This is a genomic window from Bacillus sp. JKS001846 (assembly GCF_900176455.1).
Classification (GTDB): domain Bacteria; phylum Bacillota; class Bacilli; order Bacillales; family Bacillaceae_G; genus Bacillus_A; species Bacillus_A cereus.
Window position 1 is genome coordinate 4,864,336 of record NZ_FWYG01000001.1, and the last position, 57,671, is coordinate 4,922,006.

A 57,671-nucleotide genomic window follows, 5' to 3' on the forward strand; every position below is an offset into this window, starting at 1 on the left:
ATCATCTTTATGATCATATAAATACACTTGTTCCGCTGCTGATTCAACTAGAGCGATAAATAACTTCGCTGTTCGCTCTGCGTGAACCGAATCACGAATTTCACCAGCTTCTTTTGCCTCATTTAAAAATTCACTTAGCCACATATAAAGGGGCTCATACACAGCTTCCCATTCTTTTATATGTTCTGTAGATGCAAGACCAGCATACATTAAAGCCTGTATTTCACGATATTCAGCTATAAAGTGAAACACCGCATCTATTACTTGCGTCACTTTACTTGAGAAAGGCGCATCGTTTTGCACTTTTTCTTTCACTGCAAGTATCATCTTTTCAACCATCACTTCTGCTATTGCAGGCATAACAGATAACTTAGAAGGAAAATATAAATAGAAAGTTCCTTGCGCAATGCCAGCTAATTTCACGATATCAGAAATCTTCGTTTTTTCGACGCCCTTTTCCTGAAACACTTCAATAGCTGCATAGACAATTTTCTCTTTTTTATTCATCATCTAAACCCTTTCACACGCATATTGAATGACTGTCACTCATTTTATAAGATAATCGATTGTACTGTCAATGATAGTGAACTCTAAGAGGAAATCATTTTTTTATAATAAAATCTCCTAATAAACAATTAGGAGATAAAAATACAATATATCTTTAAGAAAGTGCCTTTAATCCTGTCACTCCACATACAATAAGAAACACACTAATGATACGCGCTTTACTTTTCGACTCACCAAACAAGAACATGTTTAACAAAACTGCACCTGCTGTTCCGATACCAATCCAAACCGCATACGCGACACTTACTTGTAAAAATAAGAAGGAAGTATACAAAAATGCGAAGGATGTAGCAAACCCACCTATATAAATCGCACCATTGGCTAATGTCTTATCTTTACTATACATTTTAAGTCCTATCACACCGACTATTTCACTAATTGCAGCACAAAATACGAAAAACCAACCCATTTTTAAGCAACTCCTTCCACAGTTTCTTCTTTATTGTCAGCTAACTTTAAACCGATAACGCCGGCTACTACCATAAGAATGAAGAATAGTTTGCCTGCGCTGAAACTTCCACCGAAAAGAAATACATCCATTAAGAAAGTACCTACCGTACCAGCTCCAGCGAAAATAGCATATACAGTTCCTGTTGCAAGATGTTCACACGCTTTAGAAAGGAAGTGAAAATCAACAGCAATAACTCCTAAAATAATAATCCAATGCCACCAAGTATCGGCCGTATTAAAACCAAACACCCAAAAAATTTCAAAGATACATGTTAATATGACATATAACCAAGCTCTATTTTTCATACCTCTCACCCTTCATGACTGACTATCAGTCATTTTTATTTTAAAAAAATATACTCTTTCATCAATACTATATAAAAACAACTATCATCCTCATTTACCATTGTATTTGTTCCATTTCTAAGCTAACTGCACCCTGTCACACGAAAATGACTGAATGTCATTCATATATATTGTACATGAACATTTTAAAAATTGTCAATGCCGAAAGTTTATTTAAAATTTCTTTCATCCTATTTGTATATTTCCTAATAATCTGTCAATAATGCTAGTAACATAATATTTTCTCCACTCCCCCTTGGAGAGATCCCTTGAATGGAGCAGTTAGCTTTTGCTAGCTGCTCTTTTTTATTTATCCATACACTATGATGAAATACTCATAGATAAAATCCATTTTTCATCACATAACAACCATCTATTTATTTTCCAATGAGCCTTTGTATGCACGAATTTTATTCTCAAGCATCTTCTCTGTAACCTCTAAGTTTTCTCTTTGAATCTGAATAGATTTCCTATGATCTTCTAGGAGCTGTAAACGAGCTTCTGTTGTATGCGCCCCTTCTGTATATAATCTAGCGTATTCTCTTATTTTCGCTATTGGCATTTGCGTTTGTTTTAATTTCATTACAAACTGCAACCACTTTATATGTGACTCTTCGTAAAGTCGATTTCCATTTGTATCACGATTTGCAATCAATATATTTTCCTTTTCATAATAACGTAGTGTATGTGTGCTCAATCCTAATAATTTTGCTACCTCACTAATTGTATACATACTAAACTCCCTCCACATGCTTATCCTTATATATTTTATGAACGTATCAAATTTATAAAAAACATTTGACTTAGAGTATACTCTAACAAATACAATCTAACCATAAATAAATTTGAATTTAGGGGGATTTTATATGAAATACACTGTTATTACTGGTGCAAGTTCCGGAATTGGTTATGAAGCAGCTTTAGCATTTGCATCTCGCGGGAAAAATTTAGTACTTGTAGCTCGAAGACAAGAAGAATTAGATGGATTAAAATTGAAAATTAACGAAATGCATCCAGAGTTAGATGTTGTCATTCGACGAACTGATTTATCTGTTACTGAAGATGTTTATAAACTTTATGAAAGCCTACAAGCTTTTCAAATTGAAACGTGGATTAATAACGCAGGTTTTGGTAATTTCGCCTCAATTGCCGAACAAAATTTAAATAAAATCGAGACGATGTTGCATGTCAATATAGAAGCACTAACAATACTCTCTTCTCTTTTCGTTCGAGATTATTCAATGGTTGACGGAACACAGCTTATTAACGTTTCATCGGGCGGCGGATACACGATTGTCGCTGATGCTGTTACGTATTGCGCTACAAAATTTTATGTAAGTGCCTTTACAGAAGGGCTGTCTCACGAACTGAAAGAACAAGGCGCAAAACTGCAAGCAAAGGTTTTAGCACCTGGGGCAACTGAAACAGAATTTGCAAAACGTTCATTTGGTATTGATGAGTTCGAATACGATAATGTTGTACCGAAATTCCACACTGCAAAACAAATGGCACAATTTATGCTCGACCTTTATGATAATGATAAAGTTGTAGGAATTGTCGACGGTTTAACGTATAACTATGAACTTAAAGATCCACTTTATAATTTTGCCGTAAGACAAACGAATTCAAATTCTTAATAACCTGTCCATTTCTTATGGAAATATATGTTCCCACTATATATGTAAATAATAGCGGGAACTTTTTCTCTATAAATTTTTTCATCCAACATACCGCACCATCGCCACTTCATCACAATAATCCATCTTTGGGCAATGTCTACAATCAATCCATACTTTCTCTGGCAACGCTTCTTTATTTACAAAATCAAATCCACACTTTTGAAAAAATACTGTTTCATATGTTAAGGAAATTACTCTTCTTACATTTATTTTCGTAGCTTCCTCCATTACATGATTTACGAGCATACGCCCTATTCCTTTCCCTGCATATGTATGCGAAACTACTAACGATCGTATTTCTGCAAGATCTTCCCCTAATACATGCAATCCAGCAACTCCAACAATTCTCTCGTCTTCTTTCATAACATATAAACATTGCAAATATTGATAAAGAGACAAAAGAGAACGTGGTAAAACAACTCCCTCTTTTGCATAAACCTCAATAAGACTATAAATTTCTTTCACATCACTCGTCACCGCATTACAGATTTTCATATTACATCCCCTTGCCCTCGATATTAATATTTATAACTTAAAATGAATTTTAATTCATAATTTTATATAATAATACATCTCTCTTTTCTCCTCGTCAATCAATTTATACAAACAAAAAACCAAGCAATCTAATCGATGCTCGGTTCCTCATTTCGTATCGGCAATACCGTCGAATATTTAATTTCACGAAGTGCTAAACTTGTCTGTATCCTTGTAATACCAAGCTTATTCAGTTTTCTAATAAACTGCTCTAGTTCTTTACGATCACGATTTGCAACCTTTAATAAATAATCGTACTCTCCTGTTAAACAGTGACATTCTAACACTTCCGGCATCGATTCTAATTCTTTCTCCAACACTTCCAACTTGTCAAATTGATGAATATTCGTACTCATAAAAATAAAGCATAATAAATCAAACCCAAGCTTTTCTTGATTTAAAATCGCAACTTGCTTATCGATGAAACCTTCCCCATCTAACCTTTTTATTCTTGCATGCATCGCAGCCGGTGATAATTTAACGCGACGTGCCAGCTCTGCATTACTTACTTGTGAATCCTTCTGCAATATATCTAAAATTTGTACATCCAAATCATCCAACACTTTAATAACAGACGACTCCATTACAATTCCTCCTTTTTTCTTACCGATGATTATTCGAAAAAACAACTTATAATTTATATAAAACTGAATATTTTTCTGTAAATATCATTTTAAACTAAATATTTTATCGAGTTTTCACCATTATACAAAAGAATATATTACACAATAAAGAAAAATGCTAAAATTATTTACAATAAGTATTGATTACAAAAAAGGGGATTTTATCATGCCTTATTTTTACGTCTTTTTACTATTACTAACGAGCTTATTATGGGGAGGAAATTTCGTCGTTGGAAAATCACTCGTCGATCATGCATCACCGATGACACTGACAAGTTTAAGGTGGCTGATTGCGATTGTTTGTTTATTACCAATGGTATGGTTTAAAGAAAAGAAAATCCTTCCACCACGTACCGCGATACTTCCGTTAATATTCATGGGAATTTCAGGAGTCGCTCTTTTTAACATCTTTCAATTTTTAGCATTAGAAAAAACATCCGCTACGAATGTAGGGCTTATTTCTACATTGAATGCAATTTCAATCGCATTATTTTCAGTATTATTTCTAAAAGAAAAAGTAAATACACTTCAAATCCTATCCATGATTCTTTCATTCTTCGGGGTCATCCTCGTCCTATTAAAAGGTGATTTCTCGCTTTTATTTTCACTACATTTTAATAGCGGTGATTTATGGATGATTGCAGCGGTTTGTATTTGGGGAATCTATTCTGTTTGTAGTAAATGGGCAACAAAAACAACTACACCACTTATGGCAACGTTGTACTCTGGTATTTTCGGCGTTATTTTATTACTACCGTTTAACATAGGTAGCTTCACTGTTTCAAATATAAATACTTCTTTCATCACATCACTTTTATATACTGGGCTTATTTCGACAGTTCTTTGTATGGTATTTTGGAATATTGGCGTACAAAAATTAGGCGCAACTACATCAGGTATTTTTCTAAACTTCAATCCAATTTTCACAGCCATTTTAGCATTCATATTTCTCGGAGAAGAATTAACGTGGATACAAATTTTAGGGACAATTATCGTTGTAACAGGATGTTATTTATTTTCTCATTTCAAAACTGTTGCCGTTCAGCCAACTAGACCTTTAATACGAAAACATTCTTAATGAAAAAACATCGTCATCTAGGTTGGCGATGTTTTTATTTACTCTTCATTTCTCTTATATACTGCTTTTCCTCTTCTGGCGATAAACGTTCCGTCGCCTTGCCAGTATCTCCACCTTGAAGGCTCCATAAAAAGTTATGCTCCTCAACAGTTTGAGAAAAATCTCCTTTTTCCCACCTATTTATAATAGAAAATAACTTCATTTTATATTGAAAACCTGTACTATTTTCAATATCTCTTTTTACATTAGAAATTTCCTTTTTTGTCATCTCTACAAATCCCCATTTTTCAGAGGATTTTACCTTTTGGTGCACCATTTTATGCATAGTAGAAATAATTTCACCTTCACTAATTTGCGGAGCTTCTTCTGCAGCTTTTTTCTCTTTTTCGTTTGTCGCTCGCTCGGTTTGAATATTTTTATTTTCTTTTTCTACATATGCAAGCAATTTCATTCCGCCAACTATAGACGAGAAAATTACTATAATTGTAATGCATATACCTACGATCCATTTAAAAAGCATTAGCTCTTCATTGCTTCCCTAACAATATGACTATCTACATATTGCTTAAACTTCACGATTTTTCCGTTCTCCAGTTGCCATACATGAACAAATTCTGCTTCAAATGATTTTCCTGTTTCTTTATAAACTCCAGAATACATACCTTCAGCAATAATTACATCTTTTCCGCTTACTTCATGATATATATTTACACTTGCTTTATAATCATCCCATTCTGATCCTAAATGGCTAAATACATTTTCCATTATAGCTTCTACGCCTTTATATGTTCCGCCGTACGGAAAACCTTCTGCCTCTGTCCATTCCACTTTTTCAGAGAGGGCTTCTGCTAAATGCTTTGCATTCGAAGAAGCTGATCCTTCATACGTGCTTTTAATAATTTCTAAATTTGATTTAGGCATATTTCTTCCTCCCGTTTATTTATTTTTACACAAGACGTAACCGACATAGTTACATCTTGTGTAAAAAAATATTTAAATTGTTTTACTCTTAATCTATTCATTGTAATCATTATAGTTACAATATTTCTTCAAGTCAACATTTATAAATAAAATTTACTTCGTTTTCATTACTTTCTCTTTTAAGAAACGATCTACATATCCTTCTGCTTTTACTACGAATAAATACGCACCCATTGATAATAATGCAAGATCTAATTCATATCCTGGATTCTTTCCATCTCCTAATAAACCTGCTGCTCCATTTACCTTTACGATAGCTCCAGCTAAAATAAGAGCGAATAACAATCCTACATATCGTACACCTAAACCGATAATTAATAATATACCACCAACTAATTCTACAGTTGCTACGCCATATGCAAGGCCACCTGGTAAACCGATGCTTGTAAACCATCCTGCTACATTATCGATACCTGATTGAAACTTTGCTAAACCATGTGCAAAGAACGTAACTCCTAACACGATACGAATAATTAAATTCCCAATATATTGATTCATTTTGAACTCTCCTTTTTGTTTTGTTATGGTGAACTTTTATTTACAAGTCAAAACAATACGGTATTTTATTTCATTCGTCAAATACTTTTTTAAATAAAACAAAAAACATTATCCGTTTTACGGATAATGTTTTCTTACAAAATAGCGCTAATTCAAGCTTTTATTCTATCGCATAGAAAAAGTTGAAACATTTTTCCAGCGCCAATATAAGGCAGCAAAGAAACGTCCTCTTCCACAACCATTCCAACAACATTCACTTTCTCATCTACAGGTAAATCATATGTGGCAACTTGCATCTCCCCTGCATATCTACCGTACAATTCATTATCAATTGTAATGCTCCCTTTCTTTCTTACAATTGTATGCATCGGCTTTATCACCACTCTATTTCCTTCCCTTGATTCTACAGATCGAATAACATCACGAGACGGATCTAGTCTATTTGTATGCACTTGCTCTACCACTTTTAATACTTCTTTATCAGTTATAAATGATTTGTAACGCAATGGAATAATCCCTCTACTTGCACTAGCTACTTCTTGCATACTTTCTAAACTTGCGCTTATATCTCCAATCAATACTTTATCAACACCACAATCTTGTACAAGTTCTAAGTACGCTTCAAGCGGGCGCATATTGCGATGTTTTTCTAACGTTGGTAACCCTTCATATAACGGCCCTCGTTTTTCACCATCTCCTGGAATAAATGCCATTGTCTTTATTCCGCACTTCTGTAAATATTGATTTTGTTTTTGTAAGAAAGACTTTGCTAGTCCTGTCTCTGGGCGCGGGTAAAAATTATGCCATGCTTCTACATTCTCTACTCTTATATGTTCTGCAAGTAATTCTTTCCAAAATGATTTTGTAATCGTACTCGCATTTAAAGCTACTTTCATCTTATGAGATACGCTTGCAATTTCTTTTGGCGCAATGCCGTAATCCATTCTTAAACCGGTAATGCCCCAGTTCAATAACTCTTCCACATTTTCATATGTTAGCCCTAAATGGTGTAACGATTTTGGAGAAACATCAACCATTAGCTCCATTTCATGTGCAAGAGCTTGTTTCCCTAATATTTGAATTAACTCTTTATACGTATTTGGATCATCTTCTGGAATGTGCAGTGATGTAAAAATAGATGTAAACCCATGTTCCTTCGCTACTTTTAGCCACTCTTCTTGTTTCTCTACTCGTTCTTTTGAAAGATAAATGGAAACTCCGATCATATAAATCTCCCTCTCTATTAATAGAAAAAGAGAAAGGAATCCCTTTCTCTATATGTTTTCTGCCATTTCTTCTTTAAATCCGAAGAAGTACGTAAAGATAAATCCGAAAGCATATGCAATTACTAAACCTAAGAAATATAGTAAATATTTATTGTCAGCAATTAACGGAATTAAAGATAGCCCTGATACGCCAATTCCAAGAGAAGCTGTTTGCATAACTGCTTGGAATGCACCACCGACAGCCGCTCCTAAACAAGCAGTAATAAACGGTTTCCCAAGTGGTAATGTAACCCCGTATAATAGCGGCTCACCAATTCCTAAAAAGCCAACTGGCAATCCACCTTTAATTACATTTCGAAGTCGTTTGTTTTTTGTTTTCACATAAATCGCAATTGCTGCGCCCACTTGGCCAGCACCAGCCATTGCTAGTACTGGTAATAAAGGTGTTACGTGTGTTTGATTAATAAATTCCATATGAATTGGTGTTAAACCGTGATGCAATCCGACCATAACGAGAGGTAAAAATGTTCCCGCAAGTACTGCGCCAGCAAATGCTCCGCCAATATTTAAAATAGCATTAATTCCGCTCGTAATACCATCTGATAAGAAACCTGCTAATGGCTGAATGGCTAACATTGTTACAATACTTACAACTAATACAGTAATGAGTGGTGTCACGATAATATCAACTGCATTCGGCACCGCTTTTCGAACTTGTCTTTCCACTACAACCATAAGCCATGCTGCAAAAATAACTGCGAATAATCCGCCCCGTCCGGGCACTAATGCTTCACCAAACAATTTTACGTTTGCCATCGCCGGGTTGAAAATTAAAATGCCAGCAATTGCCCCAAGAACCGGTGTCCCGCCGAACTCTTTCGCTGTATTCCAACCAACTAAAATTCCTAAGAATGTAAAGATACCGCCGCCAATGAGTAGTAACATTTGTAACCACGTTGCATTTGGATCAGCACCAGCGTTTTTCGCAAAGTTAGCAACCCCGTTTATAATTCCTGACGCAACAAGTCCTGGAATTAACGGAATGAAAATACTTCCTATTTTTCGTAAAAAGTTTTTCACCGGTGTATTATTTTTCTTCTTAATCTCTGATTTCATCTCTTGCCCAATATCTTCAAGGTGATGATCTGCTATCTCACCAATTCGTAGTCCTGTTAAGCCTTCCATTTCAGCTGCTACTTTATTTACTGTTCCTGGACCAACGACAACTTGAAGCGTCTCATCTTCTATAACACCCATAACGCCTTCAACTTTTTTTAAAAGGTCCATATTTACTTTACTTTCATCATGAAGCGTTAATCGTAGTCTCGTCATACAATGAGCAATACTACGAATATTTTTTATTCCTCCAAGTTGCTCCGAAATTTCCTTGGCCATTCTCTCTTCTTTCTTCATAATAGAATCCCCCTCCCTATTATTTTATAGTGCTTTCTTCACAAACCCTTTTGCGCATTTTAGTTTCTCCAGTGCTTCCCCATATTCGCACTGCAACAACACCATAACAATGGCAGCTTTTACGTTACGTTCTGCCTTTTCATAATACTCTGCCGCTACTTCATAACTAGCGCCTGTTGCTTCCACAATAATTCGTTTTGATCGTTCTACTAACTTTTCATTTGTGGATTGAACATCTACCATTAAGTTTTTATATACTTTTCCTACACCAATCATCGAAGCTGTTGAAATCATATTCAACACTAATTTTTGTGCTGTACCAGCTTTTAAACGCGTTGATCCTGTTAATATTTCTGCACCTGTCTCTACTTCCACATTTAACTTTGCATATTTACTTATTTCAGCATTTTTATTACAAGAAATACTCGCTGTACTCGCTCCTACGCTCTGTGCGTATTTCAAGCCGCCAATTACGTAAGGAGTTCTGCCACTTGCAGCAATTCCAATCACTGTATCTTTCTCATTTAATCCAATACTTTTTAAATCTTCTTCTGCTAACTCTTCGCGATCTTCGGCACCTTCCACCGCTTTAGTAAACGCTTTCAATCCACCTGCTATAAATCCTTGCACCATTTTATCATCCGTGCCAAATGTCGGCGGACATTCCACTGCATCTAGAATACCTAAACGACCACTCGTACCAGCACCAATGTAAATTAAACGTCCCTCTTCCTCAAAAGATTTAATAACAGTCTGTACAACCTTTTCAATTTGTTCTATCTCTTTTTCAACTGCTAACGCAACAGTTCGATCTTCTTCATTCATACTTTGCAACACTTCTTTTATGCTCATCTCATCCAAATTCATTGTTTTCTCATTACGATGTTCTGTCGATAAATTTTCTAACATATTGCCACCCTCTTTGAAATTATATTTCACACTTTTATTATAACTTTAAGAAACTAAAAATCAATTACTCTTTCTTATTTTATGAAATAAAATTTCACGACATGACATATTTTTGTCAAAGATCATAAAGTGAAACTTTAATCAGTGTGGGTTTTGTTCATCCCCACTGATTATTAGCCCGCACCAATCGGGCATTTACGGGCAGTTGATCCCCACCTAACTTTCTTTGCTTCCGCTGAATTTTGAAGTGAGGGTCTTACTGCCCGGCAAATAGGGGGATAAAAAAAGATGAGTCTCCTCATCTTTTCTTCTACTTTAACTTCCGTAACCGCAACGCTTCTTCTCGTGTCTCCATAAATTGATTCAATACTTTATTACCAATTCGATTGAAAGTAATCACATATAAAGCATCGATCATATTCAATTGCGTCATTCTCGAAGCAATACTCGCAATACGATGATCTTGTTCTACATCTGGCATACAAAGGCGAATATCCGCTTCTTTATATAACGGTGATGATTGATCTAGTTTCGTAATTCCAATAACAGTTGCACCTTGTCTCTTTGCATACTGCGCCATTTCAAGCACATCTTTCGTTCGACCAGATGTTGAAATCGCAACAAATATATCGCCTTCTTTTAAATTCGTCACAAGCGGCAACATCATATGAAAATCAGATAGCATCATCGCTGTAAATCCGAGCCTTGTAAATTTATAAGCTCCGTCCATCGCCGGAGTAGCTGATCCGCCTACTCCATAAAAGATAATTTTATCGGCATTTACAATACGATCTGCAGCTTTTTCAAGTTCTTTTTTATCTATCGCCGTCACGCTCGCCTCAATTGCAGCTTTATTCACATAAGTAACTTTATTAAATAAATCATACGGTCCATCTTCTGTATTCATCACTGAAAAATCGTTAATATTATAATCAGCAATAGTTAATTCACGAACGAGTGCTATCTTAAATGCTTTAAAACTTCCGATTCCAATCGATTTACAAAAGCGAACGACACTCGCTTCACTTGCGCCTGCATTCGTTGACACTTCTTTCGTCGTTAAATTCGGTACAATCTCTGCATTCTCCATTATGTACATGGCAACCTTCTTCTCAGCTGGTGAAAATTGATCCATATTACTTTCAATTTTAAATAGTAATGTTGAAGCTTTCACTATTTACCCTCCACTTCTTACGGTTGCGTTCACTTATTTTCTCTTGCTTCAATAAGGTAAAAACCATCATCGCCAGGAGGATGAAACACATTTACAATGCGATTCCCTTTTTGATAAACAGTTCTTTCCCCTTCTGTCCACTTCTTTTCCCAACCGTTCATCCAAATCGCAACATCAGGTAAAAAAGCAGTATATTTCAGCTTCTGACCGTACTCACCATCTGCTTCTTCCGAAAAAATAGAAACCGGAAAATCTTTCACTTTTGATTCTTTCCATGCAGTAAATGGTATACATACTGCAATAAGTACGATTACACCAATAACCTTCTCCTTCGTAATCTTCACACTTCCCTCTCCTTGTCATATCACATACATAGATTTTACCATAATTACAAACCCTTCATGCTATATGATCATTGCTTTTGGGAATAAAAAAAGAGCTTACCTACATCAGATAAGCCCTTCCTCTCTATACAAAATATTTCTTCAAAAGTGGCGGTGTAATAATCGTCGTCAATATAACAACAATAACAATCGCTGTGAAATTTTCTTTCGCTAATAAATTCGCCGTAAGTCCATTTGCAGCGATGATAAGCGCTACTTCACCACGTGATACCATCCCCGCGCCAATACTAATAGAAGATTGGAGATTAAATCCTGTCAGTCTCGCTCCTAAACCTGATCCGATTAACTTTGTGAAAATTGCAATGAGAGTCATAATAATAATGAACCAAAGCTGGCTTCCAATGCCTTGAAATGTAATTTCCATTCCGATACTTACGAAGAATACTGGAACAAATATTGCATAAGCAATCGGTTCAATTTTATGTTCCACCTCATGCTTATACTCTGTTTGAGAAATAGCAATTCCTGCTGCAAATGCTCCAATAATGCCTGCAATTCCCATCACTTCACTGTAATAAGAAAAAGAGAAGCAAATAATAAGAGCCGCGCTAATTAACGCTTCTGTTACACGAAGCGGTACAAGCATTTTCATAATCCAAGGAACGACTTTCCAAGCAATAAAAACAATACTTACAAAGAAAATAATTTTCTTTACAATGACAAGTGTTATATTCACATCTTGTGTTCCTAAAAAACTCATTACAAATGCCAATAAAATAACGACAATGACATCATCAAATACGGCAGCACCTAAAATTGTTGTACTTTCTCTCGTATTCATTTTTCCTAGATCACGTAGCGTCTGGACCGTAATACTAACCGATGTTGCGCAAAGTAATAACCCTAAAAAAATGGCATGGGACTGTATTAATCCAAACAGCAATCCTGTTACATAACCACCGATGAAAGGAAAAATAATTCCACCAGCCGCTACTGCAAATGACGATTTCAAATTCCGATTTAACTCTTCTAAATCCGTTTCAAGTCCCGCCATAAACATAAGCAACAAAACACCAATCTCACTCAGTTCATCAATCAGTTCAGAACTATTAATAATACCGAGTACAGCCGGACCGATAATAATACCGACAATTAACTTACCAAGTACAGAAGGCTGACCAAGTCTTACACTAATGTCACCAGCTAATTTCGTACAAAGTAAAATGACGACAAGTTCAAAATAAAATAACATAGCATCTGCTCCTACTTTAACTTTAATCAGTGGGTCGTTAACCCCCGTCCATTTCTGCAAGTAGTTTCCCCTATTGATCCGCATTTTATTTGTCATATTTTTATTTGACAAAATATTCTGAATTATATTAAGATTAATCCAGCAATTTTAAAAACTATATACCATAACTGCACCTCCACTTCCTTACTTACTCTTTTTTAATGGGCTCATACTATAGTCGCAGTTATGGAAATGAAAAAACGGGGGGAGAGTCCAAAGTGAAGTCATTATTACGAAAAAAAGCGCTTAGTACTGAATCACCAAAGCAGCTAGCTAGAACATTAACTGCACTCGATTTAACGTTTTTAGGAATCGGCGCCGTAATTGGGACAGGGATCTTTGTATTAACAGGTATTGTTGCAGCAAAACATTCTGGTCCTGGTATTATGCTATCATTCCTTATTGCTGCATTTACTTGTGCTTGTGTAGCCTTTTGTTACGCTGAATTTGCTTCTTCTATTCCTGTCTCAGGAAGTGTGTATACTTACGCATACATGACAGTCGGAGAAGTCGTCGCCTTCATCGTCGGATGGTGTTTAATGCTCGAATATTTACTTGCCGTTGCAGCAGTAGCTGTCGGTTGGTCTGGTTATTTGCAATCATTACTACAAGGGTTCAATATACACCTGCCCGCCATAATCGCCTCGGCCCCCGGCGTAGGAAAAGGTGGTCTCATCGATTTACCTGCTGTCTGTATTTTACTTCTTATTACTGGTCTTTTAAGTTTCGGTATACGCGAAAGCGCTCGCATTAATAATATTATGGTTCTTATCAAGCTAGCAGTTATTATCGCTTTTATCGTAGCAGGCGCAAAATATGTAAAACCTGAAAACTGGACACCGTTCATTCCATTCGGATACGACGGTATTATTACTGGCGCTGCCACTGTGTTTTTCGCCTTTTTAGGTTTTGATGCAATCGCAACCGCTGCAGAAGAAACGAAAAAACCGCAGCGTGATTTACCAATTGGTATTATCGGTTCTCTTCTTATTTGTACTGTTTTATATATGATTGTATCTTTCGTTTTAACAGGTATGGTTCCTTATACGCAATTAGACGTTTCTGATCCAGTTGCATTTGCATTGCATTTCGTTGGTGAGGATACAATTGCAGGACTACTCGCTGTTGGAGCGATGACTGGAATGACAACCGTCCTCTTAGTCGTTATGTATGGACAAGTTCGCGTTTCATATGCAATGAGCCGTGATGGTCTACTTCCAAAAGCGTTAGCACGTGTAAATAAAAGAGTAAAAATCCCTTTATTAAATACGTGGATTACTGGCGTTGTTGCTGCTTTATTAGCAGGCCTTTTAGACTTACATTTGCTAGCGAATTTAGTAAACATCGGCACGTTAACAGCCTTTACATTCGTTTGCTGCGCAGTACTTATTTTACGAAAAACACATCCTGACTTAAAACGCGGATTCCGCACACCTTTCGTACCTGTACTACCAGTTGTCGCGATTCTTTGCTGCTTATATTTAATGATTAATTTGTCTAAAACAACATGGATTAGCTTTGCAGTTTGGCTTATAGTCGGCTTATGCTTCTATTTCTTCTACTCTAGAAAGCATAGTCATTTAGCTATTGAAAAAACAAATGATGAACAGAAAAAAGCATAACAAAATAGCTCGCCGATAAAATGGCGAGCTATCTTTCTATACTATCATATTTTTTCGTTAACGATTGTAAAATGAAAAATATGCCGATGCAAGCTGTAAACCATGCCCAATTTCCTATTGGTGTCGAGTATTTGATCATTCCAATACCCACAAGCACTAAGAAAATAATCACCTGATATATGAGCTTCCACTTTTGCATATATTCCCTCCTTTACTTCGTCCCCTTCTTTTTCTTCTTCCAGGCATTCAAACTATCAAAGAAGAAGTTAATAAATAACGTTCCTAATCCTGCTAATAAAAACGTCATTAAGAATAAAACCCAAATACTTTTATCTTTTAATAAATAATATCCTACAAGGAGCACAACCGCGATCCATACATATTCAAGAATTCTTTTTAGCTTTTTCTGTTCCAACTTATTCGCTCCCTCTTTCTATGCTACTTTTAGTATAACAAAAAAGAAGCCTATCATGATAAGCTTCTTTTCTTCTCTCTTATTTGTTCATACTTTTTTCAACAAGTGAAATCGCATACTCTAATGTACGATTCATCGTTTCTACCTGTGCATCTTTTACTTGCACATCTTGTAATACAGCTTCTGCAACTGTAATTTTTTGTTGCAATGATTTCACTGAACCATCTGTTACATTTACAGCTTGCGCTTTCTTCACTACTGCTTTTGCAGATTCAATATTGATTTGTAATTTTTCTTTCGTTGTTTTTGGTTGTTCTTCTGCCACTTTTGATTGTACAAATGTTACATTAGCTGATTTTAATTCGTTATATGTTTGAATAATTTGTTCCCCAGTACTTCCTACATTTTCAAATGCTTGCTTTGCAATGTTATAGCTTTTCTCTAGTTCTTGAAATGCTTCCTTTGAATATTGACCTGGCTTATTACCAAATTCATACGTACCCGCTAACACTTCTTTTACTTTTCCAAGCTCTTCAAATAACGCAGTTACTTGCTCTAACTTCGTACGGTTAAAAAACTCATTGTACGCTGCTAATACTTCTGAAGAACTTAACGCTTTACTATATAATTTCGCAAGCGCGATTTGTCCATTTAACGGAATACCACCATTTCCGTTACTATCAGGATCCGCTCCAAATGCAAATGGTACGTTCGGATGATACACTTTCCCAGTAGCTGGCTGACTATTTACTTTTTTACCATCTACGTAAATTGCCACTTCGCTTCCGTTATACGTTCCTGTTAAATGATACGTTTTGTTCGCTTCTAATTGAACTCCAACACGTTTATAGCTACCTCCAATGTGAGCCCATAATTCAACATATCCACTTCCTGTAGACTCAAATCCAATTCCGCCGCTCTCTGTATTTTGCAAGATGCCTTGTCCGCGAATTTCATTCATTGAAAATACAGTTTCTAACGTAAACGTATTTGCTACTTTTTCTTTTTGTGCTGCTGAAAATGGAAGATATCCAAATGTATTTGCTTTTCCGTTTAACTTCATAACATTCTTCTTCAATGCTTTATCATATTCAATAGTCACATTGCCCTTCACATCACCTTTTGTACCAAATGGTGAATTGTCTTTAAATGTACCATCTGCAAAGTTTACATCAAAAACATCAGCTTTTGGTACTTTCACATTCGGGTCAATATTATCTTTTTTCGTAGTAATTTCCGCAGTTAACGGCTGTGCGGTTTCATTGCCAAATGAATCAATCGCAACTACTTCAAGTGTATATGCTTTCCCGCCATCTAACCCTGCAAGCGTAAACGTAAGATCTTTCGGCACTGGATCACGATAAAACTCTGAGAATGCTAACAATTTATTTTTTATTTCACCCGTTTGCTTATCTCTAGCCTGCACACGGTAAGAGTGAACAAGAAGGTTGTCCAATGCTTGCGGGAATGTTACTGTTGCCGCATTTTCTGTTACATTTGATACAGCAAGCTTTGCATCTTTAGCAAAGTAAGGCTTTTCTTTATCACGATCTTCTACATGTGTAAATGTTTCTTTCTTTGCTGGTAATTTAATTTTCCAAGGCTCGCCTGTCCAAGAATTCGTATGGAAATCACGGCGATTAATCGTCACTTCTTCTTCATCTACTTCTACTAATAAACCTTGGCTTAACGTACTAGCTCCTGGCGGGATATTCCCTTGTACTTTACCACCTTCAACTTCCATATAACTTACTGAAGATGTACCAACTGATGTAAAGTCTTTTTGATGTATCGATCTCGGATCATCTAACGGATAATGTGAATGACCTGAAAACGTAATAACTTGTGGATATTCTTTTAACACTGCATTAATTTTTGCGCTATCTTGTGTTCCCCATTCCTGACTACCGTACACTGTATCTTTAATATGTTGATGTAAAAATACAAAAATCGGTTTTTCTGGATCATCTTTTTGTGCTTTTGCCATTTCTTCTTTTAACCAATTAATTTGCTTGTCCGAATAATAACCATGTGTTGTTCCATTCTCTGGAGACATAACAAGGAAGTGATAACCTTTTACCACTTTATGATAATAAATTGATTCCATACCTGTTTTTTCTAAGAAACGCTTCTGTGCACCCTCTACGGATAAACCGTTCCAATAATCATGGTTACCGAGAGAATTCATTCGCACTGCATCTTTATTTGCATTTTCATTATACACTTGCATGAAACGATCATACTGTTGTACCGATCCTGAATCAGTAAAGTCTCCCACAATTACGAACGCATCTTGCTTCGGTGCTAATGCATTAAACTGTTCAATCGCTCTTTTCCAGCGAAACGTATCATCCGTTCCACTATTTTTAATATGTACATCACTTACAACTGGAAAAACTATCTTCTTCTCACTTGATGCCTTTTCTTGCTTTTTCTCTTCTGCTTTAACTGATGTGCTCCATGGAAATGATACGAATGCTAATACAAAAACCATCAATAATCCAATAAGGCCTTTTACTTTTCGTAAATCAGTTCTGTCCACGTAAATCCTCCTCATATAATGAATTAATTACAATGGTTATTGTATCGAACACATATTAACTTCGTTTAAAGTGAAAATGAAATTTATTTAACTTTTGTAAATATACAGTCATTTTTCTGTAACATCCAACATTACTTGTATTATCTTATACAAGTACCTTGTGTCTAACAGACTCTTATTCATTATTATGATTTGGAAGCCTATTAAACAAACTTTCCTGAAATTTTTCGCCCCTTTATTAACACAACTATCGTTTTCCAACATTTAATAGTAATAAAAAGAAAGTATGAAGGGAGGAGCTACTAATGGCTTGTAAAAAAAATATCGGCTGTTATGCCCCTTTATCTATCATCTGCCCTCCCTATGATCCACCTAATCCACCAGAACCACCAGGCTGTGAATTAATTACAAATGAATTTGCCGGTAATTTTCTTATAACAAAAGAAATTCCACCACCTTCTGAAAATCCTACATTAATCTTATGGGAAGGAGATGGTGTAGTTAAAATATCTGGTACCATTTCTGTGTATAATAGTACTAGTAGTACTGCAGGAATTACCGTTCAAATTATCGGAAAGGTGACAAATACTTTTACAGTCTATCCTGGCAACACAATGTCATATACAGGTCAATCCTTACAATCTGTGGCTATCATTGATATTCCAAATAACCCAACCCGATATATGGAAGGAAAATATTGTTGTCAATTCTCATTTTGCTTATAAATTTCTTCACCACCTTAACTTACAAACTATATAAAAAAGCATACCACTTGGTATGCTTTTGCTTATGAAATTGGATAACGTACTGTCAGACATAATTGTCCTTGGCTTACTCCCGTTCCTGTTGTTACAATTTGAATTGTAGTAAAGTATCTTACTGTAAATGATCCACTGCTTTGTGGTTGTACAGTAATTGTATTCACCACTGTCGCTCCTACTAAAAAATTCACCGTAATTGGAGCTGTACCTACATCATATTTCACATAACCTGATGCATATAAATCTTGCGTAATATTATTCGTATACACTGTTTCAGTTACCGCACCAGTAGCAGCCCAATCTATACATACCTGATCTTGAACAAGTGTTTTACTGGAACAGCATGATAAGTTAGAATTGTACATCTTAGCCCTCTCCTTTTCTATTATGAAAGTGGATAACGTGTAGTTATACAAAACTCCCCTTGATATGTTCCAGCTGTTGCAGCAGGTAAAGTTACTTCAATTGTTACGAAACGACGGTACGTAAAAGCTATACTTGTTCCTGGGTTTAATGTTTGTGTATCAATTGTAGCGCCTGCTGCATCTAAAACTGTCAGTGTGATCGGAGCCGGTCCGACGTCATATCGAACAAACCCTGTTCCAATCATATTTTGATTAATATTATTGTTGTACAGTACATTCGTAATAGCAGTCGCCACTACAGTTCCTGACCACGGACTACACACTTTATCTTGCACATAATTTTTATCTGGACAACAAGTTAATGCTGACCCTGAGCACTCACAAGACATAGTTGTTTCCCCTCTCTCTTTTATATTCCCTATATGTGTATGTCCCCCAGAGTCTTTTGCCTGTACTATTCATCTATTTTCAAAAAATATTCAAATGACTAGATAGATTCCGTTTTGTTTCTTTTTTTCATATATTTATAGACAAAGATACTAGCAACAATAAGAATAACGCCTCCTAATATCGGTAGCATATATTGTCCAACAACATCCGCTGCTTTTTCCCAATGTGGACCTAATTTCATTCCAAAATAAACATACAAAGTCGTTAACGGGAACATTGCTACAAATGTATAAATACTAAATTTCCATATGTTCATTTTTGCCATACCACATGGAACAGAAATAAGCGTTCGCACTCCAGGTACAAAGCGTCCAACAAATGCTACAACTGGTCCATATTTCTCAAAGAAATCATCTGCTTTTTGAATTTGTTCTTCTTTAATAAAGAAGTATTTTCCGTATTTTATTAATAGCGGACGACCACCGTAATAACCGAGTGCATATAACGTTAAAGGTCCTGTCGTTCCACCAAGTGTCCCTGCTAATACAGCCAACCAAAAATTCATATCTCCCTCGTATACCCAATACCCAACCATAGGCAACACTACTTCTGCCGGAATAAATTCAAACGTTAATGCTAACACAACTCCAAAATAAGAAAACTGCTTTAAAAACTCGATTATATCTAAAATAATTTGCTCCATATTTTTAACTCCTATCCTACGTTTACGTTATGCTTTTCTTGTAATTGAACTGGCGCCATTTTTACAATTCGGTTCAAAATAAATAACACAACTCCAATATCATCTAAAATACCGATAAACGGTAGGAAGTCTGGAATTAAATCGAGCGGCATCGCTACATATCCAACTAAAAAAGCAACAGATAAAATTTTCTTCTTTATTGAAACCTCTTTTGAAGTAAAAAAGTCAAATAGGAATGGAACAAATCGGCGAACATGAAATACAACTCTTAATCTACTAATAAGTTTTTTCATTTTTATATCTCCTCTCTTTGTATACGAAAAGGACCCTACCAAATATGGTAAGGGTCCTCAAAAAGACAGAAAGGGGCCTTTACCATTGCTGGTAAAGGTCTCACTAACAACGAAACGTTGCCAATAAAGCCGAGGGTTTCTCCCTGTAATGACGACTTTATTGTAATAAGTTACTCCCCTTTATACACAATTTTATACACTCACATTAAAATATTTCAGAGGGCTTGTCAATATATTTTATATTCCAATCCCTTCCGTAAAAACAAAAAACGTATAGGAAATTTCTTACTATCTCATAATATACATAACCATTTTTGAACGAAGGGAGATGTTTCATTTGCATACCGTCTGGAAAGGCGCACTTTCACTTGGACTATTAAATATAGGAATTAAACTATACAGTGCCGTAGAAGAAAACGACATAAAATTTTTAAGTCTCCATAAAGAATGCTTAACACCTATTAAATATAAAAAGTTCGCTCCCGATTGTACGGATGAAGAAATTGATGATAACGATATTGTAAAAGCCTATGAATACGCACCTCATAAATATATTATTATGGATGAAAAAGAATTAGCTGAATTACAACAAGCTCATGAACCACGATCCATTCGTATTATATCTTTTGTCCAAAATAACGAAATTGATTCTGTTCTTTATGATCGCTCTTATTTTATAGGACCTACCCCAGGACATGAAAAATCGTATTTATTATTAAAAGAAGCTCTTGAACGTACAAATAAACTTGGGCTTATTCATATTTCTATTAGAAAAAAACAACATTTAGCTATTATCCGTAACTTTGAAGATGGACTAATGTTACAAACCATCCACTACCCTAATGAAATTCGCGCTATAACAAATACACCTAACTTACCAAGTAACGAAAATTATCCTATACAAAAACAAGAACTCACCGCAGCAATTAATTTAATCCACCACCTTACAAATCCTTTTGAACAAGAAATGTATACAGATGAATATAAAGAAGCCCTTACCGAATTAATCGAGAATAAAATTGAACAACAGGAAAAAACTGAAACAATCTCTCCAACTCCGAACATCATTAATATTATGGAGACATTACAGGCAAGCATTGAACAAGCAAAAATAAAAAGAGACAATAAAACAGAAAAAGAGGCCAAATAAAATTGACCTCTTTTTCTTTAAAGCGGATTACATTTCGGCATTTCAAGTCCAGACGATTGAGCTAGTTTTAATAAGTAGTAACATTCCTCTCTTGCCATATGATCTGCCATTCTAGCCGATAATACACTTAATACTTCATTCGATAACTCGAGCTCTTCCACTTCATGTAAAAAATGCGAAAATAATTTCAATTCAAGTGAAACATCTTTCGTAAACTTCTTTAATGCTGGAAAATGATGAAGCTCCGTTCGTAAATACCCTGTCATTTCAACTGCCTTTAAGTAAAATTGTTCAAAATGCTTCGTAAATTCTTCGCTTTTCTCTTTTAATCTTTTTTCAACAAGATCTAATCCACCAGAAATAGAGCCTGCGTGACCAGCCGCATCCGTTAACCAAACGAGATGATAATGTAATTCATGAAAAACAGGCGGAACTTCCCCTTTCTTCAAAAACTCTAAAACTGCTATATACTCTTCCACTTCGTTTACCATATGATTAATAAAAGTTGGCGTAAAATGAATCGTAATTTTCCCTTCCAACTGCTTCTGTATAATATTTAATTTAAACGCCCGAATCTCCTTAGCGGCTTGTTCTGCCTCTTTTGAAAATGCCATCAGATTCACATTCCGAACTTTATTTAACAAATTCGTAAATGTTTCAACAAAGTAAGTAGCTTTTTTTATATCCTCTTTTTCCTTCGGAGCTAATGCATCCAGTAAAAATTGTGCATGATCAGTAAGTACTTTTAACCAAAATTGATGCTCAAACAACGCACTTTCTTCATAATTTCTCTCCACTAAATCCCCTCCGTCTATTCATCCTTCTCTATCACTTGAAGTTTATATCCATCCGGGTCTTGTACCACAATACTCTTCTCACTTTTGTTTTCTGTGTATGCGATTTTATAAAATACTAACCTCTTCTTTACATTCTCTATGTTAGAAATTGAAAACGTTAGAACATCAACTGAGTCCGTAACACTCTTCTCACGCCCGCCCAAACTGCGCTTCATAATAAAACTAATTCTCGTTGAGTCAGCATCATACCAAACCCCTGTTACATCTAATTGAGGTCTTTCTAAACTAGGTTTAATTCCTAAAATCCCTTCGTAAAAATACAAAGTTTCCTTTAAGTTTTTCACTTCCAATACAATGAATTGTTTCACATTCTCCACATTCATTCCCCCCGTACCTATTACTTTTTTATATGTGTCATAAATGCCTATTATGTCTGAATACAATACATAGTAATGAACACTTAAGGAGGTTTATTCGTGAATAAATATATGAGATCATTCGTGCCCTATCATAGTCCTCTCGATCCCTGTCCTCCTATTGGAAAAAAATATTATTCTACTCCTCCTAATTTATTTTTAGGCTTTCAACCGCCAAACTTACCACAATTCACACCAAAAGAAGCACTACAAAAAGGGACTTTATGGCCTGTTTTTTATGACTATTATGAAAATCCTTATAAAAAAGGGCGGTGACTACTGTCGTGAATCAATCGCTACCAGAAGAATACTATAAACTTTTACTGGAGCTTCAAGAACTGGACTTTGTACTAGTTGAACTCACTCTTTATTTAGATACACATCCAGATGACACCGCTGCGATTAATCAATTTAATGACTTTTCCTATAAACGGAGAGTATTAAAACAAAAGATGGAAGAAAAATACGGACCACTCCAACAGTTTGGAAACAGCTATTCTAATGCCCCTTGGGAATGGAGCAAAGGTCCTTGGCCATGGCAAATATAAAGGAGAGAAACTATGTGGATTTATGAAAAGAAATTACAATACCCAGTTAAAGTGGGAACTTGCAATCCCGCACTTGCAAAATTATTAATCGAGCAATACGGTGGTGCAGATGGAGAATTAGCTGCTGCACTACGTTACTTAAATCAACGTTATACAATTCCTGATAAAGTCATTGGCCTACTTACTGATATTGGTACAGAAGAATTTGCTCACCTTGAAATGATTGCTACGATGGTTTATAAGCTGACGAAAGATGCGACCCCTGAACAAATGAAAGCTGCTGGTCTTGACCCTCATTACGCTGATCATGACAGTGCTCTTCATTACCATAACGCTGCTGGTGTTCCATTTACTGCAACCTATATACAGGCTAAAGGTGATCCAATTGCCGATCTATACGAGGATATTGCAGCTGAAGAAAAAGCACGAGCAACATATCAATGGCTCATTAACTTATCCGATGATCCAGATATAAATGATAGTCTACGCTTCTTACGTGAACGTGAAATCGTTCATTCACAACGTTTCCGAGAAGCGGTTGAAATTTTAAAAGAAGAACGCGATAGAAAAATATATTTTTAATACACGTATCCTAGCGATATGTGTTTTTTTACGTTAAAAGTTAAATCCTTCCTATTAAACATATAAATAGTATATTTATTCGATTTAATGCATTATTTTTTAATATTTTCAAAATTCCCTATTGCTTTCTAGTCATCAGACCTTTAAAATAATAACAGTTACTCGACAAATTGTTTGAATTTTCGACAAAAACACTCATTAGGAGGATTTTCTTTATATGCATACAACTTTAAAACCAGCGCAAATACTTTCGATTAGTTTATTACTATTCGCAGTTTTCTTCGGTGCTGGTAATATGATTTTCCCGCCCCTTCTCGGTCTTTCTTCCGGAGAAAATATGTGGGTTTCCATTACAGGTTTTATTATTACAGACGTCGGTTTATCTTTACTTGCTATCGTTGCTGTTGCCCTTGCTGGTGGTAGTTTTAACACTTTAGCGAGCCGTGTTCATCCAAAATTCGCAGCAGTATTCGCTATCATTATTTATCTTTCAATCGGCCCACTATTTGTTATTCCACGAACTGGATCTGTATCTTATGAAATCGGGATTGCACCACTTTTCCCAGATCAATGGTATTCTATGTTAGTGTTTAGTGCGATTTTCTTTACATTCGTTTACTTCTTATCATTAAATCCATCCAAGCTAGTAGATCATATCGGTAAAATATTAACGCCAATTTTACTTGTAATTATTGCAATTATGGCAACAAAAGCGATTCTTTCACCAGGGACGTTTGCAGAACCTATCGGTGACTATAAAGACATCCCGTTTTTCAAAGGATTTCTTGAAGGATTTTTAACGTTAGATGCAATTGGGGCTCTCGTACTATCAACAATTGTTGTAAATGCAATTCGTCAAAATGGTATACAAGAGAAGAAATCTATCGCAAAATATACAATCATTTGCGGAAGTATCGCTGCTCTATTCTTAACAATTGTTTACTTCTTACTCGGTTATATTGGAGCTTCAAACGGAAACTTAGGACAATTCGAAAACGGTGGGCAGCTATTAGCTACTGTTATGTATCAATTTTTTGGGACAAGCGGTAATATTTTATTAAGTATCGCCATTATCTTCGCTTGTTTAACAACGGCAATTGGTGTTGTAAGTGCATTTGCAAATTACTTCACAACAGTGCTAACAAATGTTTCATACAAAAAGCTTGTACTATACGTTTGTATCTTTAGTTTCGTTATTTCAAACTTAGGATTAAGCTTATTAATTAAAATTACTTTACCTGTATTAATTATTTTGTACCCAATTACGATCATTTTAGTTTTCGTATCATTTATCGATAAATATACGAAACGTAAACCTTCTGTCTACATTGGAGCGATGATCGCAGCGTTTATTATTAGCTGTATTCATGCACTTGATAATGTGGAAATGATACCAGATTTTATCGCTAATATCGTACACACCATTCCTTTTTATAACTTAGGAATTGGCTGGATCATTCCCGCAATAATCGGTGGTATAATTGGATACTTTATTCCGCAAACAGAAGCTGCAGGTGAAGTTTCTACAAAATAAAAAAAAGAAGCAAGCATGAAATCCATGCTTGCTTCTTCTTTCTCTTCACATCGTATGTTTAAAAGTAAATAACTCTTCTTTTGACTGCAAAGCAGATTGTTCCTCTTCTACATCTTTCCTCTTTCTCTCCCCTCCTAACCTTACTTTCAACATTGCCTCTTCTATACTTTTCACAATCATATTTCCTGAAAAAATAGTTAGCCCGAAAAATGTAATTGGGACGAGAGGAATCCATGGATGCACTGTTAATGATCTAAAGTATACTCCAATTAAACCTGACCATTCATGCGTATAAGATTCCACCTCTTTTATAGGTCCACCAAACGTAACAGTCCCACCAAAGAACACTTCAAGTAATCCTAAGTGCAGTAAAATAGTAAGACTCTGCGTAAACTGTTGAAGAAATACGAGTATAAAAGTCATATAGAGATGCGGAAAAAGATGTTTTATAACAATACGTCTTCTCGATCCGCCTAATATGCGCGCGGCATCAACAAATTCTTCCGTTCGCAATTTACGAACTTCCTTCGCAACATACAGTGCAATAACTGGCATTACAAGCAGTACAAGTAATACCACTTGAAACGAAGCCCTTTCAAAAAAGGTTGTTGTCTCCTCTCCGCTTCCAAATGCATTTGCAGATTGAAGAAAAAAATACGCAATCATAACTGTTGGAATAACTGTAAAACTATCAAAGAAAGCCTCAATTTTTGAAAATCCTCTTTTTATATACGTTCCGAGTACGACACCGAAAAACACACCTATTACCATTCTAAGTGCCGCAATTAAAATAGATATACCAATCGTCCACTTCGCGCCCTCAATGACTAAATGTAACAGGTCATACCCTTTCCGGTCTGTCCCGAGTAAAAATTGGAATGAAGGTGGAAACGGTGGCACTTGTGGATTTTCATCCGCATCATATTGCAATGTAACTTGTCTAATATGTCCATCATTCCATAACGTATTTCCGATGCTCAAAAGAACTAATAGGAGAAGAAACCCAATGCTTATCCAAAATCTTTTATCACGTTTTATATACGTCCACATATTATAATCTCTCCTTCATCGTAGCCGGAATGAGATAATGAAACAATTTAAATAAAATAAAAATCGGAATATATATAAGAAGCACACTAACGATGAAAACCTCAACTCTAATACCGAAATACGATTTCAAAAACATAAAAATACCACCCGTATTAAAAATCCATTCTATAATATATAAATTAGATAACATAAAAAAGATATTCGTTTTCGCAAAGAATAATGTACTAAGCAACACATTTCGTAAAATATGACGATTTAAAATATGAAAGCGCCCCAGCCCTTTCGCCTTAGCAAATAGTACATAATCTTTTTCTAGTTCATTTTCAAAACGAAGCACGACCATTTTTACAAACATAATCGTAGTCGGGATGCTCAAACACAATATTGGCAACCCCCTAATCGACTCGCCTCCAATTGAAGCAATTTGAAAAGGTAAAAAACCTGTTTGTTTAAAAAACCATACAACTAAAATTTGTGATACTAAAATAAGAAGGATATCTGGAATGGATTCTAGGAAGATAAGAAATGATTTAATTCGATGTTGTATACGCGGTGAACTACTCATAATTACATAAACAATACAAAATGCTACAAATAATGAAATAAAAAAAGCAGCTAAAAAAATAATAATCGTTTCTTTATAATGGACGAACAGCTGCGGAAATAAAAATTTACCTCTCACATATTGCAAATTGGAAATATCCATTAAGTTCACAAACACTTCTTTTAAACTCTGTATGTACTTTGATACATCCAGCTTAAATCCATAAAACAATTTCGGCAGAGCCCCTAAAATAATAATCCCCAAAATCGAAATAAGAAATTGAATCGTCACTTCCATCCCATTCAAAAATACCTTTTTGACCATTTTCACCCTTCTCTCTCTATAATTTACCCCCTAATTTTATTCTTAATTTTCTGAATTGTAAATATTTTAAAGGCAAAAAATCACTAAGCTATGATCCTAGTGATTCTTTATGCGCATGCCTTTCTCTTTTCGCAAACGGCATATATAAAATAAAACACCCAATAAGCGCTGCGAGTTCTAATGAAATAATATAGTAAGGATGCGGTCCTAACATATCGAGTAATGAAGCTGTTTCTGGCTTATGAGCTAAAAACATATAATTACCACCTGTTTTGTAATTCACAAACGAAACAAGCGGAATCAATATGTTTAAAAATATCATCGTACGCTTAATAGATTGCAAGGTCGGTCTATAGCCTTCCACCCAAGTCATAAAGAGTGGTGCCCAAATAAGCAATACATGCGCGATAAAATATTCAATGAAACGAAAATGCGGAAAAGCATATTGCAAATTTGGTGTTAAAATGGCTTGTGATGCACCAATAATTCCCGTAAAAAATACAATCTCATATATACGGTAACTTTTCGTTACAATCATAATCGACGCTAACAACAAACTAATTGTACATAACTCAAACGGTAATGAAGTAGCTAGCTCAAAAATCCCCGCTTTCCACTCCCACATATGAAGCCCAATTTCACTACCTATAAATAAAAATGCAATCGCATATCGAACCGTTATATTCCACTCATTTTGACGTAATAAATCTTGGTATTGATACAGAAAAAATATCCCCACCAACATAATAAATAATATAATGGCATGTTGCCTTGAGTATGGAATAAACGGTTTTAATGGATGCGCACTAAAATAAGCTTCCATCTTCCTTCCTCCTCTCCTTCATACAATATTATTGTAAGAAAGAAACAACGAGTCAATTCATTTGCTTACAATAGGACAACCTCTACCTTACATTTACATATTCATACCTTACAAAACTGTAAGGTTATTGTAAGCTAAAACGATTTGTCAGATTCTTCACCTCTTCTATACTTAATGTAGATACTAAAACGAACGAAAAGGTGATAAATAGATGAAAAAGAAAAATAAGGTGTTAATTACTAGTGTAGTAGCAATCGGAATTGCAGCTGGATCATACTTTGCATTTGCTGGGGGCGGTTCAGAAGTAGCAATGGCATATAGCGGATATAAAGTAACTGAAAAACAAATCCAAAACGCGCAAAAATTTGGTGGCGAAGTTATTCCAAATGGAATTGAAACTATTTCATTCGATCCAACAAAAGGAACATATGAATTAGCTGTAAAAAAAGGCGATGAAGTGAAAAAAGGTCAGCTTCTATTTAAATACAATGACCCGACTGCTAAACAAGGTGTAACAGAAGCAGAAATGCAAAAGAAAATCGCACAAAAAGAAGTAACGTTGTTCCAAAAACAAATTGATGCGGCGAAACAAAAATTACAAAAAGATAAAAATGCAGACCTTCCTGCTGAAGCATTAAAAGCATCAGAAGCTGAAGTTGGGCAATTAGAATCACAACTTGAAATGAAAAAGTTTGAAGTTGAAAAAGCTGATGAAATGATTAAAGCAGCAAAAGAGAAAGTAAACACTCTTTCTGTAACAAGTCCTGCTGATGGCGTAATTGATGATATTGTGAAAACTGCTGACGAAAAAACAGGTATGAGCGGGGTTACTCTTCGTCACGCTGGTCAATTTAAGGTAAAAGGTCAACTTTCTGAATATGAGCTTGCTAGTATGAAAGTTGGGCAAGAAGTAACTGTTTCATCAAAAACTGTCGCTGGTAAGACTTGGACAGGAAAAGTAACAGAAATCGGTTCTACACCATTAAAGAGCATGGATGAAAATAAAACTGTTTCTAACTATCAATTCACTGTCACATTAGATAATAGTGACGAATTACAAAACGGCTTCCACGTTTACGTAACAAGTAAATCTGGCGAAGCAACTGGTACAATTGTTCCGAAAAGCAGTATCGTGAAAAAAGGTGACAAAAATGTTGTCTTCGTTGTAAAAGACGGTAAGGCGAAAGAACAAGCAGTTACTGTTGAATTCGAGACTGATAGCGAAGCAAAAGTTTCTGGAGTGAAAAAAGGAGAGGAAATTATCTCTAAACCTGAAAAAGACTTAAAAGATGGTATGGAGGTTGTCGCCCAGTGATTAACTTAAAAGGCATCACGAAATCCTTCCAAAATGGTGCAGAATCCGTTCAAATATTACACGGAATTGACGTAACACTGAACCAAGGAGAATTCACTTCTATTATGGGACCTTCTGGTTCTGGTAAATCAACATTAATGAACATTATCGGTTGCTTAGATAAACCGACGACAGGTACGTACGAACTAGCCGGTCAAAATATTTCAAACATGACTGAAACAGAACTTGCACACGTACGTAATAAAGAGATCGGATTCGTATTCCAAAACTTCATGTTATTACCGAGACTTACAGCGCTTCAAAATGTAGAACTACCTCTTATTTACGCTGGAGTCGATAAAAAAGAAAGACGCGAGCGCTCATTAGCTGCTTTAACAAAAGTCGGTTTAGCTGATCGCGCTACTCACTTACCGAACGAATTATCAGGTGGACAAAAGCAGCGTGTCGCTGTTGCACGTGCAATCGTAAATAACCCAAAATTCATTTTAGCCGATGAACCGACGGGAGCACTTGATACGAAAACAAGCACACAAATTATGGACCTCTTTTACGAATTAAATAAACAAGGCTCAACAATCATTATGATTACCCATGACCGTGAAATCGGGGAAGCTGCAGCACGTCAAATTGTAATTCGTGACGGAAATATCGTCCAAGATTGGAGAGGTTAATTTTGAATACGAGTGAAAATATACGCATGGCCCTTTCCTCTATCTTTGCTCATAAAATGCGTTCTATTTTAACGATGTTAGGTATTATTATCGGTATTAGTGCCATTATTACTATCATTTCAATGGGTGATGGTACAAACGCAAAGTTTAAAAAAGAATTAGGCCAAGGAAAAGATAACGAAGTAACGATTTACTACAACAATCCTGATTACGGAACAGATAGTGCCAAAATCACACCTGATATGCTAAACCGTCTGCAAACTGTACCAGGCGTTAAAGATGTGTATCCAGACGTAAGTATGAAAGTAAAAGCATCTGCTGGTTCAAAAGATGTAAATCTTGATTTAAAAGGTGGAACAGGCGCCTTTATGACAGATTCGAAAATAAAATTAGTTCACGGTCGTGAATTAAATGACAGTGAATTAAACCAAGCAATCCCTGCTGTTATATTAAATGAAGAAGCTTTCAACAAATTATTTAGTAGTGGTTGGGAATCAAATCAATACACAGATATAAAAGGAAAGCCGTATAAAATAGTTGGTGTATACGAAACGAAAAACGACTTTGGAATGCCTATGCCTGAAGGTTATACATCACTTGAAAATGCGCCTGTCATTTCAGGAGTAAATGAGTATGACTCTGTAAGATTAACAATGACCTCTCCGACAGAACGTAAAAGTGTAGAAAAACAAGCCGTTTCTGTCTTAAACGAAATGAAAGCTCCTAAATTTGAGCACAAATTCGAAGCACAAGACTTAGGTGAATTTACGAAACAACTAGACGAATCAATCGGTATGATGAAAATGGTATTTGGTGGTATTGCTGCTATCTCCTTACTTGTTGGTGGTATCGGTGTAATGAACATCATGCTCGTATCTGTAACAGAACGTACACGTGAGATTGGTATTCGTAAAGCACTTGGTGCAACACGTGGTAAAGTATTAACACAATTCTTAATCGAATCTTGTATTTTAACAGGACTTGGTGGTTTCATCGGATTCATGCTCGGTATTTTCTTCGCTTGGATCGTCTCAATCTTTGCTGGATGGCCACTCGTTGTCTCAAAAGAACTTGGACTTCTTGCAGTAGGTATCTCCATGTTAATCGGTATTATATTCGGTTTACTACCAGCTAACAAAGCTGCCAAACTGGATCCAATTGAATGTTTACGATATGAATAAACAAAAACGTAGGAGTTTACACTCTTACGTTTTTTATTTATCTACTGAATTGAGTTTCTTCTATTATATATGTTTCACGTTACAACTATCATTCTAATACTCTTCATTATTTATAGGTACTAAGGCTATTATCTAATTCTATTATTGCAAAAATACTATGTAACAGACGAAAATCAAGGCGTAATTTTTTCCATACTTCGACTGATTTTGTAACAATTATACCGATATTTTATTAAATTTCACCTCATTTATATATTTTCACGCCTAAAAAGATTATCGTTTTATAACTAATTTTCCATTCAAACAGTAAAATATGCTACTTTCGTAACGCTATAGATATCACCTAGAAATATTACTGTAATATTATTAACGTTACAGTAATTGAAATACTACTCATTTTGTGTTTCATATGCCCTGATACGCCAAAAAACAACAAGGAAGCGCTATCAGGATATTTATGGAATTGTTACAGAATATTAATGCCCCGTTACGAAAGCTTTGTAATTTTATGTTTTTCGCAAATAAGAAAATAATGGTTGCTATAATGAGGTCAACGAAAACAAATGCAATGGAGGCTATTATGAAAAAATTTATGGGTATAGCAACAGCAGCGGTTTTTGGTCTTGGGATTTTCACAACATCTGCTAAAGCAGAAACAATCGTAACGACTGACGTACTAAACGTACGAGAAAACCCAACTACTGAATCAAAAGTTGTAGGAAAATTATTAGATGGATATAAAGTAAATGTTTTACATACAGAAAATGGTTGGTCAAAAGTTCAATTGAATAGCGGTAAAGAAGCTTTCATAAGCGCTGACTATACAAAAGACACTTACTACGTAACAGCAAACGTATTAAACGTACGTGCTGGAGCAAACACAGACTCAGAGATTCTTGGTAAGTTGAAAAAAGATGATGTAATTGAAACAACACACCAAGTACAGAATGATTGGATTCAATTTGAATATAACGGAAAAACAGCTTATGTTCATGTTCCTTACTTAACAGGTAAAGCACCAGTTAAAGTTCAACCAGTAGTTAAAGTTGAAAAAACGACTAATGTTCAAGATACAGCTAAAGTTCGTGAAGCAGTTAAAGCTCAGGAAGTAGCTGAAACTCAAGCAAAAGCTAAAGCTCAAGAAGCAACTAAAGCTCGTGAAGCGGCAGAAGCTCAAGCAGAAGTTAAAGCTCAGGAAGCAGCTAAAGCTCGTGAAGCAGCTAAGGCTCAAGCAGAAGCTAAAGCTCAGGCAGACGCTGAAGCTCAAGCAGAAACTAAAGCTCAAGAAGCGGCTAAAGCTCGTGAAGCAGCTAAAGCTCAGGAAGCAGCTGAAGCTCAAGCAGCGGCTAAAGCTCAAGAAGCAGCTAAGGCTCAAGCAGAAGCTAAAGCTCAGGCAGATGCTGAAGCTCGTGAAGCAGCTAAAGCTCAAGAGGCAGCAGCTGAAGCTCGTAAAGCAGCTAAGGCTCAAGAGGCAGCTGATCGTGAAGCGGCTAATAAAGTTCAAAAACCAGCTACACAACAACCTGTTGCAAAAGAAACTGAGAAAAACACACAATCTTCTTCTCGTGAGTTCCAAGTTGTAGCAACAGCTTACACAGCAGATCCACTTGAAAATGGTTATAAAGCAGGCGACCAAGTAAAATCAGCTTTAGGTCATAACTTAACAGCTAATCCAAACATGAAACTTATTGCAGTTGATCCAAGTGTAATTCCATTAGGTTCAAAAGTATGGGTTGAAGGTTACGGAGTAGCAATCGCTGGTGATACTGGTGGAGCTATTAAAGGTAATAAAATCGACGTTTTAATGCCAGATAAAGGTACATCAAGTAGCTGGGGACGTAAAACAGTTACAGTTAAAGTATTAAACTAGTTAGTAAAAAAGAGTCAGTCTCATCCTTGAGGCTGGCTCTTTTTTTACTCTATTAAACTACTGAAAAATGACATAGTAAATGAAATTATATCAACGATTTTTCGAATATATCTATCGTAACTTATAATATATCAACGATTCGACAAGAGATATCGATTTACCGACAAATTTTGATATTAAAAGTACTTTAATATTAAAAAGGCGATCCAAAATTTGGAACGCCCCCTATCTTCCCTATTCCACACAAGTAAACTGCGTCCAAGCTCCTACATAATCTAGTAAGAATAACTCCTCTTCCGCAATTGTACCGACGATATTTTTCCGTTCATCTATCGGCATTTCTTTCAAGATGATTTGCAGTTCACCTTTATACTTTCCGAATGAGTTATTACCAATTACAACTTGCCCTCTTTCCTGTAGCACACTTTCGCGCACTGGGAAGTCATAGTCTTTGTACTTTTTACGCACTTCTGTAGAACGTACCATATATTCTGTTATGTCGCCGCGTCTTACGTGTAACTCTTGCAGCGTCGCTTTCTTTTCTACTTCAGTCGCTTCGTCTACAAAATGTACCTTTAGCTGTAACATGTAACGATTGAAGTTTCCTAGTTTCTCTAACTCTTCTTCACTCGCATAAGCATTTCCGATAATCACATCATCGATAAGCCCTGTTGCCCATAAGTGCTTCGCTTGTACTTCAATCGGCAAGTTACGATGCTCTTCTAACGTACATAATCCGTCGTTAATATCCCATGGACCGATGTTTGCAGCATGTGATGTAATAAAGGCTGCCGTACGAATACCGTGTTTTTTAAAGCGTTCACTACAGCGAATGAAATAATCATACGGAAGACCAGTGAATTTTTGCGGATAAAAATTATGGCAACCAATTAAAGCTGATTTATTCGCTTGATGCGAAAGAATATTTTCTAAGTACGCAATATCGTTACTTACATTTAACTCAATTTTTAAACCGTACGGATTATTCGTCATTTTCGCTTCAGTTAACCCGTCGAAGCCTACATCTAAACGAATACCGTCTGCGCCTAACTCCGCGAAGAATGATAAATCGCTATAACTAATACCAAGCTGATCAAACACAGCCGGAGCTACATCTAAAATAACTTCCATATTGTTATCTTTTGCGTGATTGATAATCTCTTTAAATTCAGCTACAATTTCTTCTTTCGGACGATTCACAGATAACAAACAAGTAAATATTCTTGAAAAACCGTGTCGTGCCGCTGCGGAAATATAAGCCATATCTTTTTCTTTCGTTGAATGTTCTGGGTAAAGTGAAATTCCTAATTTACGCTCCATGCTTTTGCATCTCCTTCATACGTTGTATTAATGCCATGCTCGTAAATCTATATTTTGCAGATAAACACGTTGCACATAAAATTGTCGGTACAATAATTACGTACGGTGATTGCAATCCTAACATTACATATGCACCCATTGAACAACCGATAAATAAAACTGATACTAGTAGTAACACTAATAAAGATTTACTTTGTACCCATTTCGAATAATGGGCAATACACTGTCCGACCACGAATGTAATTAAGATGATAATTGCTCCGAGCATTCTGTTTTCTCCTCTCCTGCTAATTGTTGTTTCTCATACATTTTGAAGAATGGATAGTAAATAACGAACGAGATAACAAAGTTAACAAGTACAAGTACACCAGCCATAATTGTCCAGTCCGTACTAATCACCGCTGCAATTGGTGCTAACATCGTAAATGGCAGTTTCGCCATCATGAGTGGAATCATACCTGAAACAACTGCGAAATATGATACTGTCGTTGTCACTAACGGTGTAATAACGAACGGAATAATTAAGATTGGGTTCATTACAATTGGTGCACCGAAAATAATTGGTTCGTTAATATTGAATAAACCTGGTACGAATGATAATCTACCTAACTCTTTTAGGAACTTAGATTTAGAGAACATAAACATAATTACTAAAGCTAACGTTGAGCCTGATCCGCCAATCCATACGAACCATTGAATGAATTGCTCTGTAAATAAGTTTGGTAACTGATGTGCATTTCCTGTAGCCGTGAACACTTCCATATTTTCAAGAATTGCTGAATCCCACATCGGACGAATAATTGGTCCTAAAATCGCTGGTCCATGTATACCGAATGACCAGAAAAACACGATTAAGAATACTGTTAATAAACCACCGAATAAATTATTTCCTACTAATACTGATTTTAGTGGTGCGATTAAATATGTAATTGTTGTATTTACATCGAATTTCAAACCGTAGCGAATGCCCCAGAATAAAAGAATAACTGCTAACGTTGGAATTAATGCTGCAAACGAATTTGAAACTGCTGGTGGTACACTATCTGGTAATTTAATCGAGATATTATGCTTAATCATAAAATGATAAATTTCTACTGCAATTAATGCTGTAACAATTGCGCCGAATAAAGACGTTGCACTTAATGTTCCTACTGAAATATATCTCCCTGCATCAATAACACCTGGTACAGCTTTCGTAATTTGAATTGGTTCAACTGATGCTAGTAAAAAGGCGAGTACAGATAATAACCCTGCACTTAACTGATTGAGCTGATAAAAGTTCGCGAGCGAAGCCCCTACACCAAACGCTGCGTATAATGCCATTAGTCCTACTGTAAATCGGAATGGAATATCTAAAATATGGCGAAACGGTGCAATCCATTCCATATATGCATCAATTGGTAAATTTAAAAAGATAACGAAAAATGATCCGACGATCGTTAACGGTAATGTAGAAATAACCCCGTTTCGAATTGCTAATAAATGTCGTTGTCCTGCAATCTTTTGCGTTGTTGGCATAATCTTTTGTTCCATAAAACTCATAAACCCATTCATCAATAGCCCTCCTCTTTCTCTCTACTATAAAAGAATGAAATAAACTTTATAACATTATAATGTTTATATTTAAAAAGATATAATTATGCTAAAACTAATTGTTCTGCTTGCTTAAGCACTTTCAAACCATCACACATACCATAATCTCGTTGGTCTATAATCGCAACTGGTATATTGTATGAATTTGCAAGAAACTCTACAGCTGGAAATAAATATTTCACTTGTGGACCGATTAAAACGACATCTGCTTCCTTTATTTCAAGTTTCACAAGTTCTGAATCAACCGCCTTAATTTTATAATTCTTCCCCTGTTTCTTTGCCTCTTCTTGCATTTTTCTTACGACCATACTCGTTGACATACCTGCTGCACAACATAATAAAATGTACATCTTATACGGTCACTTTCTCTTCTACTCGTTTATGAAGAGCAATAAATTCTTCAGCCAGTTCTTTCACTGTAATTGCATTCATTAAATGATCTTGTGCGTGCACTAACAGTAAACTAATTTCTGCATGATTTCCTCTTGCCTCTTCTTGAATTAAATCCGTTTGAATACGGTGTGCTGCTGAAATTTCCTCACTAGCAAGTTTCATCTTTTCACCGGCATTCCCGAAATCTCCTTGTCTTGCAAAAGCAATTGCTTCAAGCGCCGCGCTTCTCGCATTGCCACCATGTAAAATTAACGCAAATGGAGTTTGCATATCAGCCATTTTAAATTCCCCCAAGCTATATGTTTTCTATATTTTTATCTTATTATGAAAACGCATACAATTAAACATAAAAAACTTCCGTTATGTAACGGAAGTTTTTATATACTTTTTCAAAATGATAATAAAATTTCTTGAAAATCTTCAATTACCTCGGTCTGAGTAAGTTTCTCTATCGTAGTTTGACTAGACATAATATCATATAAAAAATCATAAAGCCTTTGCAAATCTTCATTATTATTGCGCTTTACACTAAATAAAATAATTACTTGTACTTTTTTATCTCCCCAATCAACAGCCTTTTCAAGTGTGCAAAACATCAGAAAAGTTTCCTCACTTAATAACTGCATCGGATGCGGGATTGCAACTGAATTCCCAACCGCTGTCGGAGACGTATTTTCTCTTTCCATAACAGAAGCATAAAAGTTTTCTGGTACATAGCGTTTCTCAGCAGCTTTCTCACATAAAAACTGAATAACATCCTCTTTCGTAGAAGCATTATGATTTAAAAAGATTAAATCTTCCTTAATATAAGGCTGCACACTAGTATTCACATGCGTAAACAACCGCTGACCAATCGATTTAATCTCTTTTTCATCAAATATTGAATTCACTTTTATAACTGGAACAGGCAAGCCACTCGGTATATGAATCGTACTAATAATACAATCTATTTTTTCTTTATAAAGATCTTCTACTTTCAATTGATAATAGCCTGTAATACCTACAATCTCTAATTTATCTCGGAACTGTGATAAAATTTTATATTTTAATAGTTGTGCACTTCCTTGACCAGTCGCACAAACTAATAAGCATCTTTTCTTTTGATTTTGCTCCTGCAAACGGCTCATCGCTCCGCCGAAGTGAATTGCAATATAACCAATTTCACTTTCAGGGATCGATTCACCCGTATATTCACCAATGATATCTCCAACGAGAACCGCAATTTCAAAAGCATACGGATAATTCTTTTTCACTTCTGCCAAAAGAGGATTTCTCGTATTTAGCTTATACTTCAAACGATTTAATAACGTTTTTAAATGAATACCAAATCCAAATAATAATTCTTCATCATAATAAAAAATAAGATTCCGTTCTTCCGCTACTTTAAAAAGAATATGTTGCATAAATGCATATATATCTTTCCCTAATAGCTCTTCTACATTTTCATAGCGATCTCTCGTTGTAACAGCAGTACTTAATAAATGCATCGTCACATATAATACTTCTTCTTCTGGAAATGAAAATTTCAACTCTTTCTCTAAATCTCCTAAAATCTGCTTCGCAATTGTATATTCTTTCTTTAGTATAAGTTCTGATTGCTCCGCATGCATTCCTTTTATATAATGTTGACTTTGACAACGCTTTAATGCGATTGCAATATGAATGACTAAATTATCAATTTCTATATCAGATAAATATATTGTTCCGCCTTCAATATACTTTAATATAATTGAACGAATGAGTGATATATGAGGTAGCGATAAATATGTCTCCGTCTGCTCAAATTGCTCATGAAACGGAGTATGATCATAACGCGGTAAACCATATTGTGATAAACAAGAACGAATATTAAATTCCTCTCCAACAATACGTATACCATAATACGGTCTCTTCTCAATTTGTAATTCATAGCAACCACATATATCTGTAACATCTTTCATAATTAAATTGACCGTTGATTTGCTCACATACATCTCTTCCGCTAATTCTGAAAGCTTCACATATCCCTCTGTCATTAAAACACGCTGCAGAATGTACGCTATTCTTTCTTCATAAGAAGTTGGGATCTTTTCCGTCTGTTTTTGAAATAGACTCACACAAAAGTCTTCAAATTTCTTCTTTTGTATAATTTCTAATTCGTACCCATTCCCTCTTTGCGATTCGATTTTCGCTCCATTTTCTTCCAATATATCATTTAATAATTTTATATCCTTTTGAATCGTCTTCGTTGATACATGTAAACGGCCTGCTAAAAAAGCTCGATTTAACATCGATTTCTCTTCTAAAAATTCCTCTAAAATAGAAATTAATCGCTGATGCACCTTTGTCATAGCTCTTCCTCTCGCTCTTTATATATAAAGGGGGAAAAGCTGCTGAAATCAGTAGTTTTTCCCCTTTATATTCTCTCTATTTCTTTAATGTAAATCCGAATTTATCCCATGCTTGTAAATAGTCTAGTAAGAAAATCTCTTCTTCTACAATTCGACCAACTACATTTGTTTTTCCTGTATTCACCATATCTTTTAATGCAATTTGTAATTCGCCTTTATACTGGCCATATTGTTCATTATCAATTAATAAATCTCCACGCTTAATTTCGCGCGTATTATGAGGTTTAAATTCTTCTTTTTTATATTTCACACGACTTTGTGTAGAACGAATCATATATTCAGATACATCTCCGCGATAAAAATGTGGTTCGTCTAATACGATAATTCTTTCTAGTTCTGTCGTTGTATCATATATTTCTATATCAAATGTTTGTTTCTCTTTATTTAATGCACCTAGTGCTTGTAATTCTTCTTCTGACGCATATGCGTTTGCAATAATAACATCATCAATTAATTCAGTCGCGAATAAATGCTTCGCCTGTGTTGTCATCGGTAATTCACGATGCTGCTCTAATGTACATAACCCTTCTGTTACTGGCCAAGGTCCGTATGTTGCATCAAATGATGAAATAAAAGCTGCCGTTCTCATACCGTAATCTTTAAATTGTTTCGAGCATTTAATGAAATGATCGTATGATAATCCTGAATAACGATGCGGATAAAAATTATGACAACCAATTAAATTTTCACGATTTGGTCTATGACTCATAATGTTATCTACATACTTCGTACCATTGCTCATATTAATCTCAATTTTCAAACCATACGGATTATAAGTCATAATTGATTCTTCTAATCCTGAGAAACCAACATCTAAACGAATACCGTACGCACCTAATTCATGGAAGAATGATAAATCATTATACGAAATACCTAATTGTTCAAAAACAGATGGACTAATATCAACTAATACTTGGAACCCTAATGCATTCGCATGAGAGATCGTTTCTTTAAATTCTTCTATAATTTTCTCTTTTTCTCCATCCACAGATAATAAACATGTGAACACACGTGTAAATCCATATTTACTTGCTAATGTTAAATACTCCTTATCTTTCTCTACTGTTGAATGTTCTGGATAAATAGAAATACCTAATCGTCTCATATGTACACGCCTCTTTCTTCATCATATTGTAAACCTTTTCAAATATATGTAGTGAAAAAGTATATATCCCCTTCTTGTTCACTACTCTTTTGAATCCGCTTTCTTTAAAGAAAAAACAATTTCTATCATTCTTAACACCTACAAGTCTATACATCTATACTTTACATCTTTTTTTCATAGTTGTGTAGCTTTTACACAAATTTGTCAGTTTTTCATCTTAAAAATTGTTATCCGTTTTCAAGACGCCTTCCTTGACTGTTGCATTGACCAATACATATACTCGAAAGAAAAGAGAAAATTTTATATAGGGGATGAATATATGGGAGAAGCAATACTCGTAAAACGAGAACCGTTATGGACGAAAGAGTTTGTTGCTTTAATTTTTGCAAACTTATGTATGTTTTTAGGGTTTCAAATGTTAATTCCAACCTTACCTGTTTATGTGAAAGAAATTGGTGGCACAAGTTCCAATATCGGATTTGTTGTCGGCATGTTTACCGTTGCGGCACTTTTTGTTAGACCGCTAACTGGGAACGCCTTGCAAAAATTCAATAAAAAAATCATTTTAATGATCGGTACTGCTATCTGTTTACTCGCTATGGGCAGTTACCTTTTCGCCTCAACTATCTTTCTCTTGCTTGCTGTTCGTATTTTACACGGAGCTGGTTTCGGTATTACAACGACTACATATGGAACTGTCGTTTCTGATTTAATTCCCTCAGCTCGCCGCGGAGAAGGCATGGGATATTTTGGCCTTTCTGGAACAATTGCAATGGCCCTCGGTCCACTTATCGGACTATGGCTTATGCAAACATATAACTTCACAATTCTTTTTTTATGTGCATTATCGTGCACAATTGTTTCATTAATATTAACGAAACTACTTCAAATCCAAAAATCGAAACAACCTCCACTACAATCATCTAGTACTTTTCTCGATGGATTTATTGAGCGTAAAGCTTTACTTCCTTCATTATTAATATTATGTATTACATTAATGTACGGAGGAATCGGAAGTTTTATCACTCTATTTGCTACAGAAGTCGGCATAGCTGATATTAGTCTCTTCTTTTTATGTAACGCACTAGCAATCGCTGTAACTCGTCCATTCTCTGGAAAGCTATATGATGCGAAAGGCCATACATTCGTCATCATTCCGGGAGTTATTATAACGTTTACAGGCATTATTTTATTGTCGTATACGACGACAATTCCGAGCTTAATTATTGCTGCAGCATGTTACGGAAGTGGTTTTGGAGCGATCCAACCTGCACTACAAGCATGGATGATTGACCGTGTAGCACCGCATCGACGCGGCGTAGCAACGGCTACATTCTTCTCCGCATTTGACCTTGGAATCGGCGCTGGAGCGATTATATTTGGATTTATTGCTCATTTTACAAACTATGCAACTGTATATCGTTACTCCTCTCTATTACTTATTGCTTTTCTCTTCATTTACATTACAAGCATAAGAAAACAAAAGCATGGCGATAAAAACACGGAAAAAGCTGCTGGATAATTCAGTGGCTTTTTTATCGTGTTAAAAGAATTATTTCCCCTCGTTTTGCTGTTATAAAACTACATGCATTTTCCTACATATTTTTTTAACTTTCATCAAAAAATATACGATGAACTCGCAGACGCTTTCCTTAATATTCGACTGAACAATATTATTCTAAAAAGTGTGATTTCTTTACAAAATTAAGATTTATACAAGATGAAAACCAATAGAACACAGCTGTTTCTTTAAGGGATTGTAAACTTTTCTTCTCTTTGTAAATTTAGTGTAAATTTTACTAGCAAACCGTTTACAGTGCCTCAAGGTTCAGTTAATAATTACATCGTACATGAAATTTAAGGAGTGGAATGCGTGGAATATAATGTTCAAGATATGATCTTCCAGTTCATTGGTGGATTAGGTATTTTCTTATTCGGGATTAAATACATGGGCGATGGACTGCAACAAGCAGCTGGAGATCGTCTTCGCGATATTCTAGATCGTTTTACAACAAATCCACTTATGGGTGTACTAGCAGGTATGTTAGTTACTGTATTAATCCAATCCAGTTCAGGAACAACTGCTTTAACAGTCGGACTTGTAAGTGCCGGATTTATGACATTAAGACAAGCAATCGGTGTTATTATGGGTGCAAACATCGGTACGACAGTTACTGCATTTATTATCGGAATTAAAATCGGAGAATATGCTCTCCCAGTTATGGCAATTGGAGCAATCTTACTATTCTTCTTTAAAAATAAAAAAGTACATTCTGTAGGTCAAGTTGTATTCGGTTTTGGTATGTTATTCTTCGGTTTAGAATTAATGAGCGCAGGTATGAAACCTCTTCGTTCTTTAGAATCATTCCAAGAATTAACAGTTAGCATGAGTGATAATCCAATTTTAGGAATTGTTGTTGGTACAGTCTTTACTTTAATTGTACAAAGTTCAAGTGCAACTATTGGTATTTTACAAGAACTATTCGGTCAAGGGGCAATCGATTTACAAGCAGCTCTTCCTGTATTATTCGGTGATAACATCGGTACAACAATTACAGCTGTATTAGCAGCAATCGGTACTTCTATTGCCGCAAGACGTGCAGCATTAGTTCACGTTATCTTTAATATTATCGGTACAATTATCTTTACAATTTTATTAGTACCATTTACAAGTTTAATTCAATATTTCCAAACATCATTAAACTTGAATCCAGAAATGACTATTGCATTTGCACACGGAACATTTAACGTAACAAATACAATCATTCAATTCCCGTTCATTGCAGTGTTAGCATGGATCGTAACAAAAATTATTCGTGGTGAAGATGCAGCGATTGACTTCAAACCACAACATTTAAATCCAATCTTTATTGAACAATCTCCAGCCATCGCTTTAACTGAAGCTCAAAAAGAGATTATCCGTATGGCTGAGTTCTCATTACATGGATTAAAAGAAGCAAATCAATTTTTAAATACACAAGACAAAAAACACGCAAACATGGCTACTCAATTAGAAGGAGCTATTAACAATTTAGATAAAAAAATTACCGAGTATTTAGTTTTACTATCAGAAAAGCCACTTTCACCTACGGATTCTGAAAAACATTCTGTTTTAGCAGGTGTTGTTGGAGATATTGAACGTGTCGGTGATCATGTAGAAAACCTTGTAGAACTTGTAGATTTCCAAATTTCAAACCGTGTTTCACTATCAGATGAAGCATTAGCTGAATTAAACGAAATGCTTGAGTTAACAATTTCAACACTGCAAGACTCAGTTGAAGCTTTAACAAACTTCGATACTGAACTAGCTCAAACTGTTATTGCAAAAGAACGCAAAATCGACCAAATGGAACGTGTTCTTCGTAAACGTCACGTATTACGTCTAAACGAACGCAGCTGTTCAGGTGATGCAAGTATCATCTTCGTCGATATGGTAAGTAACTTAGAGCGCATTGGCGATCACGCTGTAAATATCGCTGACGGTGTTTTAGGTGAACAAGGAAAAATCAATTTAAAACAATCATTATAATAAGAAAGAGACGCTAACGTAAGCGTCTCTTTTTTCATTATATTTTAACAACTGTTCTTCCTTTTAACTTTCCTTGCAATATAAGTGTAAACTTCTTCTCTAATTCTTCTAATGTACATTCTTCTATATAAGACAGTAACTCTTTATTTCCCCATTCATTCGCTAAAAGCGTCCAAACATCTCTTCTCACATCTACTGGACATTGCACGGAATCTACCCCTAAAAGGCTTATGCCCCGTAAAATAAACGGATATACCGTTGTTTGTAGTTCCTGACCTGCCACATTACCGCATGTCGTTACACAACCACCATACTTTACTGTTTTTAAAGCTGTTTCTAACATACGTCCACCTACAGTATCAATAACTCCGGCGTATATCCCTTTTAACATCGGTCTTCCTGATTCATCATTCAATTCCGCGCGATGAATCACTTTTTTCGCTCCTAGACGTAGTAGCATATCTTTCTCTTCCATTTTTCCTGTCGCTCCTACTACGTTAAACCCTAACTTACTTAATATACTAACAGCTACACTCCCTACGCCGCCTGTAGCACCCGTTACTAAAACATCTCCCATATTAGGCTTGATTCCTGCTCCAATAAGCTTATATACCGACAAAGCCGCAGTAAAACCTGCTGTCCCATACATCATACTTTCCTTTAATGACATTCCTTCTGGTAAAGGCACGACCCAAGATGATGGCACGCGAATATATTCTCCGAAACCACCAGAGGTATTCATACCTAAGTCATATCCCGTTACAATAACTTGATCTCCTACCTTAAAAGAGTTATCTTCACTACTCACAACTTCTCCTGCAGCATCAATTCCCGGCGTATGAGGATATGTTCTCGTAACACCTTTATTACCAGTAGCTGAAAGAGCATCTTTATAATTTAATGAAGAATAATGAACTTGTATGATTACGTCTCCCTCAGGTAAACTACTTACTTCTCTCTCAACAACTTTACTTACAAACTGATGATTTTCCGTTTCATTCACAACGATTGCTCGGAATAATGTATGATTCATTATGCTCTCTCCTTTATCCGTCAAATTCTTCCTTATTATATAGAAAAAATAAGTAAGCTTACTCATTTCTTCTTGGCTATATTTCAACAAATCTTACTTCCCTATCACTTTCTCATAATATATATTTTCATTTCTACTAAAAGCCCTTATACTTATTCTACATCTGACAAATAATATATAGAAAATCTGACTTTTTATAAATAAATTGAATTTTTACGAAATGTAAATGATTTGTAATGTTTTTTTTCGCTAAATTTCATTATAATAAGTGGATATGAGTGTCGTATTTCAATCCAAATGAAGGAGTACAGGAAATGGAGCAAAACCCATCTTTGCAAGAAAATACACGCAGTAACCCGAAAAAAAATAAGAAAAAAATAAAAGTTATTATAAGCGCTATACTATTCGTTTTATTAATAGGCGGCGGTTATACTTGGTTTTTAGTAAATAAAGCATCTTCTGCTGTTCGAAATGCCGCACACGATTTAGCACGCGGTGATAAATCTGATTTACGTGATAAAGCTGTTAAACCTATTACGAACAATGTCTCTGTTTTAATAATGGGTGTTGATGAAAGCGATGTCCGAGGAAAAGAATATGGTGACGCTATAAGAACAGATGCGCTTTTACTTGCAACTTTTAATAAAGATAGCAAAACTGTTAAACTATTAAGTATCCCACGTGACACATATACTTATATTCCAATAGAAAAGAAAAAAGATAAAATTACACACGCTCATGCATTCGGTTCTGCTAAAAACGGAAAAAATGGTGGACCACAAGCAAGCATTGATGCAGTTGAAAAATTAATGAATGTTCCTGTCGATTATTTTGTAAAATTCAACTTTAAATCATTTATAAAAATCGTCGATGACTTGGGCGGTGTTGAAGTTGATGTACCAGTTGAATTTACTGAGCAAGATAGCAATGATAATGCAGAGGCAATTCACCTAGAAAAAGGTGTTCAAAAGTTAAATGGCGAAGAAGCTCTTGCTCTTGCTAGAACAAGACACATCGATAGTGATGCAATGCGTGGACAACGTCAACAACTCGTTATCGAAGCTATTTTAAAGAAACTAACAAGTGTTGGTTCTGTAACAAAAGTTGGCAACATCATTGATGATATTAACGGACAATTCGTTACAAACTTAACATTTGATGATATGCTTTCATTCTATAAATATGGATCGGATTCGGAAATTGAGAAATTACAAATCCAAGGTGATGATTGCTATATGGCAAAAGGTGACGATACTTGTAGCAAATCTGCTGGTGGTGGTCGAACTTACTACTACAATCCAGATAAAAAAGAATTAGCTAATGTTACAAATGAACTTCGTACTCATCTTGGGCTACCTGCATATACAAAGTCTGACTCAAACTCTGATTCGAAAAAGACAAAAGAATCTAAGTCTGAAAATTCAAGTGAACGCGAATCAAATAACAATGAAGTGAAAAATAAGAACAAAAATAGCAGTGAAGATACAGAAACATCGTCTAATGACAATGAATAATATAGAAGCGGTTCTCTATGGAGGTAGAGAACCGCTTCTTTTTATTCTTCCAAATATAAAAATCAGAACTTTCTAACTATCTTTTTTAATATTTTTAAATTATAATAAATAGTAGCAATCTATTCCAATTATCAGGGGGCTCATACATATGAAAGCTGCAGTAAAACATAACATCTCAGATTTTAAAGACTACTTAAAATCTAACGATATATACATGGAAGAAAATATAGATGAAAATGATGGCTCTGTTCATTTTTCAGTAGGATTAGAGACTGAAGCTGGCGCAAAGATTCAACTTATCGCTGCTTTCCAAAACGAACATCCTACGGTGGATATATACTGCTTCAATGTTGCTCACGTGCCTGATGCAACATCAACAAATGATATTTTACATGTCATCAATGAATTAAATACATCTTATCGCTTTGCAAAATTCACATTAAATAAGCAAAATGCAATTGATATTTCAACATCTCTTGCATTCTCAGAACCAAACTTTAATCCAGCACTTGTCTTTGAACATACGAGAATGCTATATAAATTAGCAAATGACGAATATAAAAACTTAATGAAAGTTATTTGGGCATAAAGTAAAACTATAATCCGTTAGGTTTACGGGCAATAAATAAAAGGATGGGCTGTAAGCAGCACCATCCTTTTATTTTGATATCATATCGATCCACATTTTAACAGCAGTGCCTACAATTAAAGTGGACAATACATATTGCAGTACTTTTTGATTTAGCCTCTTCCCGACTCGTGCTCCAAGTGGCGCAGCAAATATACTGGCAACCGCAATAATTAGAGCTGGAATGATAACTACTTGCCCAGTAACCATTTTTCCTGTAGTAATCCCTATTGAGGAAATAAACGTAATAGCGATAGATGTTGCGATCGTCATGCGCAGTGGTAATTTTAAAATAACTAGCATAATGGGAACTAAAAGGAACGAACCTCCAGCTCCTATAATGCCTGAAGCTCCCCCTACAACGAACGCTAACAAGCTTGCTAACCATTTATTATACTTCACATCTCCACTATTATTTTGTTTCGGTACAAACATCATAATAGCTGCAATTGTAGCTAATGCTGCATAAACAACATTGACTGTATGTTCCTCTAATATGTTAGCACCGAAACTCCCTATGAAGCTTCCTATTAATATACTAGCTCCCATATACATAACTAACGTTTTATTCATGTCATTACTTTTCCGGTATGCCCAAGCGCCTGCAAAAGTTGCAAAGAATACTTGTACCGCTGTAATACCGCTCACTTCATGTGATGTATAGCCAGAAAATCCTAGCAATACCGGAATGTATAAGATCATCGGATAATTAATAATCGCACCGCCAATTCCAACCATTCCTGATATAAACGATCCTATAAATCCAATTATAAAAAGTAATACGACTAAGCTCATCTTACATCCCCTCCCTTCTAGAAAGAAGATGAATTAAATGAATAAGTTTACATTCCCATCCGAAGCATCTGCTAAATAAGCTCCTACTCCTGCAAACTCTACCCCTTCCATAATCTCTTCCTCTTTTAACCCTAATAAATCTACTGTCATTTGACAAGCGACAAGTTTAATCCCCTGTTCTTTCGCCAAATCGATTAAATCTGGTAAAGGCATCGCATTATGTTTTTTCATAATACCTTTAATCATCTTTGGTCCCATACCTGCAAAATTCATTTTTGATAATCCCATCTTATCCGCACCGCGTGGCATCATTTTTCCAAACACTTTTTCTATAAAAGTTTTCTTTACCTTCACATGCTCATCTTTCCTTAAAGCATTTAATCCCCAAAAAGTATGAAAAATAGTTACCTCTTGATCATACGCCGCTGCACCATTTGCAATAATATAAGCAGCCATTGCTTTATCATAATCTCCGCTAAATAAAACGATTGTTGTTTTCTTCTGTTGTTCCATGTTGTTCTCCCTCCGATTACCTATAGGGGTATTTTATCATTTATAAAAAGGCTCAAATCATGTATCCCTGTACTATACGACTTTACCTTCCCATGCTAACATACCACCTACCATATTAATTGCTTGAAAACCGTAGCTCTCTAAAAACTGAACTGCTCGTGCACTTCTTCCGCCAGAACGACAAACGATAATATACTCCTTCTTTTTATCCAACTCATGCATACGAAACTCTAATAGTCCTAGTGGAATATTACACGCTTCTGGAATTTTCCCTTCGGCTACTTCTTCTACTTCACATACGTCCACGATATTTACTGCTTCTTTACGTAACAATTTTTCTTCTAATTCTTTTGCTGTCATTTCTTTCATTTTAAAGTCCCTCCTCACAAAGCATTCATACCACCTGAAACGTTTATTACTTGCTGAAACCCTAGTTTTTTCAACATCTTTGCAGCTTGCTTACTTCTCATTCCACTTTGGCAAATAACGATTACTTCCATATTTTTATCTAACTGACCTGCTCTACTAGCTAACTCATTTAACGGGATATTCTGAAATCCTTTCATATGATTTCCTCTATATTCACCTACTGTACGAACATCGATAAGTTGTTTCCCCTTTTTTTCCACTATATTCTTTAATTCTTTTCCGCTGATATTTTGCACACCTTTCACTGGTAAAAAGCGCGAAATAACAAACCATGTAGCAAGTACAATGAAAAGCGTACTTAATATTGTGTTCATATAACTCCCCCTCTACATTTATAAAATTATTTCTTTACTACGCCTTCTTAATCCAAAATTTCAGCACATCAGCTTCTTCTACATGCTTTACGATTTCATGACCACCTTTATTTGCCCACGCTGGAATATCCTTAACTGACCCTTTATCCGTTACATGTATTTCTAACACTTCTCCAGTTTGTAGAGCATCCATTGCTCTCTTTGTTCTTACAATCGGCATTGGACATGCTAAACCTTTCGCATCTAACACTTGTTTTATATTCATCATCAATTCCTCCATTTTTTATTTATTTCATTATTCGTGCACTGCACAACGATTTGGACCAATCTCCATTTCACGCTCTTTATCCACACTTGGGTGAATTTTACCCATATTGGTTTGACGAATTTCTTCATATGCATTTGGCTGAGGTGGTAAGTTTTCTGTTACAACTTTACGGAACTCTCCCTCATCCTCAATATTTAATCCTGCATTATGCTCAAATAAATCTTTTAATTTTGCACTAACGATACCACTTTCGTTCATTTCACTTATTTTTGAATAATGAGCCGGTAACACAACTAAATTTTGAGATAGCTCTTTATATCGGCTATACAAAGTATTACGTAAATCACTCACCCAATCTTCAGCCTTACCAGCAAGATCAGGACGCCCAATTGAATCTACAAATAAAATATCGCCTGATAATAAATAAGAATCATCTACAATGAATGACGTACTTCCAATCGTATGCCCTGGTGAGTATAATGCGTCAATTACAATTTTAGTACCCCCCACCGTAATAACAGATCCTTCAACAAGCGGTTCGTATGAGAAAACAACTTCCTCTGCATCTTTTGGTGGTAACCAATACGTACCACCTACCTTTTCCGCTAACTTACGTCCTCCGGAAATATGGTCTGCATGTAAATGTGTATCCATTACATTCGTAATCGTAACGCCATGCTCTTTCGCAAATTCTTCATATGCTTCAACTGTTCTTACTGCATCAATAACTGCTGCTTCACCATTTGAAACGACCATATAAGATAAACAGCCTTTTCCAAGGCGGTTAAACTGATACATACTTCCACCATTTTTTAAATCTCCAACTTTTATAGGCTTTACATATTCACTCCAAGCCTTCATGCCACCAGCTAAATAATAAATATTTTCTAATCCAGCCTCTGTTAATTGCTCTGCTACAAATATAGAAGACCCTTCTTTTGCACATACTACTAAAACATCTTTATCTTTAGGTAATTCACTTACAATATGATCTACACCATCTAACAAGTCAAAGTAAGGTCTATTAATAGAAGAAACTTGTTTCCCTTCAATTTTCCAATTTTCATAATCCGCCTCATTACGAACATCTAAAATGAATAACTCTCCGAATAACACTTTCTCTGCCACATCTTTTGCTTGTAACGGTTTAACACTCACTCTATTACCCCCATAGGTATATTTTTATTCAAAAAAATTTATTTCTCTATATTCCCTTGCCACTCTAACATACCTGGAATGACATTTTTCACATTTGAATAACCTTTCTCTTTCAACATTTGGCAAGCTATATCACTGCGATTACCAGTTCGGCAAATAACATAAATTTGCTTCGTCTTATCTAATACTGCGCTGTCTAATTCACCTAATGGTACCGAAATGGCGGATGGAATATGACCAAAAGCAAATTCCGCTGCTTCGCGAACATCTAATACAATGCTCTCTTCTCCATGAGACAATATAGACTGTAATTCAGCATTCGTAATTGTATGTGGATATTTCACAATTTCATTCACTTCATGCTCGTTTGCTTTCCTAACATAATGCACCAATACATCATCCTCGTGTTTCGTCCCGATATATTGATGTCCTACTTTACCCGCCCAACTTTTTATATCTACCGTAGATCCTTTATCTGTTGCCTGAACTTCAATCACTTGCCCTGGTGCTAATCCTTCTATCGCCTTCTTCGTTTTCACAATCGGCATCGGACAAGCCAACCCTTTACAATCTAAACTCATATCCACTTTTATACTCATAATTGATTCCTCCACAACTTATATGCATATACCTGTAGGGGTATATTAAAATGTTTTTGAAAATCTGTCAACAATTATATTTGACAGATTATCGGCTTTTTACAAGTAATTGAACAGCTTCTTTAATTAACTCTTCATTTGAACCATTACCACTTTCAAACTGTTCACGCAAACATTGCTCTAAATTAGTCCCAACAACGAGCCCAATTGTACGATCAAGGGCAGAACGAGATGCCGTTAACTGTGTAATAACCTCTCGGCAATCTTTTCCTTCTTCCATCATACGAAGCACACCACGAACTTGACCTTCAATACGTTTCAATCTATTTTTCATATCTTGATTATATTCCATCCTATAATCACCTCATTACCATTATGTCACTATTTATAACCTATGACAATATATTATACCCTATAGGGTATTTTGTAAACCCCTATTTTTAATATTTATCTTATATGTTCACAAAACAAGAAGTGAAACCTTACTATATAGGCTTTCATTTTCCATCAAATTTTGAAGTGGAAGATGAAAAAATATTAATATACAACACATTCTGGTACTACTGTTCCGTATAATTTAAGGCCACCATCTAAGTTCTTTACCTTATATCCTTTTTCCATTAACATGCGCGCTGCAACATACCCTCTCATACCAAGTTGGCAAGTGATATATATTTCTTTGTTCATTGGCACTTCATCCAATCGATCACGTAATTCATCTAACGGAATATTAATAGAGTCTTTAATCATTCCCTGTTTTAGTTCATTAGGCTCTCGAACATCAATAAGATATCCACCATTTTTAACAATGTGATCTATTTCATGCCATTGCACTGTGTCCACAAAACCATCTACTATATTACTTGCCGCATACCCCACCATGTTTACTGGGTCTTTTGCAGAAGAAGAGGGCGGGGCATATGATAATTCTAAATCCGGCAAATCGATTACAGTTAAGTTTGCCTTCATTGCCGTTGCGATAACATCAATACGCTTATCTACACCGTCACGCCCTAACGCCTGCGCTCCATAAATTTTTCCGCTTTCTTTATTAAAAATTAATTTTATTAGCACTGGCGTAGCATTCGGATAATATCCCGCATGCGAATTCGCCTGCACATGTACTACCTCATAGGGTATATTTAATCGTTTTAATATTTTCTCATTTACGCCCGTCGAAGCAACTGTTAAATCAAAAACTTTAGCCACAGAAGTTCCCATCGTACCTTTATATAAAGAATCCGTATGACCATGAATAATATCTGCTAACATGCGACCTTGACGATTAGCTGGCCACGCTAAAGGAATCATCGTTTCTATTTCTGTAACAAAATCTTTCACTTCAATCGCATCACCAATTGCATATACATATGGGTCAGATGTTTGAAATTTCTCATTTACCTTTATCGTTCCTCTAACTCCCAATGCTAATCCTGCCTCTTTCGCTAAACTACTCTCTGGTTGTACACCAATTGCTAAAATAATCATATCTGTTTTTATAACTGAGCCACTTTTTAAACGTACAATAGCCCCGTCTTCTTCTAACGCATCTACACCATCTTCTAAAACAAGCTCAACATTGTGATTTCTCATATGTTCATGTACGTATGCTGCCATTTCATAATCGATTGGTGGCATTACTTGATTCGCCATCTCTACAAGAGTAACATCAATCCCGCGTTCGCTTAAATTCTCAACCATTTCCACTCCAATAAATCCTCCACCAATAACCGTCGCATGACGTGGTTTCTTCTCATCAATATACGCTTTTATACGATCTGTATCAGGTACATTTCGTAACGTAAACAACGCCCTCGCTTCTTCAATGCCCGGAATAGGTGGAACAATTGGTTTCGCCCCTGGTGAAAGAATCAAAACATCATATTCCTCGTTATATGTTTCATCTGTAGTTACATTCTTTATCGTAATTGTTTTCTCTTCTTTATTAATCTTTACAACTTCACTCAATACACGTATCTCTAAATTAAAACGTTTTGACATCCTTTCAACAGTTTGTACTAATAACTTTTGTCTTTCTGTAATGACACCGCCAATATAATATGGCAATCCACAGTTTGCGAACGAAATGTATTCACCGCGTTCAACCATAATAATTTCATCTTCCTCACTTAAACGACGAAGCCTTGCAGCTACTGATGCCCCGCCAGCAACTCCGCCTACTACAACAATTTTTCTAGACATATTTCAAACCTCCATGTTATTTATTATTTAATTTCCTCATGCATTAAACAAAAACCTATACCTGTATGGGTATATGATAGAGTATAAAAAATTTAATTTCAATCAATATGTCTTTCTTTCACAAATTTGAAACAAATAAAAAAGAACTTAGATACCTCCAAGTTCTTTTGCGTATAGTTCTATAACTTTCTGCACGATTAAACCAATGTATAAATACGTGTTTTGAAAATTTAAATACACCTGTATTTAAATTTTCAAAATCAATAGCTTCTTCACATAAGGTTAAATCCATTCCACGTAAAATTCTTTAATGCCACAACCTGAGAAAACGAATCCCAATGGACTCTTTTTCTACAATGATATATTTATTTTTTTCGTTGCATCTCTATCATTAATCATAACCATCTGCGTCTCGTTATTTGGCAAAAATACGATATATTTTCCCGTTCTCACATTCCTCCAAATAACTTTTCCTTCTTCGTCTGTTTTCCCTATTGAGATCCCAATTTCTTTACTGGGTTCAGGTGATTCGTCTTTCATAAGTATAATTTCAAAATCTTTTATTGGCTGTTTTTCTTTATTTTTCACGTGAAAAGTTACAGAATTAACAACCTTACTAAACTTCTTTTCATTATTTACTATATAACTAGTCATTACGATTATGACCAATACACAAAATAAAATCCATAAAAGCTTATTATATTTATTCAGACCATTTTTTAAGATTATTAAAAACATCGTCTGTCACCCGGTTTCCAGAATTCCAAGAATTACTTCCTACTGTATGGGTAGCTATTATTGTTACACCCGTATGAGAATAGTCATGATATACAGGTGCTCCACTTTGACATCCATAAGTGTCCATCCTATATGTTAAAATTCTAGGACTAGTGCCTTCAATTGGTCCATAATCTGTCCACATAGTATATTTTTCATTTCCTACTTTATCACATGGATACCCTGGAACTACTGCGAGTAATCCCTTTGGAGACTCTACATTAGTAGTTCTATATCCTAACCAACCTGTATAATCTCCAGGAGATCCATTTAATTTAATGGCTCCATAATCAAATTCCGAATCTCCATCATCAGTCCATCCACTTACTGAATAAAGCTTTGTCCAACTATAAGGCAAATACGGTGCTTGGTCTCCATTTCTACCAGGAGTCACAATAACATTTTTTGCCCATCCACCAAGCTTTTTATTGTAAACACAGTGCCCAGCTGTAAATACTGTATCTTTACTAATTAGCGCTCCTGTACACCCATAAACCTCTTGTCCATTAAATTGAATTACTAAGTGTACTATAGCCCTATAAGGATACAAAGTTGTATTAGTAACTCTAATTCGATCATCTCTTTCTATTACAGAATGTGTAAGGATATTAGATGGATAATTAAAATTACTGTCTCTTAATAAGTATCCCCAATCTTCCCCACCATGTTTTCGCCCTTCAAATGAGGGCGAAACAAGATCTTCTCCCCTTCGATCATTACTATACAATAATTGTTCTTGAAACAGTTCACGTTCTCCCTCATTTGAAACCGATGTCCACGGTACATCTTCTGCATACACCTTTTGATTCATCAAAAATACTATACAAAAAAAGATAAAAAGAACACCAAAACTATAAAGAGCCAACATATATCTTATAGAAATAAAGCTATACAACATAACTTACCTCCTATACAAGTGATAGCAAACAATTGAGGATCCCTTTATAAATTCTAGTTTTTCTTTTTTTAGAAGTCAACGTAATCAATAGTGATTATCATTATTAATTACATTGACTTAACAAAATCAAACAATTAGTCATATTATTTACTCTGCGTTCAAAAATCTGTCTCATTAAAGTTTCACCTTATTACATAAATCCATAACCTTCTTCACAATCAACTCCGCAGTATTCTCTCTCGGTGGCATCAACAAATTTGTAACTGTTCCATACACAATAGGACTTAATTCTACTTCATATCCGCCATATGCATATTCGTCTTTTGTGGGTAAATAACCAAGATATCCGTTCATATATCCACCAAAGAAAGCCAATTCATTTTGAAGGCTCTCTTTCATTGCTAAGGCAGTTTCTGAAAAAGGTTCCATCGGTATACCTGAAAACATACCATCATTAACTTGAAACAGTTGAACTTCTAAATCTATACGTAACTTCCGAATACCTTGCCTATATTTCTCTAATACGATAGCAAGCCATTCATCCGTATTCACGCCCCACTGCTTCTCGGCTAATCGAGCCATGCTTCGTATCTCATCAATTTCAGGAATATCCTTCAACTTCATTTGCATCATACTTGAAACTGTCCTTAATTTTACAATTGGACTATATGTAACTGTTGGTAACATCGTTAATACATGTCCACTAAGTATGTAAGCCATTTGTTTTAACGCTTCCCTTGAACCGCGATATTTCGCATTCACATTTCCAGCGGCACCTTGAACAATAATAACAGGGCAGTTCACTATCTGCTCTAGAATCTCTCTCGTTATTCCAGGATAATCTGCTGATAATTCATCGCTATCACCTTTTAAAACATTCGGATGCGCAGTACAAAATACTATAATCCCAGATAGCTCCTTTGTTTCAGCATTTCTGATTGCCAACATGCCAATTCGTTTATCTACAACACCCTCAATATTTGTTCCCATCTTTGCTTTTCCATCAGATGTTCTCTCTCGTCGGTTTACACCGATATCACCTGTCGTAACACCCCATCCAACTTCGCATCGTTTTAAATTGTTATTTGCAGTAACAGCACCATGTACTACATTATTTACTAAAATCATTTTATACGACTGCACTAGCGGATCATCACCGACTGTCTCTGGACCGGAATGCGTATGAGTATAAACAACCGTTATTCGCTCAAATGGCACATGAAGCCCACTTGCTACTCGCTCACGGATCATATTCGTATCTTCTACTAATATCCCAATATTATCGATACTTATAAACACAGTTTTCATTTCATCTTTTTCAAATACAAAAACTGTCCCATAAATACGCTCTTCAATATTATTTATTCCTGTCTCTCTATGATATCCGACAAAATCAATACCTACAGGCGGCGTAATATCAACCTTACATACCCCTATTTTGCTCATTTAAATCACTCCATTTCTCTATATAACTCCCTTTTTTCAAGAATAGCATATTTAACTTGGTTCCAAATAAAAAGAACGGACACAGTATCCTATGTCCGTTCTTCCCCTCACACATACTTCCGATGCACCATCTTACCATCATAAGAAAACACAACGCCCTTACTCTCCACAATGGACTCCATATGCACCGTTCTTCCCCATAGTTGATGAAGATATGGTAATACTTTTTCTAAATATTTTAAATCGAGCTCGATTCCTTCGTAACTATGTTTAATGTATAACTCTCCGTTTTTTAAGTAGTCTCCGTCTTCTACTACTAAGTATGGGAAGCCACCATTTGTACGCATATTTACGAGCTGATCACGTACATTTTCCCATTCTTTATCTATTACCTTATATTCTTTTCCTTGGCGCTGGAATAAATACATATCTTCTCTCATTACGAGATCTTTATTTAAGTAGTTTCTTAAGAAGGATACATCCCATTCGATTTCGCGTACTTCAAACATTTTGTCACGGCCAGATCCTGGTTTTACGCCTCGTCGTTTCATTTCTTCAGTCGGATTGTTGTACCGTTCTTCAATATCTTCAAAGATTTTAATACCGAGGTAGTATGGATTAATACTTGTTTTTGATGGCTGAACGACACCTGCATTTAGTTTCGCAAATTCAATTGCTTCATCAGAGGTTAAGTCCATTTCACGAAGTATGCGTTGATGCCAGTAGGATGCCCAGCCTTCGTTCATGATTTTCGTTTCAAGCTGCGGCCAAAAATATAACATTTCTTCGCGCATCATCGTTAATATATCACGCTGCCAATCTTCTAACTCACGGCTATATTCTTCAATAAAGAGAAGTAAATCCTTCTCTGGTTGCGGTGGGATTTTCTTCTTTTTACGTATATTAGAGCGCTCTTGTTTTTTATTTCGGTTATCTAAATTCCATAAATCATCGTATTGCGATACCTTTTTCTTTTCTACTTCTTCCTCTTCTAAATCATCAATACTCCATGCGAGCTTCGGACGCATAAGCGACGGATCAATATGCTCTTGAATGGCAAGTACGGCATCTAAAAATGTTTCTACCTCTGCTTTTCCATACTTATGCTCATAAGCTTTCACACGGTCCGCTGTTGCGGCCATACTCTCTACCATATCTCGCTTCGTATTTGAAAAACGAATATTATTTTTGAAGAAGTCACAGTGTGCTAAAACGTGCGCTACAATTAATTTGTTTTGAATTAAAGAGTTCGTATCTAATAAAAAGGCGTAACATGGATCAGAGTTAATAACGAGTTCGTATATTTTACTAAGTCCTAAATCGTATTGTAATTTCATTCTGAAAAATTGTTTTCCAAAACTCCAATGTGAAAACCTTGTCGGCATCCCATATGCACCAAATGTATAAATAATTTCCGCTGGACATATTTCATAACGCATCGGATAAAAATCAAGCCCAAATCCAGTCGCAATTTCCGTAATTTCCGCAATCGCATATTGCAGTGCTTTATCGTCACTTGCTCTCATTATTTTCCCTCCTTACACTTTCCCTTAAGAAAGTGTATGATGAAGAACAAGCTTTCATGAGGATTGATTGCATAATAAAAAGACACCCCCGCAAAAACGAGAATGTCTCATCTATTAACCTTCAATAATCTCCATCTTCTCCGTAATCGGAGTACGTGCTTTTCCTTCTGGCGCTTTATCGAAATAGCCGATATGAAGAATTCCAACGATACGTTGGCCTCTTGTTAAACCGA

The 57,671-nt window shown here is 35.5% G+C and carries 66 protein-coding genes (2 of these 66 only partly in view); 17 read left to right on the plus strand and 49 right to left on the minus strand.

From position 1 onward, the window contains the following. The 4 genes from B9A45_RS26030 to B9A45_RS26045 form a co-directional block, all read right to left on the minus strand. Positions 1-510: the 5' portion of a TetR family transcriptional regulator gene (locus B9A45_RS26030; RefSeq protein ID WP_001999151.1), read on the minus strand. The gene continues 69 nt to the left of window position 1, outside the view; the window shows 510 of its 579 coding nt (coding positions 1-510); its start codon is at positions 508-510; its stop codon lies beyond the left edge, outside the window. A 151-nt stretch (positions 511-661) separates the two neighbouring features. Next, positions 662-976: a DMT family transporter gene (locus B9A45_RS26035; protein ID WP_000539671.1), complete on the minus strand. Its 315-nt coding sequence runs from the start codon at positions 974-976 to the stop codon at positions 662-664. Positions 977-978: 2 nt separating this feature from the next. Continuing rightward, positions 979-1,323 (minus strand): DMT family transporter, encoded by a 345-nt coding sequence (locus B9A45_RS26040; RefSeq protein WP_000796011.1) that lies wholly within the window; start codon positions 1,321-1,323, stop codon positions 979-981. A 412-nt stretch (positions 1,324-1,735) separates the two neighbouring features. Beyond that, entirely contained in the window at positions 1,736-2,095 is a 360-nt protein-coding gene (locus B9A45_RS26045) for a MerR family transcriptional regulator (protein ID WP_000288059.1), read from the minus strand. A gap of 133 nt (positions 2,096-2,228) precedes the next feature. Here B9A45_RS26045 and B9A45_RS26050 point away from each other — a divergent pair, with 133 nt between their 5' ends. Further along, on the plus strand, positions 2,229-2,999 hold the full coding sequence (locus tag B9A45_RS26050; RefSeq protein ID WP_000878073.1) for an SDR family NAD(P)-dependent oxidoreductase: 771 nt from the start codon (positions 2,229-2,231) through the stop codon (positions 2,997-2,999). A gap of 81 nt (positions 3,000-3,080) precedes the next feature. Here B9A45_RS26050 and B9A45_RS26055 read toward each other — a convergent pair whose 3' ends face one another. Beyond that, entirely contained in the window at positions 3,081-3,536 is a 456-nt protein-coding gene (locus tag B9A45_RS26055) for an N-acetyltransferase (protein WP_000686666.1), read from the minus strand. A gap of 128 nt (positions 3,537-3,664) precedes the next feature. Next, positions 3,665-4,159, minus strand: coding sequence for an Lrp/AsnC family transcriptional regulator (locus B9A45_RS26060; RefSeq protein WP_084065430.1), 495 nt, complete (start codon positions 4,157-4,159; stop codon positions 3,665-3,667). A gap of 205 nt (positions 4,160-4,364) precedes the next feature. Between B9A45_RS26060 and B9A45_RS26065 the strand changes: the two genes are divergently transcribed. After that, complete coding sequence (locus B9A45_RS26065) at positions 4,365-5,276, plus strand: DMT family transporter (RefSeq protein WP_084065432.1); 912 nt, start codon at positions 4,365-4,367, stop codon at positions 5,274-5,276. 34 nt (positions 5,277-5,310) lie between these two features. Here the strand turns inward: B9A45_RS26065 and B9A45_RS26070 are convergent, their stop codons facing one another. The 9 genes from B9A45_RS26070 to B9A45_RS26110 all read right to left on the minus strand — a co-directional run bounded on the left by B9A45_RS26070 (position 5,311) and on the right by B9A45_RS26110 (position 13,157). Next, on the minus strand, positions 5,311-5,796 hold the full coding sequence (locus B9A45_RS26070; protein ID WP_053512554.1) for a PRK06770 family protein: 486 nt from the start codon (positions 5,794-5,796) through the stop codon (positions 5,311-5,313). Beyond that, complete coding sequence (locus B9A45_RS26075) at positions 5,796-6,197, minus strand: nuclear transport factor 2 family protein (RefSeq protein ID WP_084065435.1); 402 nt, start codon at positions 6,195-6,197, stop codon at positions 5,796-5,798. The genes B9A45_RS26070 and B9A45_RS26075 overlap by 1 nt, the downstream gene beginning before the upstream one ends. 153 nt (positions 6,198-6,350) lie before the next feature. Further along, complete coding sequence (locus B9A45_RS26080) at positions 6,351-6,755, minus strand: DoxX family protein (protein ID WP_001077751.1); 405 nt, start codon at positions 6,753-6,755, stop codon at positions 6,351-6,353. A gap of 152 nt (positions 6,756-6,907) precedes the next feature. Beyond that, positions 6,908-7,981, minus strand: coding sequence for a DUF871 domain-containing protein (locus B9A45_RS26085; RefSeq protein ID WP_084065437.1), 1,074 nt, complete (start codon positions 7,979-7,981; stop codon positions 6,908-6,910). 48 nt (positions 7,982-8,029) lie between these two features. Then, the gene (locus tag B9A45_RS26090) at positions 8,030-9,394 is read right to left on the minus strand and encodes a PTS transporter subunit EIIC (RefSeq protein ID WP_000711291.1); all 1,365 of its coding nucleotides are present in this window, start codon (positions 9,392-9,394) and stop codon (positions 8,030-8,032) included. Between the two features lie 24 nt (positions 9,395-9,418). Next, positions 9,419-10,303, minus strand: a complete 885-nt coding sequence (gene murQ, locus B9A45_RS26095; RefSeq protein WP_000892344.1) for an N-acetylmuramic acid 6-phosphate etherase — start codon at positions 10,301-10,303, stop codon at positions 9,419-9,421. Between the two features lie 310 nt (positions 10,304-10,613). After that, complete coding sequence (locus tag B9A45_RS26100; RefSeq protein WP_000648164.1) at positions 10,614-11,477, minus strand: MurR/RpiR family transcriptional regulator; 864 nt, start codon at positions 11,475-11,477, stop codon at positions 10,614-10,616. 29 nt (positions 11,478-11,506) lie between these two features. After that, the gene (locus B9A45_RS26105; protein WP_000704957.1) at positions 11,507-11,821 is read right to left on the minus strand and encodes a hypothetical protein; all 315 of its coding nucleotides are present in this window, start codon (positions 11,819-11,821) and stop codon (positions 11,507-11,509) included. Between the two features lie 124 nt (positions 11,822-11,945). Next, positions 11,946-13,157, minus strand: coding sequence for a cation:proton antiporter (locus tag B9A45_RS26110; RefSeq protein WP_142263092.1), 1,212 nt, complete (start codon positions 13,155-13,157; stop codon positions 11,946-11,948). 173 nt (positions 13,158-13,330) lie between these two features. On the opposite strand from B9A45_RS26110, the gene B9A45_RS26115 reads away from it, so the two are divergent. Then, positions 13,331-14,734 carry an amino acid permease gene (locus B9A45_RS26115; RefSeq protein WP_084065439.1) on the plus strand — a complete coding sequence of 468 codons (1,404 nt, stop codon included), beginning with the start codon at positions 13,331-13,333 and terminating at the stop codon, positions 14,732-14,734. Positions 14,735-14,762: 28 nt separating this feature from the next. On the opposite strand, the gene B9A45_RS32370 is transcribed toward B9A45_RS26115, so the two are convergent. From B9A45_RS32370 to B9A45_RS26130, 3 genes are all read right to left on the minus strand, one after another. Next, positions 14,763-14,933, minus strand: coding sequence for a hypothetical protein (locus B9A45_RS32370; RefSeq protein ID WP_084065441.1), 171 nt, complete (start codon positions 14,931-14,933; stop codon positions 14,763-14,765). Positions 14,934-14,945: 12 nt separating this feature from the next. Next, positions 14,946-15,149: a hypothetical protein gene (locus B9A45_RS26125; protein WP_000435800.1), complete on the minus strand. Its 204-nt coding sequence runs from the start codon at positions 15,147-15,149 to the stop codon at positions 14,946-14,948. 79 nt (positions 15,150-15,228) lie between these two features. After that, positions 15,229-17,691: a LamG-like jellyroll fold domain-containing protein gene (locus B9A45_RS26130; RefSeq protein ID WP_058840078.1), complete on the minus strand. Its 2,463-nt coding sequence runs from the start codon at positions 17,689-17,691 to the stop codon at positions 15,229-15,231. 305 nt (positions 17,692-17,996) lie between these two features. Between B9A45_RS26130 and B9A45_RS26135 the strand changes: the two genes are divergently transcribed. Next, on the plus strand, positions 17,997-18,416 hold the full coding sequence (locus B9A45_RS26135) for an S-Ena type endospore appendage (RefSeq protein WP_000752308.1): 420 nt from the start codon (positions 17,997-17,999) through the stop codon (positions 18,414-18,416). Between the two features lie 62 nt (positions 18,417-18,478). Here the strand turns inward: B9A45_RS26135 and B9A45_RS26140 are convergent, their stop codons facing one another. From B9A45_RS26140 to B9A45_RS26155, 4 genes are all read right to left on the minus strand, one after another. Next, positions 18,479-18,817 carry a DUF3992 domain-containing protein gene (locus B9A45_RS26140; RefSeq protein WP_000282809.1) on the minus strand — a complete coding sequence of 113 codons (339 nt, stop codon included), beginning with the start codon at positions 18,815-18,817 and terminating at the stop codon, positions 18,479-18,481. A gap of 20 nt (positions 18,818-18,837) precedes the next feature. Next, on the minus strand, positions 18,838-19,206 hold the full coding sequence (locus B9A45_RS26145; protein ID WP_001277547.1) for a DUF3992 domain-containing protein: 369 nt from the start codon (positions 19,204-19,206) through the stop codon (positions 18,838-18,840). Between the two features lie 98 nt (positions 19,207-19,304). Continuing rightward, a complete protein-coding gene (locus tag B9A45_RS26150) occupies positions 19,305-19,910 on the minus strand; it encodes a DedA family protein (RefSeq protein WP_000435017.1) in 606 nt (201 codons plus the stop codon). Between the two features lie 11 nt (positions 19,911-19,921). Then, the gene (locus B9A45_RS26155) at positions 19,922-20,203 is read right to left on the minus strand and encodes a YkvA family protein (protein WP_000733854.1); all 282 of its coding nucleotides are present in this window, start codon (positions 20,201-20,203) and stop codon (positions 19,922-19,924) included. Positions 20,204-20,540: 337 nt separating this feature from the next. On the opposite strand from B9A45_RS26155, the gene B9A45_RS26160 reads away from it, so the two are divergent. Next, positions 20,541-21,353: a non-homologous end joining protein Ku gene (locus B9A45_RS26160; RefSeq protein ID WP_000557746.1), complete on the plus strand. Its 813-nt coding sequence runs from the start codon at positions 20,541-20,543 to the stop codon at positions 21,351-21,353. 17 nt (positions 21,354-21,370) lie between these two features. Here B9A45_RS26160 and B9A45_RS26165 read toward each other — a convergent pair whose 3' ends face one another. Together B9A45_RS26165 and B9A45_RS26170 are read right to left on the minus strand one after the other, a co-directional pair. Then, the gene (locus B9A45_RS26165) at positions 21,371-22,150 is read right to left on the minus strand and encodes a DUF2935 domain-containing protein (RefSeq protein WP_000440974.1); all 780 of its coding nucleotides are present in this window, start codon (positions 22,148-22,150) and stop codon (positions 21,371-21,373) included. Positions 22,151-22,164: 14 nt separating this feature from the next. Next, positions 22,165-22,533, minus strand: coding sequence for a VOC family protein (locus tag B9A45_RS26170; RefSeq protein ID WP_044129442.1), 369 nt, complete (start codon positions 22,531-22,533; stop codon positions 22,165-22,167). A gap of 93 nt (positions 22,534-22,626) precedes the next feature. Here B9A45_RS26170 and B9A45_RS26175 point away from each other — a divergent pair, with 93 nt between their 5' ends. From B9A45_RS26175 to brnQ, 4 genes are all read left to right on the plus strand, one after another. Further along, the gene (locus tag B9A45_RS26175; protein WP_001046257.1) at positions 22,627-22,842 is read left to right on the plus strand and encodes a spore coat associated protein CotJA; all 216 of its coding nucleotides are present in this window, start codon (positions 22,627-22,629) and stop codon (positions 22,840-22,842) included. A gap of 8 nt (positions 22,843-22,850) precedes the next feature. Further along, entirely contained in the window at positions 22,851-23,114 is a 264-nt protein-coding gene (locus tag B9A45_RS26180) for a spore coat protein CotJB (RefSeq protein ID WP_001076509.1), read from the plus strand. Positions 23,115-23,126: 12 nt separating this feature from the next. Next, a complete protein-coding gene (gene cotJC / locus B9A45_RS26185) occupies positions 23,127-23,696 on the plus strand; it encodes a spore coat protein CotJC (RefSeq protein WP_000265274.1) in 570 nt (189 codons plus the stop codon). 217 nt (positions 23,697-23,913) lie between these two features. Continuing rightward, a complete protein-coding gene (brnQ, locus tag B9A45_RS26190; RefSeq protein ID WP_000557551.1) occupies positions 23,914-25,230 on the plus strand; it encodes a branched-chain amino acid transport system II carrier protein BrnQ2 in 1,317 nt (438 codons plus the stop codon). Between the two features lie 45 nt (positions 25,231-25,275). On the opposite strand, the gene B9A45_RS26195 is transcribed toward brnQ, so the two are convergent. The 3 genes from B9A45_RS26195 to B9A45_RS26205 form a co-directional block, all read right to left on the minus strand. Then, positions 25,276-26,280 carry an ABC transporter permease gene (locus B9A45_RS26195; protein ID WP_084065443.1) on the minus strand — a complete coding sequence of 335 codons (1,005 nt, stop codon included), beginning with the start codon at positions 26,278-26,280 and terminating at the stop codon, positions 25,276-25,278. Position 26,281: 1 nt separating this feature from the next. Next, the gene (locus B9A45_RS26200; RefSeq protein ID WP_084065445.1) at positions 26,282-27,148 is read right to left on the minus strand and encodes an ABC transporter permease subunit; all 867 of its coding nucleotides are present in this window, start codon (positions 27,146-27,148) and stop codon (positions 26,282-26,284) included. Between the two features lie 88 nt (positions 27,149-27,236). Then, complete coding sequence (locus B9A45_RS26205; RefSeq protein WP_016109278.1) at positions 27,237-27,971, minus strand: YwaF family protein; 735 nt, start codon at positions 27,969-27,971, stop codon at positions 27,237-27,239. A 211-nt stretch (positions 27,972-28,182) separates the two neighbouring features. Between B9A45_RS26205 and B9A45_RS26210 the strand changes: the two genes are divergently transcribed. From B9A45_RS26210 to entC, 4 genes are all read left to right on the plus strand, one after another. Continuing rightward, complete coding sequence (locus tag B9A45_RS26210) at positions 28,183-29,286, plus strand: efflux RND transporter periplasmic adaptor subunit (protein ID WP_084065447.1); 1,104 nt, start codon at positions 28,183-28,185, stop codon at positions 29,284-29,286. Further along, positions 29,283-29,957, plus strand: coding sequence for an ABC transporter ATP-binding protein (locus tag B9A45_RS26215; protein WP_000609104.1), 675 nt, complete (start codon positions 29,283-29,285; stop codon positions 29,955-29,957). The genes B9A45_RS26210 and B9A45_RS26215 overlap by 4 nt, the downstream gene beginning before the upstream one ends. Positions 29,958-29,959: 2 nt before the next feature. Beyond that, the gene (locus B9A45_RS26220; RefSeq protein WP_001097719.1) at positions 29,960-31,138 is read left to right on the plus strand and encodes an ABC transporter permease; all 1,179 of its coding nucleotides are present in this window, start codon (positions 29,960-29,962) and stop codon (positions 31,136-31,138) included. Between the two features lie 457 nt (positions 31,139-31,595). Next, entirely contained in the window at positions 31,596-33,008 is a 1,413-nt protein-coding gene (gene entC, locus B9A45_RS26225) for a cell wall-binding protein EntC (RefSeq protein WP_000421970.1), read from the plus strand. A gap of 234 nt (positions 33,009-33,242) precedes the next feature. Here entC and B9A45_RS26230 read toward each other — a convergent pair whose 3' ends face one another. The 7 genes from B9A45_RS26230 to B9A45_RS26260 form a co-directional block, all read right to left on the minus strand. Then, positions 33,243-34,328 (minus strand): DUF871 domain-containing protein, encoded by a 1,086-nt coding sequence (locus tag B9A45_RS26230; protein ID WP_084065449.1) that lies wholly within the window; start codon positions 34,326-34,328, stop codon positions 33,243-33,245. Then, on the minus strand, positions 34,318-34,596 hold the full coding sequence (locus B9A45_RS26235) for a hypothetical protein (protein ID WP_000900047.1): 279 nt from the start codon (positions 34,594-34,596) through the stop codon (positions 34,318-34,320). The genes B9A45_RS26230 and B9A45_RS26235 overlap by 11 nt, the downstream gene beginning before the upstream one ends. After that, positions 34,572-35,882 carry a PTS sugar transporter subunit IIC gene (locus B9A45_RS26240; RefSeq protein WP_001013053.1) on the minus strand — a complete coding sequence of 437 codons (1,311 nt, stop codon included), beginning with the start codon at positions 35,880-35,882 and terminating at the stop codon, positions 34,572-34,574. The genes B9A45_RS26235 and B9A45_RS26240 overlap by 25 nt, the downstream gene beginning before the upstream one ends. Before the next feature lie 83 nt (positions 35,883-35,965). Continuing rightward, complete coding sequence (locus B9A45_RS26245; RefSeq protein ID WP_000275642.1) at positions 35,966-36,271, minus strand: PTS sugar transporter subunit IIB; 306 nt, start codon at positions 36,269-36,271, stop codon at positions 35,966-35,968. 1 nt (position 36,272) lies between these two features. After that, entirely contained in the window at positions 36,273-36,593 is a 321-nt protein-coding gene (locus B9A45_RS26250; RefSeq protein ID WP_000774631.1) for a PTS lactose/cellobiose transporter subunit IIA, read from the minus strand. Between the two features lie 110 nt (positions 36,594-36,703). Continuing rightward, a complete protein-coding gene (locus tag B9A45_RS26255; RefSeq protein WP_084065451.1) occupies positions 36,704-38,644 on the minus strand; it encodes a BglG family transcription antiterminator in 1,941 nt (646 codons plus the stop codon). 76 nt (positions 38,645-38,720) lie between these two features. Further along, positions 38,721-39,809 (minus strand): DUF871 domain-containing protein, encoded by a 1,089-nt coding sequence (locus tag B9A45_RS26260; protein ID WP_001253348.1) that lies wholly within the window; start codon positions 39,807-39,809, stop codon positions 38,721-38,723. A gap of 319 nt (positions 39,810-40,128) precedes the next feature. Between B9A45_RS26260 and B9A45_RS26270 the strand changes: the two genes are divergently transcribed. Both B9A45_RS26270 and B9A45_RS26275 read left to right on the plus strand, forming a co-directional pair. Next, the gene (locus B9A45_RS26270; RefSeq protein ID WP_084065622.1) at positions 40,129-41,331 is read left to right on the plus strand and encodes an MFS transporter; all 1,203 of its coding nucleotides are present in this window, start codon (positions 40,129-40,131) and stop codon (positions 41,329-41,331) included. A 351-nt stretch (positions 41,332-41,682) separates the two neighbouring features. After that, the gene (locus B9A45_RS26275) at positions 41,683-43,338 is read left to right on the plus strand and encodes a Na/Pi cotransporter family protein (RefSeq protein WP_000456270.1); all 1,656 of its coding nucleotides are present in this window, start codon (positions 41,683-41,685) and stop codon (positions 43,336-43,338) included. Positions 43,339-43,375: 37 nt separating this feature from the next. Here the strand turns inward: B9A45_RS26275 and B9A45_RS26280 are convergent, their stop codons facing one another. Next, the gene (locus B9A45_RS26280; protein WP_058840069.1) at positions 43,376-44,371 is read right to left on the minus strand and encodes a YhdH/YhfP family quinone oxidoreductase; all 996 of its coding nucleotides are present in this window, start codon (positions 44,369-44,371) and stop codon (positions 43,376-43,378) included. Positions 44,372-44,685: 314 nt separating this feature from the next. Here B9A45_RS26280 and B9A45_RS26285 point away from each other — a divergent pair, with 314 nt between their 5' ends. Beyond that, on the plus strand, positions 44,686-45,885 hold the full coding sequence (locus B9A45_RS26285; RefSeq protein ID WP_000437430.1) for an LCP family protein: 1,200 nt from the start codon (positions 44,686-44,688) through the stop codon (positions 45,883-45,885). 148 nt (positions 45,886-46,033) lie between these two features. Beyond that, on the plus strand, positions 46,034-46,474 hold the full coding sequence (locus tag B9A45_RS26290; protein ID WP_000642362.1) for a hypothetical protein: 441 nt from the start codon (positions 46,034-46,036) through the stop codon (positions 46,472-46,474). A 69-nt stretch (positions 46,475-46,543) separates the two neighbouring features. On the opposite strand, the gene B9A45_RS26295 is transcribed toward B9A45_RS26290, so the two are convergent. The 14 genes from B9A45_RS26295 to B9A45_RS26360 form a co-directional block, all read right to left on the minus strand. Then, positions 46,544-47,308, minus strand: coding sequence for a sulfite exporter TauE/SafE family protein (locus B9A45_RS26295; protein WP_000060715.1), 765 nt, complete (start codon positions 47,306-47,308; stop codon positions 46,544-46,546). 33 nt (positions 47,309-47,341) lie between these two features. Then, positions 47,342-47,821 carry a DsrE/DsrF/DrsH-like family protein gene (locus tag B9A45_RS26300; protein ID WP_000437728.1) on the minus strand — a complete coding sequence of 160 codons (480 nt, stop codon included), beginning with the start codon at positions 47,819-47,821 and terminating at the stop codon, positions 47,342-47,344. A gap of 72 nt (positions 47,822-47,893) precedes the next feature. Beyond that, positions 47,894-48,190 carry a rhodanese-like domain-containing protein gene (locus B9A45_RS26305; RefSeq protein WP_084065454.1) on the minus strand — a complete coding sequence of 99 codons (297 nt, stop codon included), beginning with the start codon at positions 48,188-48,190 and terminating at the stop codon, positions 47,894-47,896. A gap of 14 nt (positions 48,191-48,204) precedes the next feature. Further along, entirely contained in the window at positions 48,205-48,564 is a 360-nt protein-coding gene (locus B9A45_RS26310) for a rhodanese-like domain-containing protein (RefSeq protein WP_063535703.1), read from the minus strand. Between the two features lie 37 nt (positions 48,565-48,601). Beyond that, positions 48,602-48,832, minus strand: a complete 231-nt coding sequence (locus tag B9A45_RS26315) for a sulfurtransferase TusA family protein (protein WP_084065456.1) — start codon at positions 48,830-48,832, stop codon at positions 48,602-48,604. A gap of 27 nt (positions 48,833-48,859) precedes the next feature. Next, positions 48,860-49,990 carry an MBL fold metallo-hydrolase gene (locus tag B9A45_RS26320; protein WP_084065458.1) on the minus strand — a complete coding sequence of 377 codons (1,131 nt, stop codon included), beginning with the start codon at positions 49,988-49,990 and terminating at the stop codon, positions 48,860-48,862. A gap of 38 nt (positions 49,991-50,028) precedes the next feature. Beyond that, entirely contained in the window at positions 50,029-50,589 is a 561-nt protein-coding gene (locus B9A45_RS26325; RefSeq protein WP_000023957.1) for a sulfurtransferase TusA family protein, read from the minus strand. 88 nt (positions 50,590-50,677) lie between these two features. Beyond that, entirely contained in the window at positions 50,678-50,941 is a 264-nt protein-coding gene (locus B9A45_RS26330) for a metal-sensitive transcriptional regulator (protein ID WP_000456206.1), read from the minus strand. A 185-nt stretch (positions 50,942-51,126) separates the two neighbouring features. Beyond that, the gene (gene cdr, locus B9A45_RS26335; RefSeq protein ID WP_084065461.1) at positions 51,127-52,791 is read right to left on the minus strand and encodes a CoA-disulfide reductase; all 1,665 of its coding nucleotides are present in this window, start codon (positions 52,789-52,791) and stop codon (positions 51,127-51,129) included. A 351-nt stretch (positions 52,792-53,142) separates the two neighbouring features. Further along, positions 53,143-53,529, minus strand: a complete 387-nt coding sequence (locus B9A45_RS26340) for a YbfJ family protein (protein WP_000478588.1) — start codon at positions 53,527-53,529, stop codon at positions 53,143-53,145. Further along, positions 53,495-54,466 carry a trypsin-like serine peptidase gene (locus B9A45_RS26345; RefSeq protein WP_142263093.1) on the minus strand — a complete coding sequence of 324 codons (972 nt, stop codon included), beginning with the start codon at positions 54,464-54,466 and terminating at the stop codon, positions 53,495-53,497. The genes B9A45_RS26340 and B9A45_RS26345 overlap by 35 nt, the downstream gene beginning before the upstream one ends. A gap of 174 nt (positions 54,467-54,640) precedes the next feature. Then, a complete protein-coding gene (locus tag B9A45_RS26350) occupies positions 54,641-55,912 on the minus strand; it encodes a neutral/alkaline non-lysosomal ceramidase N-terminal domain-containing protein (RefSeq protein ID WP_084065463.1) in 1,272 nt (423 codons plus the stop codon). A gap of 107 nt (positions 55,913-56,019) precedes the next feature. Beyond that, a complete protein-coding gene (spoVR, locus tag B9A45_RS26355) occupies positions 56,020-57,438 on the minus strand; it encodes a stage V sporulation protein SpoVR (RefSeq protein ID WP_001202701.1) in 1,419 nt (472 codons plus the stop codon). A gap of 114 nt (positions 57,439-57,552) precedes the next feature. Beyond that, positions 57,553-57,671 carry the final stretch of a nitroreductase family protein gene (locus B9A45_RS26360; protein ID WP_000214819.1) on the minus strand. It continues 442 nt past the right edge of the window, so the window shows 119 of its 561 coding nt (coding positions 443-561); its start codon lies beyond the right edge, outside the window; the stop codon is at positions 57,553-57,555.

Excerpts from the sequence above, each read along its gene's own strand:
- B9A45_RS26035 (WP_000539671.1), bottom strand. The coding sequence starts at position 976 with ATGGGTTGGTTTTTCGTATTTTGTGCTGCAATTAGTGAAATAGTCGGT.
- B9A45_RS26040 (WP_000796011.1), bottom strand. The coding sequence starts at position 1,323 with ATGAAAAATAGAGCTTGGTTATATGTCATATTAACATGTATCTTTGAA.
- B9A45_RS26045 (WP_000288059.1), bottom strand. The coding sequence starts at position 2,095 with ATGTATACAATTAGTGAGGTAGCAAAATTATTAGGATTGAGCACACAT.
- B9A45_RS26050 (WP_000878073.1), top strand. The coding sequence starts at position 2,229 with ATGAAATACACTGTTATTACTGGTGCAAGTTCCGGAATTGGTTATGAA.
- B9A45_RS26055 (WP_000686666.1), bottom strand. The coding sequence starts at position 3,536 with ATGAAAATCTGTAATGCGGTGACGAGTGATGTGAAAGAAATTTATAGT.
- B9A45_RS26060 (WP_084065430.1), bottom strand. The coding sequence starts at position 4,159 with ATGGAGTCGTCTGTTATTAAAGTGTTGGATGATTTGGATGTACAAATT.
- B9A45_RS26065 (WP_084065432.1), top strand. The coding sequence starts at position 4,365 with ATGCCTTATTTTTACGTCTTTTTACTATTACTAACGAGCTTATTATGG.
- B9A45_RS26070 (WP_053512554.1), bottom strand. The coding sequence starts at position 5,796 with ATGCTTTTTAAATGGATCGTAGGTATATGCATTACAATTATAGTAATT.
- B9A45_RS26075 (WP_084065435.1), bottom strand. The coding sequence starts at position 6,197 with ATGCCTAAATCAAATTTAGAAATTATTAAAAGCACGTATGAAGGATCA.
- B9A45_RS26080 (WP_001077751.1), bottom strand. The coding sequence starts at position 6,755 with ATGAATCAATATATTGGGAATTTAATTATTCGTATCGTGTTAGGAGTT.
- B9A45_RS26085 (WP_084065437.1), bottom strand. The coding sequence starts at position 7,981 with ATGATCGGAGTTTCCATTTATCTTTCAAAAGAACGAGTAGAGAAACAA.
- B9A45_RS26090 (WP_000711291.1), bottom strand. The coding sequence starts at position 9,394 with ATGAAGAAAGAAGAGAGAATGGCCAAGGAAATTTCGGAGCAACTTGGA.
- murQ (WP_000892344.1), bottom strand. The coding sequence starts at position 10,303 with ATGTTAGAAAATTTATCGACAGAACATCGTAATGAGAAAACAATGAAT.
- B9A45_RS26110 (WP_142263092.1), bottom strand. The coding sequence starts at position 13,157 with ATGCGGATCAATAGGGGAAACTACTTGCAGAAATGGACGGGGGTTAAC.
- B9A45_RS32370 (WP_084065441.1), bottom strand. The coding sequence starts at position 14,933 with ATGCAAAAGTGGAAGCTCATATATCAGGTGATTATTTTCTTAGTGCTT.
- B9A45_RS26135 (WP_000752308.1), top strand. The coding sequence starts at position 17,997 with ATGGCTTGTAAAAAAAATATCGGCTGTTATGCCCCTTTATCTATCATC.
- B9A45_RS26140 (WP_000282809.1), bottom strand. The coding sequence starts at position 18,817 with ATGTACAATTCTAACTTATCATGCTGTTCCAGTAAAACACTTGTTCAA.
- B9A45_RS26145 (WP_001277547.1), bottom strand. The coding sequence starts at position 19,206 with ATGTCTTGTGAGTGCTCAGGGTCAGCATTAACTTGTTGTCCAGATAAA.
- B9A45_RS26150 (WP_000435017.1), bottom strand. The coding sequence starts at position 19,910 with ATGGAGCAAATTATTTTAGATATAATCGAGTTTTTAAAGCAGTTTTCT.
- B9A45_RS26155 (WP_000733854.1), bottom strand. The coding sequence starts at position 20,203 with ATGAAAAAACTTATTAGTAGATTAAGAGTTGTATTTCATGTTCGCCGA.
- B9A45_RS26170 (WP_044129442.1), bottom strand. The coding sequence starts at position 22,533 with ATGAATGTGGAGAATGTGAAACAATTCATTGTATTGGAAGTGAAAAAC.
- cotJC (WP_000265274.1), top strand. The coding sequence starts at position 23,127 with ATGTGGATTTATGAAAAGAAATTACAATACCCAGTTAAAGTGGGAACT.
- brnQ (WP_000557551.1), top strand. The coding sequence starts at position 23,914 with ATGCATACAACTTTAAAACCAGCGCAAATACTTTCGATTAGTTTATTA.
- B9A45_RS26195 (WP_084065443.1), bottom strand. The coding sequence starts at position 26,280 with ATGTGGACGTATATAAAACGTGATAAAAGATTTTGGATAAGCATTGGG.
- B9A45_RS26200 (WP_084065445.1), bottom strand. The coding sequence starts at position 27,148 with ATGGTCAAAAAGGTATTTTTGAATGGGATGGAAGTGACGATTCAATTT.
- B9A45_RS26205 (WP_016109278.1), bottom strand. The coding sequence starts at position 27,971 with ATGGAAGCTTATTTTAGTGCGCATCCATTAAAACCGTTTATTCCATAC.
- B9A45_RS26210 (WP_084065447.1), top strand. The coding sequence starts at position 28,183 with ATGAAAAAGAAAAATAAGGTGTTAATTACTAGTGTAGTAGCAATCGGA.
- entC (WP_000421970.1), top strand. The coding sequence starts at position 31,596 with ATGGAATTGTTACAGAATATTAATGCCCCGTTACGAAAGCTTTGTAAT.
- B9A45_RS26230 (WP_084065449.1), bottom strand. The coding sequence starts at position 34,328 with ATGGAGCGTAAATTAGGAATTTCACTTTACCCAGAACATTCAACGAAA.
- B9A45_RS26235 (WP_000900047.1), bottom strand. The coding sequence starts at position 34,596 with ATGCTCGGAGCAATTATCATCTTAATTACATTCGTGGTCGGACAGTGT.
- B9A45_RS26240 (WP_001013053.1), bottom strand. The coding sequence starts at position 35,882 with ATGAATGGGTTTATGAGTTTTATGGAACAAAAGATTATGCCAACAACG.
- B9A45_RS26245 (WP_000275642.1), bottom strand. The coding sequence starts at position 36,271 with ATGTACATTTTATTATGTTGTGCAGCAGGTATGTCAACGAGTATGGTC.
- B9A45_RS26250 (WP_000774631.1), bottom strand. The coding sequence starts at position 36,593 with ATGGCTGATATGCAAACTCCATTTGCGTTAATTTTACATGGTGGCAAT.
- B9A45_RS26255 (WP_084065451.1), bottom strand. The coding sequence starts at position 38,644 with ATGACAAAGGTGCATCAGCGATTAATTTCTATTTTAGAGGAATTTTTA.
- B9A45_RS26260 (WP_001253348.1), bottom strand. The coding sequence starts at position 39,809 with ATGAGACGATTAGGTATTTCTATTTATCCAGAACATTCAACAGTAGAG.
- B9A45_RS26270 (WP_084065622.1), top strand. The coding sequence starts at position 40,129 with ATGGGAGAAGCAATACTCGTAAAACGAGAACCGTTATGGACGAAAGAG.
- B9A45_RS26280 (WP_058840069.1), bottom strand. The coding sequence starts at position 44,371 with ATGAATCATACATTATTCCGAGCAATCGTTGTGAATGAAACGGAAAAT.
- B9A45_RS26285 (WP_000437430.1), top strand. The coding sequence starts at position 44,686 with ATGGAGCAAAACCCATCTTTGCAAGAAAATACACGCAGTAACCCGAAA.
- B9A45_RS26290 (WP_000642362.1), top strand. The coding sequence starts at position 46,034 with ATGAAAGCTGCAGTAAAACATAACATCTCAGATTTTAAAGACTACTTA.
- B9A45_RS26295 (WP_000060715.1), bottom strand. The coding sequence starts at position 47,308 with ATGAGCTTAGTCGTATTACTTTTTATAATTGGATTTATAGGATCGTTT.
- B9A45_RS26300 (WP_000437728.1), bottom strand. The coding sequence starts at position 47,821 with ATGGAACAACAGAAGAAAACAACAATCGTTTTATTTAGCGGAGATTAT.
- B9A45_RS26305 (WP_084065454.1), bottom strand. The coding sequence starts at position 48,190 with ATGAAAGAAATGACAGCAAAAGAATTAGAAGAAAAATTGTTACGTAAA.
- B9A45_RS26310 (WP_063535703.1), bottom strand. The coding sequence starts at position 48,564 with ATGAACACAATATTAAGTACGCTTTTCATTGTACTTGCTACATGGTTT.
- B9A45_RS26315 (WP_084065456.1), bottom strand. The coding sequence starts at position 48,832 with ATGATGAATATAAAACAAGTGTTAGATGCGAAAGGTTTAGCATGTCCA.
- B9A45_RS26325 (WP_000023957.1), bottom strand. The coding sequence starts at position 50,589 with ATGAGTATAAAAGTGGATATGAGTTTAGATTGTAAAGGGTTGGCTTGT.
- B9A45_RS26330 (WP_000456206.1), bottom strand. The coding sequence starts at position 50,941 with ATGGAATATAATCAAGATATGAAAAATAGATTGAAACGTATTGAAGGT.
- cdr (WP_084065461.1), bottom strand. The coding sequence starts at position 52,791 with ATGTCTAGAAAAATTGTTGTAGTAGGCGGAGTTGCTGGCGGGGCATCA.
- B9A45_RS26340 (WP_000478588.1), bottom strand. The coding sequence starts at position 53,529 with ATGTTTTTAATAATCTTAAAAAATGGTCTGAATAAATATAATAAGCTT.
- B9A45_RS26345 (WP_142263093.1), bottom strand. The coding sequence starts at position 54,466 with ATGTTGTATAGCTTTATTTCTATAAGATATATGTTGGCTCTTTATAGT.
- B9A45_RS26350 (WP_084065463.1), bottom strand. The coding sequence starts at position 55,912 with ATGAGCAAAATAGGGGTATGTAAGGTTGATATTACGCCGCCTGTAGGT.
- spoVR (WP_001202701.1), bottom strand. The coding sequence starts at position 57,438 with ATGAGAGCAAGTGACGATAAAGCACTGCAATATGCGATTGCGGAAATT.